Raw genomic sequence first — 57,671 nt, 5'->3', positions numbered from 1 at the left:
GTGCCGTTGATGATGCCGGTGCCGGTGAGAATCAGATTCTCGACATTTGTCGAAAGCGTATGGCCGACGAGCGAACGCACAGTGTCGTTGCCGGCGGACGCGTCCTCGACAACCGTGTCGCCTGCGCCGATGACGTAGGTGTCGTCGCCTGCGAGGCCTCTGAGGACATTGGCCCTGGCGTTCTGAGAGCCGTCGATCGTGTTGGCGAGATTGTTGCCGGCACCATTGATGATGCCGGATCCGAGCAGAACCAGATTCTCGACATTGGCCGAGAGCGTGTGCCCGACGAAGGAGCGCACGGTATCGTTGCCGCCGTTCGCCGCTTCGACCACCGTGTCGCCCGCGCCGATGAAATAGGTGTCGTCGCCGGCCAGCCCTCTCAGCACATTGGCCCTGACGTTCAGTGAGCCGTCGATCGTATTGGCGACGTTGTTGCCAGTGCCGTCGATAACAGCCGATCCGAGCAGCGTCAGGTTCTCGACATTGGCCGGCAGGGTGAAGGTGACATAAGTGCCGACGGCGTCGTTACCGGCGCCGGCCGCCTCGACGACGGTGTCGCTGGCGCCGACCACATAGGCATCGTCGCCGGCGAAGCCGTAGAGCGCGTTGGCCTTGCTGTTCTGCGAACCGTCGAGCCTGTTGGCGAGGACGTTGCCGGCGCCGTTAATGGCAGCCGTGCCGACCAGGACGAGGTTTTCGACATTGGCCGACAGCGTATGGCCGACAAGCGCGCGCACCGTGTCGTTGCCGCCGTTCGCGGCCTCCACGACGATATCGCCTGCGCCGATGAGATAGGTGTCGTCGCCACCGAGTCCGGTCAGCACGTTGGCCTTGACGTTGCGCGACCCGTCGATGGTGTTGGCGAGACTGTTGCCGGTGCCGTTGATGAGGGCCGATCCGAGCAGAGCGAGGTTCTCGACATTGGCCGGCAGCGTGAAGGTGACATGGCTGCCGACGATGTCGTTGCCGCCGCCTGGCACCTCGACGACCGTGTCGCCCGCGCCGACGATATAGGTGTCGTTGCCGCCGAGGCCGGTCAACACATTCGCCTTCGTGTTCTGGTATCCGTCGATGATGTTGGCAAGACCGTTGCCGGTGCCCTTGATCGCCGCCGTTCCAAGCAGCGTCAGGTTTTCGATTGCCGCATATCCGACAAGGCTTCGGTCGATGGTGGAACTGATCGTGTCGATGCCGCTGCTGTCGATAACGGTGTCGTTCTCCGCGCCCAGGACATAGAGGTCGTTGCCGGCGCCGCCTTCGAGACGGTCCGAGCCGCTCCCGCCCACCAGCGTGTCATTGCCCGCCCCGCCCAACAGGATGTCGTCGCCGATGCTGCCGAACAGCACATCGTTCCCCGCCGTTCCTTGAAGAGTGTCGCTCCCGTCGACGCCGGTGACCGTGATGGTTACGGTTGCCGTGTCTCCGCCCGATATCGTGTAGGTGAAAGTGTCGGTGGCCGTCAGATTGCTCGCGCCCGAACCGGGCTGGGCGAGATCGAATGCGCCGTTGGGGGTGTAGGTGAATGTTCCGTTGCTGTTGAGCGTGAGCAAGGCACCCGAAGGCAGCGCGAACGACGTGTTCACCCTTGCAGTCTGGCCGTTGACCGCGATCACGCTGCCGGGATCGACGTCAGGACTGCCGCCTGCGCCATTGGCGTTGAAGACATTGCCGTTGAGCACGGCGTTTTCGAGCATGCTCAGCACGTCGTCGATCGCCGTCGGCATGAAACGCACCTCTCCGTCTTGTCCTGCCCGCCCATCGCAACCACGCAAATCCGCCTGGGCGACCGAGCGCCGGGTCCAGGAGAGAGACCGTCAGGATGCGCATGATTTCAATTTGCGATTGTCGCAAACGGGTGAGAGCGGAACAACGAATCCGAAAGACCGATGGGGGGCAGGGTCGGGCTACGCCCGGAAGCGAGGCGTCATCCGTCGATGTTGGTACGGATTTCGCGTGGACGTGCATCAATGGCCTGGCGCGAACGAAGGCCGCCCCGAACGGATCGGAGCGGCCGCCAGATGCGTTTGAAATGGGCGACGTCAGGCCTGCTGGATTGCCGACAGTTTCCAGTCGGCGCCGTTCTGCCTGACAAATGTCCACAGTTCCGTCGCCTCGGTCGCCTGGTCGGCGTCGCCATCCACGACCTTGCCGGTGGCGCGGTCGAGCGTGACGTCCCGCGATTCGTAGTGCATCGCGGCCGTGGCATATTCAGCGCTGCCTTCGCGCCAGGCTTCGGCAATGTCGGCCTGGAGCAGCGCGACATCTGACACGTCGTTTCGCACGCCGTTCTTGGCGTTGTCGGCGAGTTCTTCCGACAGAAAGGAGACCATCTCGGGCGTCGCGAACCGGCGGAGCGCGGCGTGGTCCTCCCGGCCGAAGGCGCCCTGAACCTCGGACAGAAGGCGTTCGAACGTGTCGAGGTCGTCCTGGGTCAGCCCGATCTCGTCGGCCGAGTGCGACGGGGAGGCGCCGTTCGAACGGCCGCCGCCGATGCGGCCGAAGGATGGGGCGGCAGGGGGCTGTTGCGGCGCCGCTTCGCGGTGGGCGAAATTACCCATGCCGCGGCCGGCCATGGCGGGCGCCGGCGCCTGCTGCGAGCGGAACAGACGCAAGAGCAACAAGACGGCCCCACCGATCAAAAGCACCTGAAGCAGGAAGCCGAACATGCCGGCCAGTCCGCCGAATCCATGGCCGAGCAGCAGCCCGATCAGCCCGCCGAGCGCCAGGCCGCGTAGCAGCGAGCCGCCGAAGCCGTTGAAGAAACCGGGACGTTGCGCGCTGGGCTGGACCTGCCGGGGCGCGTTCTGCTGGCCGGTGTTCGGCGTCATCGAACGTTCCATCGGCGCGGTCTGCTGCGGGGCGGTACGGGTCGGCGGCGCCGACTGGAAAGTGCGCGTACCGCGGCTGCCGAAGCTGCCGCCGCGCCTCGCGTCGGCATGATCGGTTGCGACCATCGAAAAAGCGAGGAACAGACCGGCGAACAAGGCCGCAAATCGGGTCGTCCTGGATTTCAGCATCGGCGGGCAGGTCCTCGTGGGGTTCGTTGTCGGCCCTCATATAGGAGCGGCAGCCCAGCTTTTCAGCGATTGATCCGAAGTTCGCAAGCGAATTTCGAATAAGGCTTTGGCTGCCGTGCCAAGGCCCCCGAAGAGGCCAGCCAGGTGAGGCGTGGACGAAGCCACGCAAGCCTGCCTAGCGGACGACGAGAACCGGAACGGTGCTATGGGTCAGCACTTCCAGTGTCTGGCTGCCGAGCAGCAGCCTGCCGAGGCCTCGCCGGCCATGCGATGCCATGACGATCAGGCCGGCGCCGATCCTGGGTGCGGCTTCCACGATGGCGTCAGCGGCGAACCTGCCGGGAATATGGAGCGTTGCCGCCTCTACACCCGCCTTGTCGGCATCGGCCTTCGCCGCCGCCAATATCCGGTCGGCGAACTCCTTGCGGCCCGCTTCGTACTGGTCGATGTCGATCGGTACGGGAATGTGGCCGGTGAGCGTAGCGGTCCCGTCGATCGGCACGGGGTCGGTGACGGTCACGATCGTGACCTTGGCGCCGATCCGCTTGGCCAGCGCCAGGCCATGCCTGAGGCCTTTCTGCGCGAGTTCGGAACCGTCCGTCGTGATGAGGATGCGTTCGTACACGGCCGTCTCCTTCGTGATGCGCAGGACCGAAACAAAGCAGACGCAATCGACGGCGACAAGCGGCAAGTCGGAGGCACCGTCATTGGGGCAGCCATGAACCTTCGGTGTTCAGTCCATCAGCCACCGGAAGGCGCGACGCAGTTCCTCGACGGCGTCCCTTTCGTACCATCGGCCATGGGCAAGGATGACGCGGTCCGGCTGCCAGCCGATCATCGTACCGACAGCCTGACGCAACTCTTCCCTTTGCCTGGAAAAGGTGAGGCGCATGTCGCGAGGCATCTGGCCGTCGGGATCGAGCACGCCGCCGGCCCATGCCAGCCAGCGAGCTCCGTAGCCGAGCCTTTCGGGCTCGAAGTTCTCGATCAGATCGGTCAGCACCAGCGTACGGCTGGCGCGATGGAAGAACACGAACTCGGTCATGTAGCTGCCGGCCACGGGCAGGGTGGCGATAGCGTCATCCCATGGATGGCCGGTCGCGCCCTTCAGTTCGTCCGTCGGGAAATCGATGTGATCGCCCGCCTGTTCCCTTATCCGCGGCGCGAGAAAGACGGCTGCCCCGGGATAGGTGTTTCTCCATTCCGGAATCCACCAGTAATGGATGCGGTTCGGACCGACGATCCAGGCCGGGTTCCCCAAACCGTCCATCTCGGTCTTCAATTGCGGCGCGAGTGTCGTTGGGGAGTGGACGAACAGGGCGTTGCCCGCGAGCCGGATCACCGTCATCCGTGTCGGGAAGCTCATTTTCAGCATCGGCGGACCGAAGCGGATGGCGGGTCCGTCGACGATCCAGATATCCTGCGCGACCGGCTTCAGCGTGTTCAGAGGTGGATAGACGACGTGATCGGTGTCGCTCATTTCAGCTCCTCGGAGGCGTGTGAGCCGAGCAAGGTTACCATCGCGTGCCCCTATCGGACACGCTCAGGCGCTGGGCGCGTTGTGGCCGATCAAGGAGGATGAGCAAGCGGGCTAGCCGATAATGGTAAATCCGGCGGGTTCGTCCCGAAGCCGGGCCTCGCTGGTGACGACACCGGAAACCGAAGCGCCCGGCGGTCCCGTGCGAAGACGCTCGACCATCGCGGCGAGCGTCTTGGCTGGGCCGATGAGGAGGGCGGTCACCGATCCGTCCGGCTCGTTGCGGACCCAACCGGACAACCGGAGCTCGCGGGCTTCGGTCCACGCCCAGGCACGAAAACCCACTCCCTGCACCTTGCCGGTGATGCTGGCCAGCATCGCCTCGCGGTCGTCCGTCATGGCGTGTCTCCCATCATGTAGACGCTAATCTGGCGCGACGCCTGCCAAAGGCAAGTCGGGGCAATATAGTTGACTCAGTCCATTATTTGACCGAGAGTTCCCTGAACCGAGGAGCCCTCGCAATGTCGGATCAGTCCGCTCTCATCGCCGAAATCAGGCGATTCAACCGCTTCTACACACGCACGGTCGGCCTGCTCGACGAGACGCTTACGCAAAGCGCTTTCACACTGACCGAGGCGCGCGTACTCTTCGAACTCGGCCACCGCGACGGGCCGTCGGCATCGGAAATCGCGGCCGATCTGCGCCTCGATCCGGCCTATCTGACGCGGATCCTGCGGAAATTCGCCGCCTCGGGCCTGACCGAGGCGAGGGTCGATACGGCCGATGGGCGGCGGCGCATCCTCTCTTTGACCGGAAAGGGCAGGGAGGCGCTGGCGAAGATCCAGTCGGCGGCCGATCTGGAGGCGTCGCGGCTCGTCGGCGGGCTTTCCGCTTCGCAACGCGCGGAACTGGAAAAGGCGATGCGCCGTGTGACGCGTCTTCTGGGCCCGCCCGGCGAACGCCCACAGATAAGCCTGAGGCCGCACCGGGTGGGCGACATAGGTTGGGTCGTCGAGCGCCAGGCGCTGCTCTATGCCGAGGAATATGGCTGGGATATCAGCTTCGAGGCGCTGTTGGCCGAAATCGGCGCGGCCTTCATCCGCGATTTCCGCGAAGGGAAGGACTTTTGCTGGATCGCGGAATGTGATGGCGAACCGGTCGGGGCAGTCTTTCTTGTCCATGATGGCGACGAGACGGCCAAGCTGCGCATGCTCCATGTCGAAGCGGCCGCCCGGGGGATGGGCATCGGCAAGTTGCTGGTCGGAGCCTGCATCGAAAAGGCGCGCGCATTCGGCTACCGGCGCATGGTGCTGTGGACGAACGACGTATTGTCCGCCGCTCGCGCCATCTATCAACGTGCCGGCTTTCGGCTCGTGGCCGAGGAGCGGCACCACAGTTTCGGCAAGGACCTCGTCGGCCAGACCTGGGAGCTTGAGGATCTGCAGAACTGGATCTGTGACGTGCCTACGACGGTTGTGCTTGAATCGCCCGGCGTGAAATTCCGTGAAAGTTGATCTCATTCATGATAAGGTAGAGTTGGAATTTGTAGCCTATGGGGGGCGCAGTGGAAGGATTCTTAGTCGGGATTAAGCAGCATCAATCGTCTTTGATAATGTTGTTTCTTTGTTTTTTCGCTTTGGTGTTTCTCCTGCAATGGGTTTTCTGGATATTCGGATTTGGACGTTTCTCACAGACGGAATTGGCAAAGCAGCCTGCCAGTTTCACGGTAAGGAGCCCGATCCGGCACGTGATCGCTGATCTGTTCGTCAAGGTTATCGACGATTTCAGGCATCTTCTTGCGCTGTTGATTGTGGTGGTATTTGCGATCTCTCTCTTCTATTCGTTGTGGAGAATCGACAACTCAACGGATAGCTTGGCGAGGGCTCTCCAGGCCGTGACAGGTTCCCTTGGTGGCATAGTTGGCGTGATCCTAGGCTACTATTTCGGTGAGTCGTCAGCCCGCCCTGCCGATGCCACAGTCGCGGGAACAATAGGTGGGGCCCCGAAGCAAGAGACTTCGCCCGCTCCAGGGACGGAAGCTGTCCCGACGGTAGCGGCTCCGCGGCCCCCTGCTGGCTGACAAGGCGAGATATTGTCCCTCGCCGAACTGGCCCTACCATCAAAGGCGGGGCACCGATCGACTTCTAGGGGATGCGATATGACATGTACGGAAATCTGAACGTCACCGTCAGGGACAGCCTTTTCAACCCAAACGGCAACGGCGGTCCAGCTTGGAAAAACTCATCGAGTGACCAGCCGCTCTACCAAGTCCATATCTATCTGGAGGGACAAGATCTTCCTTATGTCCGGAGCGCCACCTATGAATTGCATCCCTCATTCAGGGAGCGAGTGAAGAGAATTATCCGGACCGCCTCCAATCCCAATTGCCTGCTGACGATTTGGACGTGGGGGATATTTGAGGTCGGAGTCGCTATCGAGGACAAGCGAGGCCAAGTCTACAACTTGAAACACAACCTGCGTTACGGAGAAGAGATTTCGCGAACGCCGGAATCGAAATTTCAGAACATGTCCTGACAGGTCCGCTAAACACGGACGTGTCGCTCCGGTCGCGCTACTTTGTCCGTGCGGCCGCCAGCGCGGCGGGCAGTTCCTGCTCGAAGACGGTCAGTTCGTGATCGAGACCGACGCTGACGCGTATGCAGCGGTCGAGCCCCGGCACCATGGGCTTGCGGATGAAGACGTCCCGCGACAGCATGTCCTGCATCACTTTCAGCGCGAAGGCGCCATCGGATCCGCAATCGATCGTCACGAAATTGGTGGCGGAAGGGACCGGCGTGAGGCCGTTGGCGCGCGCTATCGCCGAAATGCGGTCGCGTCCCGCCGCCACCTTGGCCACGACCTGGTCAAGATAGGCCCGGTCGGCGACGGCTGCCGCGCCGGCGACAAGCGCCATGCGGTTGACGCCATAGTGGTTTCGGACCTTCTCGAAGTCGCGGATGACGCCGGCCTCGCCGATCGCGTAACCGCAGCGGATGCCGGCCAGCCCGTAGGCCTTGGAGAAGGTGCGCATCCGGATGACGTTCGGACGCGAGACGTCGATCGGCGGCTGCGCCGATTTCGGGCCGGTCTCGCCATAGGCTTCGTCGAGCACCAGCATGGTGGTCTCCGGCAGCGCCTCGATGAAGCGCGTGATCTCGCCTGCCTCCCACCAGGTGCCCATCGGATTGTCCGGGTTGGACAGATAGACCAGCGGTGCGTTCTCACGACGCGCGGCGGCCAGCAGCCCGTCGAGGCTCTCCCGGTCGTTCTCGTAGGGAACGGCAACGAGACGGGCGCCGAAGCCCGCCACGTGGAAATTGAAGGTCGGATAGGCGCCGAGCGAGGTGACCACGGGCGTTCCCGGTCCGGCATACATGCGAACCAGCAGGTTCAGCAGCCCGTCGATGCCCTCGCCGATGACGACGTTGTCGTAGCCGACGCCGAGATGGACGGCGAGTGCCGTCTTCAGGTCGTAATTGTCGGGGTCGCAGTACATCCACATGTCGGCGGCAGCCGCCGTCATGGCCGCGATCACGCGGGGCGAGGGGCCGAAGCAGCTCTCATTGGCGCCGATTCGGGCGCGGAACTTCGCTCCCCGGCTGCGCTCCTGCGCCTCCGGCCCCACGAATGGCACAGTGGCCGGAAGGGCCGCGACGAGTGGGGTCTGCGAAGGACGGGTGGTCATGAGATGGGCTCGCCATGCGATCGGTTGAGAAGGGGCTCCCGCACCAGGAACCCACCGCGGACGGATTAAACGCCTTGCGCATTGCGGGCAACAAGAAACCCGGCGGGAGGCCCGCCGGGTTCAAACGATGGTCGTCGCGCTGTCGATCAGAAGTCGCGGGTGAACCGAAGGAAGCCCGAGACCGAGCCGTCCAGATCCTCGATCTTGTCGTAGTAGACCTCTGTGCGGATCTCGAAATTCGTGACCGGCGTCCACGCAAGCGCGATTTCGGCCTCGTATCCGGAGAGATCCAGGGTCTCATCGGAGCCGCCGGCGTAGAAATTGTTGAAATACTGCGCGCCGACGGAAGCGCCGAACTTGTCGGTGAACTGGTGGTAGTAGGAACCGAGAATGGACCATTCGGCTCCGCCGTTGCCGCCGGTGATCGCCAAAATCGGGGAGACGACACCAAACCGGGTGTCGCTGTTGGCATAAAAGCCCAGCAAACGCAGCGACGAGCCAGGTGCGTTGGGGATGTTCCACTGCATGCCCACCTGGGCGCCCCAGCCGCTCTCGTGCTCCGCGCCGGGTATGTCGAGCGTACCGGTGATATCGTCTTCCCAGCCGAGCTTCGCCCAGACGGCACCCCAGCTCTGGTTGTAGCTGGCCACGCCGACCACATCCGGCACATAGCCCCTGCCTTCGAGCGCATCGTCTTCCAGCGAGATGGTCAATGCAAAGCCTTCGGCCGACCCGAATGAATATCCCATCTGATGTCGCTGAGCGTCACCATAGGACATGCTGCCCCAGCTGTGCGAACCGTAGACGGCGAGGCCGGCTTTCTGCGATTCCACCCACGCCGACTCGGTATAGCCCGCGCGGAAGCCGCCGAGATCGAGATAGGCCTGGTCGGTCACGACCGGTCCGTCGGCGAACGGGTTTGAGCCGGTCAAACCACCGAAGTCGTCCAGCACGAACGGGTCGCCCCACGACGCCTGGAAACGGATATAGCCGCGCAGCAAACCCCACTCGGTTTCCGAGCGGGCGTCGAAATTCACGCGGGCACGCGTTTGCTTGAGCCATCCTTCCTGGTTGGGATAAGCGCCGTAGGTGAGAAAGTCGGGCGTGCTGCCCGACACTTCGCCGGTGTCGGGGTCGATTACGCCGCCGGTATAGTTTTCCGAGCCGATCTGGTAGCGAACGTAACCGGAAATCCTGAGGCAGGTTTCGGTTCCAGGAATATAGAAGAAGCCGGCGCCGTAGGTGTCGCACACGCGCACATATTCGACGGGCTCGGGCTCGGCGACGACGACGGCGTCGGCAGCCCGGGCGCCGGTGACCGCGACGAGCGCCGCGGCGGAACCAAGAAGAAGGCTCTTGATGGTCATGAATTGCTCTCCAGACGGACTTTGTCTCGTTCTTTTTTGACATTCGGTCGGCCGATCGATCTCGCCCGGTTCCCCCAGCCAAAACAGACTGGCCGAATGCCTCGCCACATTTCTTCCCATTTTTCTGCGCCGCTTCAACACAATTGGCGCGGGCGGGAGCCTGGGATGGTGCGAAGCAAAAAAGCTGTTGCTAAAATGCTACGGTTTTTCGCCGGCAAAGCGGGCAATCCGGCCAAACCGCCGCTATTCCGGGCAGTTCGGGGTCGCCTGTGCCCGAGTTTCGAGCACCATCGCACGACCGTCCCGGCGGCCATACGGCCGATTCGTGCTTTATGTTGGTGCGCCGTATCGGCAAGAACGGACAGGAGCGGCGGGTTCCAATCGTCCGTCGGTAAGAGCCCCGAAATCAGCGGGCGCCTCGGTGGACCGGAGCGCCCGCTTGAGCTTTGTGGCGTTCGCGACCTGGGACCCGAAGCCGCGCCCTGGGCCGTCCGAACCGGCCTGGTCAGGCCACGCGATTGGGTCGCCAGCCGGAAATGGCGCGCAGGCCGAGCGTGTCGAACAGGATGTCCGTCGTCATCCGGTTGACCCGATGGACCGCGTCGGCGGTGTTGGAGCCGTTATGCGTGCCGAACACGCAGTTCTCAAACTCCCGCAGCGGGCTGTCGGCAGGGAGCGGCTCGACCTCGAAGACGTCGAGGCCGGCTCCTGCCAGATGCCCGCTCTTCAGCGCCTCGGCGAGGGCGGCTTCCTTGACCAGTTGGCCGCGAGCGACATTGATCAGGAAAGAGCCCGGCTTCATGCGGGCAAAGGCTCGCTCGTCGAAGAGATGATGGTTCTCCGGCGTCAGATTGCAGGCGATCACGACGAAGTCGCTGTTCTCCAGCAGCGTGTCGAAGCTCACCTGGGTGGCACTGGCATCGGCGAGCGCGGCGGCATCGATCTGCTGTTCGTCGCTGCCGATCACGTCCAGCCCGAACGCGGCGCAGCGCCGGGCAATCGCGCGGCCGATCGATCCCAGTCCGACGACGCCGGCAGTCTTGCTGGACAGGCTGCGGCCCTCGACCTTGAGCCAGCCGCCGGCGCGCACCGATGCGTCCATGCGATGCAGGCCGCGCGCGAGGAGCAGGAGATAGGACAGAGCGAGATCGGCGACTTCCTCGCCGAACACGCCCGGGGTGTTGAAGACCGGCAGGCCGAGGTCGCGGGCCGCGACCTTGTCGATGCCGTCCGTGCCGATCCCCCATTTGATGACGGCCTTCAGGCCCTTGTCCCGCGCTTGGGCAAGGGCGGTGCGGTTGATGGCGTCGTCGCCCGCGATGACGCAGTCCATTCCGGGGAGCAGCCGTTCCATGTCCTCGGCGCCGAACTGCTGCCCCGGGATCGGCGGCAGCACGGCCTCGACGCCCGCCGCCTCATATTCCTCACGGAACTTGTCGAAATGGCGCTGCAGATGCATGCAGGTGATCAGTACTTTCGGCATGGTCGTGGCTCACCCTCAGCGCAGGCGGAAAATCTCTTCGGCGACGCGGAAGTCGATCTCCTCGTCGATGTCGACCGCTTCATAGGGATCGATCTCGAACATGTATGGCCGGCGGCCGATCCGCGTATGCTCGTTGAGCAGCGTGTCCCTGCCGAAAATGTAGATGCAGGAATTCTCCTCGTAGAAGGGGGGGAGGTCCTGGGTCCGGATGAGGATGTTCGGGTTGTGATTGATCGCCCGAGCGAGCGAATCGTAGAAGCGCGTCTGGACCTTGGTCACCGAGAACAGCGAATCGTGGATCGGATAGTTCTGCAGGAACGTGTCGATCGCCTTGCCGACCGTTTCGGGCTTGAGCAGCGGATTGGTGGAGTGCGTCTGCAGATAGAAGTCGGCCTCGACGGAACGCACGTCGTGGATCAGCACGTCGTTCATCGGGGTCATGCCGCCGAGCAGATGCTGCGGCCGGTCGAGGATCACGACATCAGGGTATTTTTCGGCGCACTGTTCCTTGATCGTCGGAGAGTCGGTGTCGATGACGATCACGTCCACCCTGCCGGAATTCATCAGCGTGTCGACGGTGTGGTGGAACAGTGGCAGTCCGTTGCCGAAAGGCCGGTAGTTCTTGCCCGGCACACGCTCGGAATTGTGGCGCATGGGCATCAGCGCTGCGATGCGTGGTTTCTTCGTGGTCATGACAAGGTTTCCCCAGGGATTGGTCGCGCATCCCGTTAGCGCGAAAGAAGATGCACGGGCAAGGCGGGAAGGGCGAGCGCGTCCTTGCGGGGCCGCTCAGTGCCGCGGCTGGCGGCGAAGCTCGGCCTCGTCGCGTTCGAAATTATAGCGTTCTGGAGCTTTCATCAGCGCGTCGTAGTCGAGCTCCTCGGCGGCTTCGCGGCCGCTTTGCCCGTTCTTCTCCGCGCGCGAGACCGGAAAGTAGAAGCGCCGGCGCAACTCGTCCGACACCTCGTTGGGCCCGCTGTAGCCGGCATAGGTGCCCGCCATCTGGTTGTAGCGGAAAAGGATGATGGACTTCATCTCGGCCAGCAGCTTCTTTTCGGCGAAGGCGTGCCAGAGGTCGTTCAGGATGTTCGCCGGGAGCAGGCGCAGGAAGTCGAGGATACCGAAACTCGCGGTGTCGTCGATGCGGCGCATCGCCAGCGCCTCGCGGCGGTAGCGGTTGCGCACCGTGGCCCAGCTTTCCTCGTGGACGTGGATGATCTCGGCCTCCGCGACATAGGCGATCCAGCCGCCCTCGGCCTGCGCTTTCTTTGCCCAGTCCAGGTCCTCGAGCCCTGTCAGCATCTCGTCATAGGGCCGTCTTTCCCATTCGGACCGGCGTATGGCGGTGTTGGCGTTGTTGCAGAAATAGCTGCGCTGCGGCAACGCCGAGTCGTTCGGAAACCATTTCGCGAAGATCTGGTGCTCGGAATAGTGGTTGAGCTCGTTGCCGCGCTGCTTTCCGTAGGAGAGCACGACATTGGGCTCGGAGAACGGCTCCACCAGATCGGCCAGCCAGTGGCGGTGCTTCGGATAGACATGGGCGCTGACGAAGACCAGGATGTCGCCGGTCGCTGCAGCGCAGCCCATGTTCAATGCCCGGCCGAAGGTGAAGGCTCGCTTGTCGATGGGTACCACCTTGACGCCGAACTCGCGTGCGATCGCCACCGTGTCGTCCGTCGAGCCGCTGTCGACCAGTATGACTTCATGCGGCATCAGCGACTGATTGGAGAGGCCGACGAGAAGCTTCCCGATATGTTTCGCCTCGTTATATGCGCGAATGACGATGGAACATTTCATGATGCGCTGCACTGATCCCCACAGTCGTTCCGCGGCGGCCGATCCGCGCGGAACTCGGAAACGACCAGGAATTGGTCCTTGGACATCCTTCGATTCGAAGTTCCGACTGCATTGAATTTGACGGCGCACTAACATAGGACGGTGCGTGGTGCCAGAGGGAGGCGCCGGAATCCGGTTCAGTCCGCTCCGGGCACTGCCTCGAACCATGTTCGAACGGTCCGAACCAATGGTCAGTGGAGTCGGGCCGGAGCACGCAGAGGACGAAGTCGTCCCCCGGCGCAGGCGGTCACAGCAGGGCGCGGCAGCGAGACGCAAATGTTGGGTAGACGATGCTGAGGCCGAGCAGAGATGGTTTCCGGGGGCGCCGCAACGGAAGGCGGCCGCACCGCGCATGAGAATTCCCCATCCGGACGATCTCCCGCCGTCGCTGCGCAGGCTCGGCGGTGCCCTGTTGTCCCCGCGGCTGCGTTCGACCATAGCGACGCGGCTTCAGGACCTGGCCAACGCGCAGTATCGGCTCGACCCGCGGTATCGCGCCAACCGCGCGGCAATTGCCCGATTGCGCGGATCCCGGCGTGGCGATGTCTGCGTCATCATGGGAAACGGGCCGAGCGTTCGTGGTTTCGATCTGGCCCGGCTCGACGGCGTTGACACATTCTGTCTCAATCGCGGCTATCTCTTGTGGAATGCCGCCGGGCGATCGCCGCGCTATGTCGTGGCCACGAACAATCTTGTCATCGAGCAGTTCTCCGGCGAACTGGCCGACATTGCCGCGACCCGCTTTCTACCGTGGGACTATGCCGGCCTGTTCTCGGACCCCGACAGTCTGTTCGTGCCGCTGCGGTGGCGCCGCGGCTTCTTCACAGACATCCGCCGCGGGCTTTGGGTGGGGGGGACCGTGACCTTCGCGGCGATGCAGATCGCCTATCACATCGGCTACCGGCGCGTGGTGCTGATCGGCGTCGACCATGCCTTCACCTTCGAAGGCAGGCCGAACGAAAAGCTGACGGCGCGCGATGCCGACCCCAACCATTTCGACCCGAACTATTTCGGTCCGGGCACTGCCTGGCATGCGCCGGACCTCGCCTTGTCGGAGGTCTCGTACCGAATGGCGAAGGAGGCCTTCGAGCGGGACTGCCGGGAGATCGTCGATGCCACCGAGGGCGGCAAGCTGCGGATCTTTCCAAAGATGCCGCTCGAGCAGGCGTTGGGATAGTGGATTGACGGTGGACCCCATCAATTGCGGTCGGGATTGGATGTTGTCAGGGGGGCAAAGTGGGAACGCGAACAATCTTCGATAGCAACCGGACTACCTTGGCGACCGGGTGGCATACCCAAGTTGCATTCTCATATTCCCCTGTTCGGCGAGCCGCCGGCCCCGCGTGATGCTGTTTCGCCGGATCACAGGGCAACTGGTCGGGGTGCTGGACTGGCTGCGGCGAAACCGACGGAGATCTTTCGTCGCAACTGCCCTGGCCTTGCTGGCTGCGAATGCCGCCGCGCTCATAGCCGCCCTTTTCCTGCCTGAAGGGCGGACCTCGACGACGTTGGCGGTGATCCCGGTTCTGGCGTTCAATTCGGGAGTGACGTTCTTTCTGGGCATGCTGGCTTCCGGCTACGTCAGATCGCGCATCATGGGCTTCGGTCCGCGGGCACCGGCCCTGAGACCCGCGCCCACGGTCGCGAGGATGGTGGAGGCGGCGCAGTCAGAACCCTCGATCGGGCAGGCGAACCCGTCACGCGAGGTTGTCGCCAACGCCCGCAAGTTGTTGCGGGAGGCGGTCGACCGACTGCCGCCCCCGGAGATCGACGGACCGGCGGCCACGCGAGCATACCCCATCCCGGAATTGGGGTCTGAGACAGCATGCGTCACGATAGTGGTCCCGCTGTTCAATGAAGAGCGGTTCGTCTCCGACGCGATCACAAGTCTGAAGGGACAGACAGTTCGCAATTTCGAGGTCTTGATCGTCGACGATGCCAGCACCGATCGATCCGCGGCGCTGGCCAAGCAAGCTGTCGGAGACGATCGGCGCTTCCATTTGCTGAGACATCTGCGCAATTCGGGCCTTGGCGCCTCGCGAAACACCGGGTTGCGGCTTGCACGTACGCCCTTTGTCACATTCCTCGATGCCGACGATATTCTCCTGCCGGATGCGCTCGAAATACGGCTCAGGCGTTTTGGAGAATTGACGGACGGTCGCATCGCCGGCGTCTATTGCGGTGTGGTGCAGGCGCCCGAAACGATAACAGCCGATTATTTGCCCCGGAGACGCAATTATTCGGGCCGCGCGCAAACGTTTGTCTCGTCCGAAGGCGAATGCCCCTTCAACGCTCATGCACCGATACTGCGGACCGACGTGCTTCGTCTTCTCGGCGGTTTCGACGAGACGCTCCGGTTCGGTTGTGAAGACTGGGATATGTGGCAGCGCGTCATGCGCCATGGCTACTGGTTCGAGCCGGTCAATCGCATAGCGGCTGTCTATCGGCGGAAATCGGGGAGCATGGTGCGCACGATGCCCCTCGAACACCTGCAGTCGGGCCAGCGAATCTTCAACTGGGTCCATTCGCCCCTGCCATCCGAAGAGGTCGTTTCGGGAACGCCGTTCGTCTTCAACGAAGGGCTTGATACTTACCGCCGCGCCGACAATTTCCTGAGGCGTACGGTGCAGTACGGGGCAATGGCCTATATGCGTCGCGGGGCCTCGTTCCTTGAGCTTCTGACGAGCATTCCCGGCGATCTGTGGCCCTATGCCCTCAAGCATTTCGATGTGCCGCAAGTGATAACGAAAGGGCTCGTGCGTTACCTGGCCATCGACGATGCGGACACCGCAGACCTTGGGGGCGACCTGATAGCCGCTAGGGACGCCATCCTTGCTCACTATTCGGCTGTGCAGCGCGAAACGCGTCCGGTGAACATCGAACCTGTCCGATCGAGCGTTGATGTCGCGCTCTTCGCGGCAAACACAAAGCAGGCTGCTTTGATGGCGGATCTGGCGGCGCGCCTGGGCGGGAACGCCAATAAATGTATTCTCGTCAGCGCCGAAACGGTGTCCGGCGATCAGGGCGTCGAAGATTTCTGGATTTCCAGGAAGCTGCCCTATCTCGCCTACAACATGTATGCGCTGCGCGAGTGGCGCTTGGCGCCTGCCGTCAAGATCGTGATGCGGCCCTATGACGGAGCCATCCGCGGTTTCGCTACCTCCGGCCCTGGGTTGCTGGTCGAACTCGTGGATCCGGCTGCCCCGGTCGGCTTGCCCGATGAGAATGCGCCGGCAGTGCCCGATGTGAAGGTAGCGCTTGGCGATGCGCTGTCCGTCGTGGAGAGAATGCTTTTGCCCGAAGACGGCGCCTGTCCCGCCATCCGAGACCAAAATCCGAGGGGGCCGGTGGCGGTGCCCGCACGCGCCGGCATCGCGGCCCCGTTCATCCTTCACAAGGAGGAGCGCCTCGATCTCGCGCCGGATTACGAAAGGCTGAGCGCACTTAAGGACCGGTACAAAGGCGAGCGCTGCTTCATCATCGGAAACGGGCCTTCGCTGAACGTGCTCGACCTCTCCAAGCTGAAGAACGAGCACACTTTTGCGGTCAACGGCATCTTCTACAAGAAGGATGAGATGGGTTTCGACCCGACCTTCTATGTGGTTGAAGATTCATCTGTGATGAACGAAAACATAGATGCCATTCGAACCTATGGAGCTCAGCTAAAGCTATTTCCAACGATTTATCGTTCGCTCCATAAGATGGAGAGGAATGTACAATTCTTCCAAATGAATCGAGGGTTTTATGAGCCGCATGGGGCCTCTTTTTGCGTGCCGCGGTTCTCTGTCGATGCGGCAAGAAGGATATTCTGCGGGCAATCAGTCACATATATAAATCTTCAGCTTGCCTATTACTTCGGATTCTCGAAAGTATATCTGATTGGGATGGATTTCTCCTACGTCATCCCCGAAACTGCCATCGTCAAAGGCGATCTGATCACTTCAACGGAAGCTGATCCAAACCACTTCGATCCTTCCTATTTCGGTGTCGGGAAGACATGGAAGAATCCGAAATTGGATCGCGTCAAGTTGAACTACGAATTGGCCCGAGACGTGTTTTCTGCAGGAGGCCGAGAGATCATAAATGCTACGAAGGGTGGAAAGCTGGAGGTGTTCCCCCGTCAGGCCTATGACGATCTGTTTGAATAGAAGAAGTTGACTTCCATGAGGTGTTCGGATGGGGCATATGCTTCGGACACCCATCCCGGATGTCAAGTTCTGCCGGGTGGGGAGGGCAAGCAGGCTAAGCTGTGCTTCGTCTGGTGCCCCTTGCCGAGGCCAGATCTCACGGCGCGAAGGGCCTCTCCTTGTTGCAGTGCCTCTCGCGCCCTGCGTACGCCGTTGCCGGTCCGCGGCGCGCTCCACCATCCCTTCGGCTCTGCCGCCGATCCCCTGGCATTGATACAGGTGCCGTCCAGGCGCTTCACCCCGGCACTCATGTGCAAAACGTCGCTGTTCAGGTTGCGTCTGAAAAGAGGCTGTGGTTTCTAGGCGAACCGTACCGCCCCCTGTGCCGCACATGGTCTTTAACCAGCTTCAGTTTTTCCCGTTCTTTCTCGCGATTTTCATTCTCTACTTCGCCCTTCCGGGAGCAGTGGCGAAGAAGATACTTCTTATTGTCGCAAGTTACATATTCTATGCTCTGTTCAATCCTTGGTACATTCTCCTGTTGGGTGCTGCCACCATCTATACGTGGCTCGCCACGGAGTTTTTGGTTCGCTTGCCACAGCAAAGACGTCTTTGGATGTGGCTTGGAGTTGCTGGACCGCTCGCTTTGTTGGGCTATTTCAAATACGCCATGTTCGTCGAAGGTAATGTTGCGTGGCTTTTCGACTACTGGGGCATTCACAGAAACTGGTCAATCGAGCAGATTCTGCTGCCTGCGGGGATTTCATTCTATCTGTTTCACTCGGTCTCTTACGTGGTCGACGTGTACAGAGGCGCCAAAACGGCAACCTTTCTGGACTACATTCTCTATGTGGCTTTCTTTCCTCAGTTGGTATCCGGACCAATTGTCCGACGGAAGGACTTCATCCCCCAGACCGAGAATCCTGACGTAGGCCGGCTCGACTGGAAGAAGGTGAACTGGGGCCTTGTCATTTTTGTCTTCGGTCTTTTCCAGAAGGCGGTTCTGGCCGATGGAGTCTTCGCGGACGCCGCGGTTGTCGTGTTCGAAAGCGCCGAAAGGGTGGCGTTCGCCGATGCCTGGATCGGCGTCCTTGCCTTTACGGGGCAGATATTCTTCGACTTCGCGGGCTATTCGACTTGTGCCATCGGCATTTCCCTGTGCTTCGGTTACCGGCTGCCGATCAACTTCCACTACCCATACGCCGCCATCGGATTTTCGGATTTCTGGCAAAGATGGCACATATCTCTGTCGAGTTGGCTGCGGGACTATCTCTACATCTCGCTTGGCGGCAATCGTGGGGGCACCTTCAAGACGTACTGCAACCTGATGCTCACAATGGTCCTTGGCGGCCTATGGCACGGCGCGGCTTGGACCTTCGTTGCATGGGGGACGCTGCACGGCTCGTATTTGGTTGCCGAGCGCCTCATTCGTTCCTTCGAGTGGCGCTCGAAGGGCTGGCTGATAGTGGGTTGGGCCGCGACCTTCATTCTGACCGTGATTGCATGGGTGTTTTTTCGCGCCGCAAGCTTTTCCGATGCCGCCTCGATCTTGCAGGCAATGGCCTCACCAGGTGCCGCATCAACTCACCTGGTCGACATGCAATCGCGCTGGCTGGTCTCACTCGTCATGCTTGGGACGCTGGTCTACTCATTTGTTATGCGAGATCGTACTTTTGCGGAGGTTTGGGCCAAACTGCCGCTGATTTTGAAATCCGTACTTCTGGGTTTGACGATCTTCCTGATAGTCGTCTGGCGTGGAGAGCCGCGTGAGTTCATCTACTTCGCTTTTTGAGCCCATTCCTCCAACTCCCTTGCCATGGCTCCTGTGGTTGGGTGCCTTCCTGATTTCTATCGTGCCGTTGGGAATATGCATGTGGATGATCGCCGTGGTCGATCCCTTCAATGCCCAGCTTACGAGTTATCGGCTGCAGTATGACCGTTGGGAGACCTTCCGGCGAACGGACGTGGCGCTGTGGTCAGCCTTCGAGATCGAGCAAGACAGGGTAGAACGAAAGGAAGCGGCCGAGGTTCTCCTGTTAGGGGACTCAAGGGTGCAGCAACTCGTCGGCGGGCTCTATTCTTCCAGGTCCTCGACCGTTCGCGGGCGCAAATTCTACACGCTCGCCTTCGGGGGAGCGTCACTGCCGGAACAATTCGGCTACTTCAGGCACTTCCGGGACGACTTCCCGAATGTGAAGACCGTATTGCTGGGCATACCTTACACTCGACTTCGGCCGGCAGACGAAACAGCGGCCCGAAGCGATCGATCGCTCCGCTATGCCACCCTTCCTTTGCTCTATCTGACTGATGCTACCGAAGCATTGCGCTCCGCAAAGGTTATGCTCGGCCTGTCGCAGGTCTCGGCTAGAGCCGCTTCGCCATGGCAGAGGGCGCGCCCCGAAGAGCTGCCGGTCGAAAGGCCGCTCTGTTCCGACGGGGTCGACATATCGGACAAGCAGTTGGCATCAATCCGCGGCCAGATCGGAGCAGTAGGCGCCGACAAGGCCGAGCATTTCGTCAACGTTGAGCTTGCCGCATTCATACGGGAACTGCGGGCCGATGGAATCGATGTCTATCTCTACGTCCCGCCATGGCCCACGAAGGTTCGTGCAATGATCGACAGCACTTTTGGCGAAAGGATGAGCCGGGTCCGTTCGGCCCTCGCCGAGGTCGCTCCTGTTCTCGATATACCTTCGGTCTTTACAGACCAGGCCGGGTGGGCGGATGTGGAACACGTGTGCAGCCGGGCAGGCGAGCAACTCTTGGATATTCTGCTGCAAGAGATCCAGCGCCGGGGTGCCAATCCTGCTCCTTCGGCGTCATAGTGAAAGCCCTCCGGCACGGAACGGACCGACAAGATACAAGGCGCCCGGCCCAAACATTTCATCCTCCATCCGAGACGGTTTGGCTTCAGGGCCACGAACGTTGGTGCAGGTGGGAAACATTCACAGCTTTGGGTGACGTTGCCAGATTGCCAGTCCCGGCGTGTACCAGGATACGAATTCGAGATTGATTAGATTTCCCCCATACCTGTCGGGAAATTGCTTCAACGCACCGTTGACCCGCCGATCTTCGCTCCCTTCGGCGAGGCAATATGTGTTGTCGAATACCACGAGGGCGTCGCTTGCCAGGTACGGCAGTACACATTCGAACTCAGCCAGGACGTCCATCTCAAGGTGAGAGGCGTCAAGGAGGGCGAAGCGGAGTGAACTTGGCGCGATGCTTTCTTTCAACGTCGCGGGCAAATTTTGCCGACTGTCTCCGACGACGATCTCTACCCGATCGCCGACGCCTGCAGCCGCAAGATTCTGCTTCGCTATGTCGACATTGTCCTGCTCGAGCTCAAAAGTGATTACTCTCCCGCGGCAGCCGGCGTCGATCAGGGCTTGCGCCAGAACGATGGTCGTCGAACCCCAGTTGGTTCCCGTTTCGACAATCGTTTCCTCTCGACTCCGGTCAAGGTGGCTCAGCAGCATGTGATAGATCAGCCCCCAGCCAGGATAGCCGATCGACGCGCCAGTCTTCTTGCGCGCCTCTCCAATCGAGCCAACTCCTTCCTCGAGAGTAGCCAGGTGTCGATTGGGCAATAGTCGCCGGTCGTAGTCGAACATTCGATGAAATATCGGGGGTTTCAAGTTTCTGCTCCAGCAAAAGGTTGTGCCGCCACACAGGGCAGAGATGGGGTTACATATATTCCCATCGATTGGGGATTGTGACCGCACCCCACTGCGGATTCACCTTTGGAAGTACGGTCAACGGATTGTTTGGTTTCCTCCAAAGAAACTCACTTCCATCGACGATCGCGAAGGTCGAGTAATAGACACCTGCGTTGAAGTGCAAGGATGGAACAACCAAGCGAACGGAGATTCTTCCACCGTCATCAGTCTTGATGGAACCAAAATCCTGGTCGGTGGAGAAACCAGTTATGTATGTGCCGTCCTCTGACCATACAGGTATACCGATAATCAAATTGCGAGTAGGGATAGAGCAAACAAAGCTGGCATTGAAATACAACTCTGAGCCCTGGCGAATTTTCGTGAGCTCGTTTCCGCTGGGGTCGCTCCAGTATGCACGAACGTTCGCCACCGCGTCGCTATTCTCAAATTCCGGGCCGGTCACTTTTGCCAAGCTAGGCTTGGTCGCCGGTTCGGGAGACTTCTCTATTTCGGAAAGGTAGTATTCAACCGCCTTGGTTGATTTCCCCTTGAAGGCTATCTGGCCCTTGTGCAGGACGATGGCTTCGTCACAAAAACGCGTGATATCGGTCATGCTGTGCGAAACCATGACAAAGGCTGATCGCTCTCGAAGCTCTCGCATTCTCGCAAGACACTTTTGCCGGAACTTGAAATCACCGACCGCAAGAACCTCGTCGACAAAAAGCAGATCGGGTGCGGCCGCAGCGACGATCGAGAAGGCCAGCCTCATCGTCATGCCGGACGAATACGTCGCCACAGGTGCAGAAATCGCATCGCCCAGTTCCGAGAACTCGACGATGTCGTCATAGTCGGCTTCCATCTGCGCGCGCGAACGGCCGAGTGCGGCACCGCGGAGGAAGATGTTCTCTCGCCCGCTGGCGCCCGGCTGAAATCCTGCCGTCAAGTCGATCATGGAGGCAGTCTTTCCCACTACCGTGATCTGACCGCTGTCGGGCAGGATCTGGCCGGCAAGCATGCGCAAAAGCGTCGTCTTGCCGGATCCGTTCAGGCCAATAATGCCCAACGCCTCCCCTCGCTTCAGCGCGAAACTTACATTGTTCAGCGCGCGAAATTCGCCATGTTGCAGATGGGCTGATGCCGGGTCGAAGGAGCGACCGAACAGGACACGCGAGAGCGTCTTCCCCAGACGCTGCTGGGTTACAGAACGGCTACGTGAAAAGATCTTTGAGACCTTTTCGACCTCAAGGATCGTGTCGTTCGGCAGAAACATCAAACGATCCCGCGAATGCGATATTCCATCAGGTAGAACACCCGCGCGGCCAACAATGTCAGCAAGATGGTTGCAATGGTAAAGGCCGCAAGTGCGACTGGGTGCGTCAGATATCCAGAGAACGCCTGTTCTCGTGCAACTTGAATGATGAGGGCAAACGGATTCAAGACTTCCAGCCAGCGCAACGATTCAATGGCCGGCAGCGGGAAGATCACGCCGCTGACAAAGATCCCGTAGCGCATAACGACCGTTACGATGCTTTGTACGTCAGGCATTACAATGTTCAAAATTGCGAGCATCAGCCCGATAGACAACGAGAACACCATCCCAATCAGGACGGCGAAGACGGTCAGCGGCGCAGTCAAGGCCAATGGCACCTGATATGCCAGAACGAGACCCGCGACCAGTAGAAGCCGTAGCAGCGTTTCAAAGGACAAGGCTGCCATACTGGAGACGATGGATACGCTGATAGGCAAAGACGTCTTCATCGCCTCGGAATTTCGCGACTTGACCACCCGGATCGGCTGCTCCACCAATCCCGCGAAGAGCAGCCAGAGCGTTACGTTGAAGGACACGTAAACTGCCCGCGGCAGATGCTCGATCGCGGGGAAAACACCTGCAACCGAGAGAAACACGTATACGGAAACCGGCAGCAGAGGCAGCACAAAATTCCAGAACACGCCGAGCGCGGAACCGCGATACGCCGCCCTGAAGTCCCGTGTGAAGAGCAGGCTCACGTGGGCTCGATGGCGCCAGATTTCCTGGGCGAGATGAGCGAACGCCGACAACGCGCTGTCCTCGAAGCGGTTGTCAGCCCGATAGACTCGAATCGTCGGGCGTTGCTCTTCACGTTTTGACTCGAACATTCCGGCAGCATCCAGCGCCTGTTAGGGAGCGTTCTCGTCTATCTCGGTCGCGTTCCCATCCGTTACCTGGAATACGGCGGTACGGAATGCGGCACCGATATGGTGAAGATAGGCGCGGCCTGCTATTTCGTTGTCCACATAGCGCTTGATATCGGGCCATTCCGGAACATCGTAGTCGTCAAAGAGGATGTAGCCACCCGGCCTCACCATGGGCGCATAGTTCTCGAAATCAAACTTGACCCCATCGAAACTGTGATCTCCGTCAATGATAAGCACATCGTACTCGCGCTTCCGAGCGGCTTCGATCGCATGGACCGGATCGGTGCTGAAATGCTTGATGATGGTGTAGTCTTTCTCGGGGATTCCCGCGAGAGACCAATTCTGCCGCAGGGTCGTTTCGTCGACACGCGCTCCTGTCAGCAAATCCGGTTTTCCGGGACCATAGTAGCCGTCAAGCGGGTCAATCACCGTCAAGTGTACCCTCTCACTTACGTTGGTCGCCGCTTCGTACACGGCGGCGGCACCAATGCCGAACAGTGTGCCGATCTCCAATATGGAGATGTCATCGCGCTTGACGGCTGACGCTACAAGGCTTCGCAGCACGATCGCTTCGATACTCGTAGCAAGTCGTCCTTTCATCTGGCTTTCCAGAACGCAGGCGCGATGTGCGAGATAGCCCACTCGCGATTGTTTCAACTCGAGCTCGAGAGGCTTGCCCCAGTCGGCGAGAAACGTGTCCAAATGTTCTTTGCTGAGCGAACGGTTAAAAAGCTGAAAGAAGTTGATGTTGGACTTGCTGTCCGACTTGTCGTGTGGTGTAGCGGCCTTGGCTTCCTTCAATTTCAGTTGCGACAATCTCTCGTCGAGCGCCTCGACGGTGCCGACATGGGACTTATGGGTGACGCTTTTGATCTGGGCTGACAGTTCAGTGCCCAACGCCATTGTCTGAGAGGCCAACTCTGCGCTCTGGGCAGTCAACTCCTTATGCAACTTCGCTGTCTGTGCGGTTAGTTCGGTACGCAACTTCGCCGTTTGGGCGACCAGTTCCGCATGCAGTTTCGTTTCTGTTGCCCGGTGCCGGCTTTCGAAATTGCGTAGCTGATACTCCAGGATGCCAAGTCTTGCCCTCATCCCATCGATTTCGCGCCGCGACAGGTAACCCATGAAGCCCTGGGCAGCCACGACGAGGCAGCCAGCGGCGAACATCGTGGCGGACAACCAAAGGATGGCGGCGATCTCGGCCGACGGGGCGAAGCTTCCCCCAGCCGCGAGCGCCAAAAAGGTGGTCGCCAGCGCAATGGACGCTGCCATGTGTCTGCGTGCTGTTCGCAACGTCCACATGGCGAACTGGCCAAGCCTGTTGATGGTCGGATGACCACGGCGTGCCCAAAGGACAAAACGCTCGTAGTTGGAGACATGAGGCACGACGTAAGGCCTATTGATATGTTTACTATCGTGTTGCCCCGCGCGCTTGCCTTCGAGCGAGGCCGACGTAACTGAAGGTGTCTGTGCGGCGCTTTCTTCGTGCAGCGGCGACGCCGATCGGGATGCCGGCGCCGTTCCATCACGGGGTGAAACGGGCTTTGTATGATTTGCAGCAGAGCCCGGGTTCTTACGGTGAATAACCTCCTCGAACGCGCCGGACAGAGCCTCGAGCCCGGGGTCTGTCTTGAATGCGAGAATATTACCCCAGGCGTCTGGCGCAAGCTCTACGTCGGGGAACTTGACCAGACGATACCAATCGTGAGGGATGCCGTAGCGGATGATGGGATGCCATTCACTCAGATACACCACGTAACCCATGTCGGCCAGAAACTGCGCGACTTCCCTATAGGTGTGACCAAGTGGGATGGTTTTCCTGTCCTCGAATTCGCATTCGATGACATCCGGCTTCAAGCGATCCCACGGCACTCCCCTCAGCACGGAGTAGTCGAAACCCTCCACGTCAATCTTGAGAAAGTCGACATGGGTAACCGAATGCTGTTCCACGACTTCGGTGATGGTGGTGACATCGACGGTACCCGCCTCCCGATGCGTATCTCGGAAGGCATGCAGACCCGAAATTCCGGTGCTCTCGTCTGATCGGAAAAAAGATACCCCCTCGGCCGGTCGATCGCTTACGGCCCGGCTGTCGATCGTCACGCCAACTGCTCGCCCGAAGCGCTTTTCCAGTCTTTCGCGGTTGCTGGGATCCGGCTCGAAACAGTGAATTGTCCAACCCAAGGCGGCAAAATAAGACGCGCTGGTGCCGAAATGCGCGCCTACGTCGAGCATGATATGGGATCGTCCGGTTCTGCTCCGGAGCATCCGGGCAACGACTTCGGTCTCGTCGACCCTGATGTGGCCCTCGCGGGCGTAGGCTCGCGAGGCTGCCGCCTGGCTCGATGGGGTTCTCACAATCGTATTCACCAGGCGCTCCCAGCTATGTTCGGAGAGGTATCTTCGACGGGCTTTGGCTGCATTGCCCGCATAGTGCCCATAATTGCTCAGCACAAGCCTGACGGCCTTGAATATTTCCCCCGAGCTTGGCGCGCTTGCCTCGCCTATTCCCGTTTCTTCTACAAGGTCACCGAGCCAGGTGTCCTTCACGGCCACAACCGGTCGGCCCATGAGCATTGCGTCCACGACCAGACCGGACGTTCTTCGCGCAAAGTCGGGGGCAAGATAGGGACAGACGATGACGTCGCCGGCAAGCAGGAACTCACGAAACTGCCGATCATCGAACTCGCGGGACTCGACGACGACGCTACTGTTCGCCAAGCGCGACAGTTGGTCCTTCATTTGTCTCGTCGTTCCCGATGTCACCAAGCCGCGCACCGTACAGTCGACTTGCCCTGTCTCGCACAGGAGGAGCGCAGACTCGACGGAAAGCATAAACCCCTTGTCTTTGCGCATACCGCCGGGGAAGAGAACCGTGGGGCGGTCTGCGACGCGATGGGGACGATGCTGCGCGAGATCAGCGGCTTCCTGATCGGAAAAAGTGGTGCTCGGGTGGGGCGCGACCGGAAGTTGAACGCCGAAATATTTCGCGAACCCGGCTTGCAACTTGGAAGTCGGGACCGTCAGGGTCAACCGCTTGTTGCCTTCAGCCTTGCGAAGGAAGGGTGACCAGCGTTCAACATAGGCCGGATCGGATTCATCGAATGCGTACGACCAGAAGAGGTTGACGTTCGCCAGGAGATCCTGCCTCGGGAGGATGAGCTCATGGATTATCTCGGCATGCTCGAGGCTTCCGCAATACATATACAGAGCTGCAAATTTGCCCTCATCGAGGGCCGGAAGCGTCGAAATCGCTCTTTCCAGTTCCGCGCGGAACGTTGCCGTGTCTTCCTTGGAGGGGGCGGGTGGTTTGTTGCCGAGGGTCCAGCTCTTGATGGACAAGGCCGGCACAAATTCGGCAACGCTTTCAGGCAAGCAGGCCAGGTCGAAGGCGACATTCCCAAAGATTGAGAAGCGCAGTCCGCGCAGCGCCGCGGCTTCCGCAATTCTGGCGTCGTAAGAAAGAAAGTGGCCAAAGTGATCCATCGCGTCGGGATCGATCGCGATGATCGCTGCCACCGACGCGTCGGATCCCCTCTGGTCCGGCTGTCGGGGCGAAATTTCTCCCGATCTTACATAGCGCTCGGCAAGCGCCGGGACAAAGGATGGCGTCAGTGAGACGACGCGCCCGCCGGCAGCCTCAAGAGCCTCGGCGGCGGCTTTCACATTGTCGCAATGACTTAGATAGTAGTCATTGTAGTCGATCGAAAAGAAGCCCGGATGGATGTGCCTGATATTGTCCATCTCGGCGTTGAATTGAGAGGCCTTGTCATGGGTCCAGAAATACTGGTCCTGGTCCAGTGGCCTCCCGTCGCACCCAATGACAGCTATCTCCCTTGAAATCGTGCTCGCCAGAGGGAGGAGGAGCAGCGTCAAGATATTGGGGAGCGGAGAGACATAAAAATCCTCCGAGAGGTCGGTGGTGTATGGGCGGTTCGCCTCGAACGGGACGCCAACAACGCGCTCGTGCATCGGCGCCGGCAAATAGGAAATGTAGACGCTGTAATCGCGAAGCGGCACAAACAAAAAGGCATCGGTCGACGCCATCGCCTGGAGCAATTCTCGGCGAAACTCACCTGCATAGCGGGAACAACCGGCATGGAAGATCGGATCACCTGCAACTATCGCCACCGGCCGCAGTTGTTCCAGAAGTTTCCGATTCTTCACCATCGAATTCGCGATGATGCAACGGCCGTCACTAAAATCGTGGGTTTCGCAAAAAGTCGACAGCGTTGGCCCTGTACCGAAGACATACGCTTTGGCGGAGTTTCGATACTTCTCATGGAAGACGGAAAGCTTGTAGCGATTCTCCGCTATCAGCCCAGCCTTGTCGACAAATGTATTCAGCCCGGCCCACAGATAGAAGGATCCCTCCATCCGCGTCTTTTGGGGGTCGACCTCGTAGTAACGCCCCCTTGTGCGCAATCGCGCGACTGTTTCGCTAACCGGCTTCGCACGGAGCAGTTCGGAAGAGGTATCCCAGACGAGAAGGCAGTCGGACTCTGGATCGAGTTGCCGAAGCATCTGATGCCCGAGCTCGCTGGACACCGCCTTGACTTTTGTGAGCAGGAGCTGTCGCCGGCCCTCGATCTCGTAGTCAAATTCCTTGGGTAGTTCGCTGTCGGTGATGAGGTTTTTGCGGCACAGAAGAACCACTTCCGAGGTCTGGCCCAAATAAGGGTGGAAATACCACCCGCATCTGGCAAGAAGGTCATTCACCTGGTCCTGGGTTTCGAGCGGAGGGTAGAAAACAATGCGACGCAAAAAAATTCCCTCGTCATCTCGAAGCATCTTTGAAGATGTCTTGGATTCGCAAATAGTCATCGGATCTTTCGAAAAACCGTGTTCAGCGTGCCGACGTTTCTCCAGGGGTATTCTTCATATGCCTTGGTTTTTTTCCACTGGACGTACATCGTCACCGGCAAAAAGAAGGTTTCGACGTCGCTCAACATCCGCGTCACAAGCTCCCGCACGTTCAAGCCGGGGCAGTGAGCGTCGGCCCAAGACTGATTGAGGCCGATTTGCGACTCCATGAAGCCGTTTCTGCCGCGGCAGGTCAAATCCACCGCATGAACGCTGTAGCCGCCGACCTCCAGGACACTGTCGATTGCTGCCACCGTTTCAGCATGGAATTGCGGAGCGATGTGCTCCACGACGCTTGTCGATACGACAGCCCGCTGCCGGGGAATCTCAGTCCTTGTCGTCAGTAGCTCGGCACGGAACGTTACCCTGGGGAACTTGTTGCGATAGAAATCGACATTGGTCGGCCCGTTGCCCGAGCCATCATAGGGGTCGATGACGGTGACCTGAGCATGGGTTGAGAGAGCATCGGCCAATTCGGCGCGAGAGCCCCCCAAATCCACCACCTCGGCGCCTTGGGGCACCAGTTCCTTGATCTTTTCCAGTGCCCATGGACGCTGGACATCTTTCAGATCGGCCTTCTCACTTACGAGCGACGGATAGCTCTCCCGGTACCGCAAATAGTCCGGAACTGTGGAGTATCCAGCATAGATCAACTCAAAGTTGGACATCGGATTCCTCAGATCATTGCGGAGGCAACCGACATGGCGGCCCACCGATTTCGATAGCTTGAGCAATGCTTCCGTTCATGAAAAAGCACATCCAAATAGCTTGTGCGGCCGTGGTCGGCTGCACAGCCGCGAAAGCACCACTGCTGTGGGTCCCTGACGATTTCGCGGGCGACCATATAGCTGTTGCCGTTTTTCATGGCCAGCAAAAAACTGGTACGGCCGGTCTTTCTTCCTGAGTTGGCGTCTTGCATCCAAGATATCGGGTGTCGTTTCGGTAGGGTTCTCGGTAGATCCACCCATTGCCATTGGTGCGTATTCGTTTAAACGAGACGCCGCACTAACGGCAGGATGCATCCGAATGACGGAAAAGATTGCACTCATCACCGGCGTGACCGGCCAGGACGGCGCCTATCTGGCGAGGCTCTTGCTCGAAAAAGGCTATGTCGTGCACGGGCTCAAGCGGCGGTCCTCGTCGTTCAACACGGAACGCGTCGACGGCATCTATGTTGACCCGCACGTGGCTGGCGCCCGCTTCTTTCTCCATTATGGCGACCTGACCGATTCGACCAACCTGATCCGCCTCGTCCAGGAAGCCAAACCGACTGAGATATACAATCTCGCAGCGCAGAGTCACGTCCAGGTCAGCTTCGAAACACCGGAATATACGGGCAACGCCGATGCGCTCGGCACGCTGAGGCTGCTCGAAGCGATTCGTATTCTCGGTATGGAGAAATCGGTACGCTTCTATCAGGCGTCCACCTCCGAACTCTACGGCAAGGTGCAGGAGGTGCCGCAGCGCGAGACCACGCCGTTCTATCCCCGGTCGCCCTATGCCGCAGCCAAGCTTTATGCCTATTGGATCACGGTAAACTACCGAGAAGCGTATGGTATCTTCGCGTCCAACGGGATCCTGTTCAACCATGAGGGCCCGACGCGCGGCGAAACCTTCGTGACCCGCAAGATCACTCGTGCCGTCGCCGGTATCAGGCACGGCATGCAGGACACACTCTTTCTCGGCAATCTCGACGCCAAGCGGGATTGGGGCCACGCCCGTGACTATGTCGAAGGCATGTGGCGGATACTGCAGCACGACAAGCCCGATGATTTCGTGCTCGCCACCGGCGAGACCCACTCGGTGCGCGAGTTCGTCGAACTCGCCTTCGCCGAAGCAGGGCGGACGATCGTCTGGGAAGGCGAGGGCGTCGACGAGGTCGGCCGTGACCCGGCGACGGGTGCGATTCTCGTCCGGATCGATCCGCGTTATTTCCGTCCGACGGAGGTCGACCTTCTGATCGGCGATCCGGCCAAGGCCAAGGCTTTGCTGGGCTGGGAGCATCGGACGAGTTTCAAGGAACTGGTATCCGAGATGGTCAGATCAGATATGAACGTGGTCGAGCGCGAGAAATGGCGCAACGACCGTTCCGCCTGACAAGGCGAGGGAGCAGGAAATGGCGGCAAGCTACTCTTTGGCGGGCAAGCGCGTTTTCGTCGCCGGTCATCGCGGCATGGTGGGCTCGGCGATCGTACGCAGGTTGGCGTCGGAGGATTGCCAGGCGCTGACCGCTGCGCGCGACGAACTCGACCTTCGTGACCAGCAGGCCGTTCGTCGATGGATGGCCGATCATAGGCCCGACGCGGTGGTGCTCGCCGCGGCCAAGGTCGGCGGGATTCTCGCCAACGACAGATTTCCCGCTGATTTCCTCTATGACAATCTGGTCATCGAGACGAATGTGATCGAGGCTGCCTTCCGTTGCGAGGTGGGCAAGCTGATCTTTCTCGGTTCTTCCTGCATCTATCCGAAGTTCGCGCCTCAGCCGATAGCGGAGGACGCTTTGCTGACCGGCTCGCTCGAGCCGACGAACGAATGGTACGCCATCGCCAAGATCGCCGGGCTGAAACTCTGTCAGGCCTATCGTCACCAGCATGGCGTCGACTACATCTCTGCCATGCCGACCAACCTCTACGGGCCGGGCGACAATTTCGACCTGGAGAAGAGCCATGTGATTCCCGCGCTGATGCGCAAGGCGCATGAGGCAAAACTCGCTGGGAACACCTCGCTGACCATCTGGGGGTCGGGCAAGCCGATGCGCGAATTCTTGCATGTCGACGACGCCGCCGACGCGATGGTTTATCTTTTGAAGAACTATTCGGGCGATGGCCATGTCAATGTCGGCTCCGGCGAAGACCTTCCGATCATCGATCTCGCGCGTATGGTTGCATCGGTCGTGGGCTTTTCAGGTGAAATCCGAAACGATCCCACCAAGCCTGACGGCACGCCGCGCAAGCTGATGGACGTATCAACGCTTTTTGCCAGCGGTTGGCGTCCGAAATACGACCTTCGGTCCGGGCTTGAACATACCTATCAATGGTTCAAAGAGCATATCGACAAGGGCGACGCCCGTTTGAGGGTGGCCTGATCCACCTCGCTGACCTTGCGGGGCGATCGCACGCCTTGTGTCCGGACGCATGTCGGGTTCTGGTCCGTCAATTCCTTGGCCGGTAGATCAATGCTGAGCGTTGTAATGCCTTGCCTGAACGCGATGCCGCATATTGTGGCCGCGATCGATTCGGCAATGGCTGCTCTCGCCGGTACGCCCTACGAGATCGTCGTTGCTGATGGCGGATCCACTGACGGCACCGTCAACTACCTGCGGACGGCCGGCGTCAGCCTGCTGGAGGGACCCGACTCCTCGCTCTATGAGGGTCTCAACAAGGCGTTGGCGGCGGCCCGTGGGGATTATGCCGTGTGGCTGAATTCGGATGACATACTTTGTCCCGATATCGTCGAGCTTGCCAGCCTCGCGCGCGGCAGCGCAGCCGACATGGCAACGGGCGAGGTGCAGACTGTGGCGGGCGGCAAGGTTATCTGGAAGAGTACACACCATGACGTCAGATTCGACTTCAATTCGTTGCTGTTTGGCGTACCCAACATCAATTGTCGCATCGTCAGCATGGGGCTCCTCAGAACGGCAGGTCCCTTCGTGCCGGGGCTCGGTCTGGGGGCTGATCGAGAGATGATGCTTCGTTTGCTCGATCTTGCCGGGAAACGGACGGCTCTCCCAAAGGCAGTCTACTGCTACCAGGCACACCCGGCCTCGCGTACGATGGGAGGCACGTGGAAATCTTACCGGTCCGTTCACGAGGCCAATCTCAAGCTCGTTTCGTATCTGCGCGCTGCCCGGTTGGATGCCAATAGGGAAGAGGTGGTCGAAGCCTATGCGGCGTCTACGAGGTTGGCGTTGGCGCGAGCCGAATTCTTTACCGGCGACTGGGGTGCTGCGACCGCGACCATCGCTGCCGCGATCGCCGATCATCCGATGCCGGGCGATTGGTACCGCGGCCTGTCGCTTCATCGTCGCTACCGCGGCCAGGCATCGGGGTGGTAGATAGCGGAATGTCGCGATGTGAGCCGCCACGACCATAGCGGAGCGAGAGTGAAGGAGCGCGTTGATGTTTTTACCTGTGGTGCTCGCCGGTGGCTCCGGCACAAGGCTTTGGCCGCTTTCGCGCCAGCTATACCCAAAACAATTCCATGCCCTGACTGGGGAGCGTACCCTGCTGCAGGAGACCGTTGCGAGGATGGCCGGGCTCGACGCGCTTGATCCCTTGTTGATCTGCAATGAGGAGCAACGCTTCGTCGCGGCCGAACAGATGCGCCAACTCGGCTTCGAGGAAACGACCATCCTGTTGGAACCCGTTGCGCGCAATACGGCGCCTGCCATCGCGCTCGCGGCCTTGCATGCTTTGCGCCAGGATGAAGATGCCCTGCTTCTGGTGCTGGCCGCGGATCATCATATCCAGGATGTCGAGCCATTCCATGCCGCCGTCAAACTCGCGGCCTCCTTGGCCGCGCAAGGCAGACTTGTCACCTTCGGCATAGTCCCCGCCGGTCCCGAGACGGGATATGGCTACATAAAACGCGGCGACGATATCGAGGGTGGCTTTGCAGTGGCCAGCTTCGAAGAGAAGCCTGATCGTGCCACCGCCGAACGCTACGTTGCTTCCGGCGAATACTACTGGAACAGCGGCATGTTCATGTTTCGGGCCGGCCGATACCTGGAGGAACTGCAGCGGTATGAGCCGGCCATCGCGGAGGCCTGCAGCCGCGCGCTCGCGGAGACCAAAGCCGACAATCAGTTCGTGCGTGTCGACGCGACGGCGTTCATGTCCTCTCCCGATGTCTCCGTCGACTATGCCGTGATGGAAAGGACCACGGATGCGGTAGTGGTTCCGCTGGATGCCCGCTGGAGCGATGTCGGCTCCTGGTCGGCATTGTGGGCGGTGCAGGATCACGACGAGAACGGTAACGTATTTCGAGGCGACGTCATGGCCGTCGCGACGAAGAACACGTTCGCGCGTACCGAGGGCAAGCTCGTCGCGCTCGTGGGCGTCGAAGATCTCGTTGTGGTAGAAACCAAGGATGCAGTGCTCGTAGCGCATCGGGATCATGTTCAGCATGTCAAGGAAATCGTCGATCGGATGAAGAAGGCCGGTCGCCACGAACACGTGAACCATCGAACCGTCTATCGCCCGTGGGGGCATTACGATTCGATCGACTTCGGTGAGCGCGATCAGGTGAAGCGCATCACCGTGAAGCCGGGCGCGAAACTGTCGGTCCAGATGCACCACCACCGTGCCGAGCACTGGGTCGTGGTGCGCGGGACCGCCGTGGTTCACAAGGGAAAGGAAACCATACTCCTGACGGAGAATCAGTCGACTTATATTCCTTTGGGGGAGATTCATGCGCTGGAGAACCCAGGCAAGATCCCATTGGAACTCATCGAGGTCCAATCGGGTTCATACCTCGGCGAGGACGACATCGTTCGGTTTGAGGATCGCTACGGCCGTACCTGATTTGGACAAATGGTAGCCGGCTGGGCAACCGCCGGGTTCCAGGTTGATGCAATGCCCGGAGTTGGTCTCAAGCCCGCGAATTTATCCGCGCGCACAGCATGGCCATCAAGCAAAGACCGCGAAGGCAACAGGCGTTGCGATGACCTGTGACTTGTCCGCCTGGACGCCAATCGTGCGCGGCCCCGTACTGCGCGCGAAGCTCCCTAGGACATCCCGCTTCGAATTAGGGCTGTGTGCCAATCCTGCGAAGCGCGTCAGCGCGAAGCAGGATGGCGGAGAGGATGGGATTCGAACCCACGAGAAGCTTTTGACCTCTACTCCCTTAGCAGGGGAGCGCCTTCGACCACTCGGCCACCTCTCCGGTGAAGCGCTGGATAAAGAAAAGCCGGGCCACAATCAACCTGCCGGGACGCCTGGTCACGTAAAATATAAGGTGCGCTGCCAAAAAGGGGAGGCAGTCGGGTGCATGGAACGACCAGGACGAGGCTGGCGCCGGATTCTGCGCATGCCGCCGAATCGCCCGCGTTCGATTCGTGGCAAGGGAGGCCCGCACTCCGAATTCGATGCGGTCTTCGGCCTCTCTCCCGGCGCCTTGGTTAATCGTCTCTTACGGGAGGGGTTCAAATCGTGTCATTTGTGCAACAGGGCATCGGGATAGAGCGGGAAAGGGCGGGCGCGGCTCGCGATGATTGTTGAACGGCGCGCCGCCATCGGTAATGTCGGTCTTGGAAAGGGGGCGCGAAATCGCTTCGTTTTCAGATTGGGGATGGGGCAGGGAACGCTGTCCTTCAGCAAAAGAACCCAGACCCGTTTTTAAACTTTGACTGGAGGTCAGAAAATGAACATCAAGAGCCTTCTTCTCGGCTCGGCTGCGGCACTGGTCGCAGTCAGCGGCGCTCGCGCTGCTGACGCGGTCGTCGTGGCGGAACCGGAGCCGGTCGAATACGTCCGCGTTTGCGACACGTACGGATCGGGCTTCTTCTACATCCCCGGCACCGAGACCTGCCTCTCGATCAGCGGCTATGTCTGGTACCAGCTCGGCACCAACAACTTCGACCCGTTCTCTCCGGATCCGCAGACCCCTCCGTATATCGGCGGTCGGGCCGGCGAAGGCTGGTACAAGTCGACCCGCGCTCGCGTGAACATCGAGTCGCGTTCGGAGACCGAGTGGGGCACGCTGCGCGGCATGATCCGTCTCCAGGCTGACTGGGGTGGTCTCACCCGCGGTCCTGGCAACGCTCTGATCGGCGCTCCGTTCGCTGACGGCCCGGTTGCGGTCGACCAGGGCTGGCTCGCTCTCGGCGGCTTCCAGGCCGGTTACACCGAATCGGCGTGGGCGGCTTCGTTCCGCGGCGGCGCGACCAACTTCGGTTCGCACTCCTGGGGCGGCATGTACTACGGCTACGCCCAGCGTCACCAGATGTCCTACACCTTCTTCGGCGGCAACGGCTGGTTCGGCACGCTGTCTCTCGAAGACGACGCGCTGCAGGGCGATGGCTACGTCCCCGACGTCGTCGCCAAGGTCGGCGTGAACCAGGGCTGGGGTTCGGTCTGGGCTCGCTTCGGTTGGGAAGACGACATCACCGACACGGTCGATGCCGGCGTGCTCGACGAGAATGAAAGCGGCTGGGGTGCTGCACTCGCGGCGCAGATCAACGTGCCGAATTCGCCCGGCTCGTCGCTCCGCCTGTTCGCCTTCTACGCGGACAGCGACACCCGCTTCAGCTCGGGTTCGGCGCTCGGCGTTGCGCCTGAGTGGTCGATCCTGGCTTCGTACAACCAGCAGTTCTCCGAGACTCTGGGCGTGTCGATCGCCGGTCAGTACTTCGCCGACCTCTATGAAGCTGGCACCAGCGACAAGATGGTCGATGCCGATGGCGACAACGTCAACGCCTGGGGCATGGAACTGTCGGCTGTGTGGACCCCGGTCACGAACTTCGAGGTCCGTCCGGAACTGCACTACGACAAGGTTGACGGTTACGACGCCTCCTATTCGGGCTTCCTCCGCTTCACCCGCTACTTCTAATCAGTCATTCGACTGGTCAGGCAAAACCCGGCGAGCAATCGCCGGGTTTTGTTGTCTCTGGGCGCTGCGATATTGAACATCGCCGCCGAGCACTCGGCAAAGCCTATGCCAGCAGGTTTCAAAGCACCGTGCACTGAGGCCCCGATCCTCTTGGCACGTCCCGAACCTGGAGGCTTGCCGCGCATTTTCCCGATATCGAATGCCGCGGGCCTTTGCGCACGCCTAGGACGCTTCGGCATTTCCAGCCCGCGATCTTGCTGCGTCCCGAAATCGCTGATGCGCTAAGGCATGTCTCCCGAAAGTGGGTACCGGTTCCGGGACAAAGACGTGCGTCAAACCAAAGATCTACGGCGTGTTGTGTGAATCCGTTCACGGTACACGACAGAGTGGTTGAGGACACCTTGTTAGGGACGGCGCGCCACCCCCCTCTGTCCTGCCGGACATCTCCCCCTCAAGGGGAGAGATTGGCTGGCCGCCTGTGTTTCGCCAATCACCTACGTTGCAGAACCCGGCGCCGTGATGGATGACGGCCAATCTCCCCCCTTGAGGGGGAGATGTCCGGCAGGACAGAGGGGGGTGCAGATGCGCCGCCCTACGTGACTTCCTCAACCATTCTGTCGTGCACTGTGGGATCCGTTTTCACGCGACACGCTGTAGGCGGGAAGCTCGGGCTCAGCCTGTCGCCTTCTTCTCGGCGCGGCTGAGAAACGACGCAATCCTGTCTGGCAGCCCGGCGGTTTCGAGAAGCGGCGCGTGGCCCTGTCCGGCGACTGTCACCGTTTCGATATCAGGGTGACGCCGGCCCATTTCTTCGAGCGTTTCGGCCGAAAGCAGCATCGAGTTGGCGCCTCGGATCGCCAGCATGGGGATCGCTGCGAGCCCGGCGAATTGCGGCCAGAAGGTCGGCAGGGGCTGGCCGAGGTCGACGCCGTTCAGGGTCTTGAGCAGGCCGGGATCGAAATCGGGGACGGGCACGCCGTCCTCGTCGCGATAGAAGGCTCGAACGAGTCTCTCCCAGTCTGCTTCCTCCAGGGCCGAAAAGCTCTGCCCCATCGCCATGCGCTGTATGGCGACGGCCTCGGTAAAGTCCCTGGGCTTGGGCGCGCGCTCCAGATAGGCGCGGATCTGCGCGAGTCCCGCACCCTCGACGGCCGGCCCGATGTCGTTGAGGACGGCGGCTTTCAACGCCGCCGGCCGTATCGCTGCCAGAACATGGATGATCAGCCCGCCGCGAGAGGTGCCGATGAAGGCGCCGTGCGCGACGCCGAGTGCGGTCAGGCCCGCCAGGATATCCCCGGCCTCGACCATGACGTCATAGTTGCGCCAGTCACGGTCATTTTCCGAAAGGCCGCGACCTCGATAGTCGAAGGCGATGACGCGCCGAGGAGACTTGGGGTGATGCGCCAGAAACAGCGCCAGTTCATGGAAGTCGCGAGCGTTGCGGGTAAGGCCGGCGAGACAGATGACGGGAAGGGTACCGGGACTGGCCTCGCCATAGATGCGGGCATGGAGCCTCAGCCCGTCCTGAGACGAATAGTAGAAGTCCGAGAACCCGTCGGCCGCTTCCATGAAACACCTTCCCGTCGAAACGATTTTCGGACCGAACCTATCCGCAGCGGGCGTGTATACGCAATGCGCCCGGCCTGACCCGGCCGGCCGGGGCAATCGATACGAAGCGGAAGGGGCGCTCGATCTGATCGGCGCACAGCGCCTCTCGTCAGCGGCCGCTTACGAGATCTGCGGCGATGTCGAAACGGCCGGAAAGGCGCATCTTGTAGACCTGGTAGTTCTCCATCACGCGCTGCACATAACTGCGTGTCTCGGAAAACGGTATCCGTTCGATCCAGTCGACGACGGTATCGAGATCCTCGCCGCGGGGGTCTCCGTAACGGCTGATCCACTGCCGGGCACGGCGGGGACCGGCATTGTAGCCTGCGAAAGTCAGCACATAGGATCCCTTGAAACGGCCGAGCTGCTCGCCGAGGAACGCTGCTCCCAGCGTCGCATTGTAGCCGGCGTCCGTGGTGAGGCGGGATTGAGAGAAGGGCAGGCCGTTGCGCTTGGCGATATCCCTGGCGGTGCCGGGCATGAGCTGGAGCAGGCCACGCGCACCGGCTCGTGAGACGGCGCCGACATTGAACTCGCTCTCCTGCCGCGCCACCGCATAGGCGAGCGCCTTTCCCGCGCTCGATATGTCGGCCGTCGCAGGTATGACGCCGACGGGGTGCGACAGGGCGCCGATGTCGAGGCCGCGCGCGATCGCGATCTTGGCCACGCGGAGTCCGAGGAAATGATTGTCGCGCTTCTCGGCCATCGCCGCCAGCAGCGCCAGTTCGCCCGGGCTCGTCAACTGTTCGGCGAGGTCGCGATAGAGGATCTCCGCGCGCGCCGCATGGCCCGCCTGTTCCAGCCGCCGGATGGCGTGGACGGCTTCACGCCGCGCGAAGTCCTGCCCCTCCGTGACCGACGGCTGCGGATGGCCTATGGCTATCGCCGCGCGTCCGATCCGTTGTGCGGCAAGCTGGCCGTAGAAACATGTGCCGTAGACGGCCGCTTTCTCGAAATAGCCTTCGGCGTCGCCCGGCCCGCCCGCCTCGGCGGCTCGGCCCAGCCAGTAATAGGCACGCGACAGCGAGATCGGACCGCTGGCGATCTCCGCGATGCGAGCGAAATGCACGGCCGCGGTCTTGGGATCGCCGAGATAGCGCAACGCATACCATCCGGCATGGAACTCGGCCTCGGCAGCATTGACGGGGCTCTTTGCCGAATGTTCCGCGGCCACCTTGTAGGCGCTTTCCGGAGCGCCGGCGTCGATCAGCTCACGCGACAGCACTCGCCGTTCCGTCCACCAGGCGTCGGGGTCGATCAGCGTGCCACCGTCGCGCGGCGCCAGGGACATGATCGCGGCGGCTTCGGAGAATTTCTCCGCGCGACGCAGATACCTTGTCCGGGCGAAGAGGTAGCCGGCCGACCTCTGCGCGGCGGGGACGGCTTCGAGCAGCTTGCCGGCATTGCCGTCGCCGCGATTGACCGCGCTCCAGGCTTTCCACAAGGGGAATGCGTTGGCGAGTGCCGCGACCCGCCCCGCCGCGGCGGGGCGCTCGAGGTAAAGCATCCTCTCCATGCGCTCGCGATGATCGGCGGTCGGCAGGAGCGTACCGAATTCGGCGATGATGGCCGCCTCGTCCCCGGCTTCGAGCCTCTCCGTCCGCCAGAACGGGGAAAGCACGGCGAGGGCCTTGTCCCGGTCGTCCCGCGCGATGTAGGCGCGGGCGAGCAGGATCATGCCTTCGGGGGTGAGGGGCGGGGCGGCGCCGAGGGCCTGGATCACTGCGACGGGCGAGGGCTGTTCCCGGAACATGGCGCGCTCGCCGTTCCGGCGCAGTGTCGCGAGGCCCGGCCAGCCGGGCAACTCGCGGATGGCCTCGGCGATCTCGGCGCTCGGCACCGTGTCGTTGCCGCTCAGCGCAATCGCCCAGGTGATGATATGACGGTCGAGCGACCGTTCCGGAAGGCTGTCGCGAACGGCGCGGGCCCGGCCGATGTCCCTGGCGGACAGTGCGTCGAGGCCGTCCTTCAGGCTGTCGACGCTATCGGAATGGACTTCGCCGTCGGCCACGAAGCCGCCGGCGCGGACGGATGCGGTCGTACCTCCATCGACCTCGCCTGCCTGAGGTCGAGGCTGGGGCAGTGGCGGGGATACGGGGCCGGGATCGGCCTGGGTAGATCCCGCCGCCAACGCGACAAACGCTGCCGCGACCACGCTGCAAACCGATTTCCCTTGCCCCATGGAGGCCATCAATCCCTTGTCCTCAAAGGATACAGAAAGGTGTGGATCGGCGGAAGCCTGCTCCGGCATTCAGTAGACCGCAAACGAACCGTGAGCATGGATGGTCGCCTGCAAAGATGATCCGAGCATGACGTCGCTTTGCCGGTTGTTCTCCTGCCTTCGGGTCGCCTATCATCGAAGCGCGGCTGTGATCGGACGGGGGCTCCGCGGGACGAAGCGCCGCCGAGGACAGGCCGAATGCCAGGTGGAGCATTGAGATGAATGAGCCAAGGATGGGCCGAACCGGGGATAGAGACGCTGTTTCCGCCTGCCCGCCAGGGATGGCGTACATTCCAGGCGGCACTTTTCGCATGGGGTCCGACCATCACTACAAGGAAGAGGCGCCCACGCACCGTGTGTCGGTCGACGGCTTCTTCATCGACAGGACGCCGGTGACAAACCGGCAGTTCAAGGAATTCGTCAAGGCAACCGGCCATGTCACGGTTGCGGAACAGGTGCCCGACGCGAAGGATTATCCGGGCGCCCTGCCGCATATGCTCTATGCCGGCTCGCTGGTTTTCCAGAAGGCCTCGGGACCGGTCGACCTGAGAGACTGGGGCCGGTGGTGGGCCTTCGTGGAAGGGGCCAACTGGCGGCATCCGCTGGGCGCCCGAAGCGGGTTGTTCAAGAAGGAGAACCACCCGGTCGTCCATGTCGCTTATGCCGACGCACTGGCTTACGCCAGATGGGCGGGCAAGGACCTGCCGACGGAGGCCGAATGGGAATATGCCGCGCAGGGCGGCCTGGAGGACTGCGAATATGCCTGGGGTGACGAACTCACGCCTGGGGGCAGGCATATGGCCAACACCTGGCAGGGAGAGTTTCCCCATGAGAACCTCCTTGGCGACGGTTTCGAACGGACTTCGCCCGTCGGCAGCTATCCCGCCAACGGCTACGGTCTCCACGACATGATCGGCAATGTCTGGGAATGGACCTGCGACTGGTGGTCGGACCGGCATTCGGCCGACGAGGCCAAGGCCTGCTGCGTACCGCCGAACCCGCGGGGTGGACCCGAGGCGGAAAGTTACGACCCCAACCTGCCGGCGATCCGCATTCCGCGCAAGGTGCTGAAAGGAGGGTCGCATCTGTGCGCTCCCAACTATTGCCGGCGATACCGCCCCGCGGCGCGCCATGCCGAGCCGGTCGACACCTCGACCAGCCATGTCGGCTTCCGTTGCGTCGTGCGGACGGCCGCGAAGCCATGATCGTTGCATTGACCTCGCGGAAGTGTCGTGAAGAGGCCAGGCAAGCTTGCTTCTGGCGGATCGTGCTCGTCAGGGAAGGGTACCGGGACCCTCGCAGCGAAGCGGCAGCAAGGGCGTGAGCGAAGGGTCCATGGCGACCTGCGGCGGTACGCTTGGCAAGCCGTGAAACGGCGCTATGAATAAGCGGGGACGACGGTGAAGGGGCTTGTCGTGAAGAGGTGCGCAGTGGTTTTGGGGTCGAGATTGCTTTCCCGGGCAGCCATACTGACGGCATGCCTTTCGTTCCTGGCGATGGTGCTGGCCGCCCCGGTTTCGGCACAGACGTCCCAGGCTCCGGTGCCTGCGGCGCCCCCGGAGAAGGTGGAGCAACTCATGAAGCTCCTCGACGACCCCGAGGTGAAGTCCTGGCTCGCGACGAAGTCCGTGCCGGCTGGCGAAAGCCGGGAACAGGCGGCAGCCGCCGAGATCGCGAGTTGGGAAGACGCAATCCGCCACCACCTTCTGGGGTTGCGCGGAGCCGTTCCGCTCCTGCCCGGCGATGCCGCCAATGCGGTGCAAACGCTGAGGACGGAGATCAACGGCCACGGCTTCGCAACGATAATTCTTCTGTTCGGCGCGCTGTTGGCGCTCGGCTTCGGGGCGGAGTGGCTGTTCCGGCGAGCGATCGCGGCCCGTCGCGATACCGGCAGTCATGAGGAGGCACGCAGCGGCGCATTCCGCCTGCTCTCGGAACTGATGCCGGTGGCGGTGTTCTCCATTGTCAGCGCCGGTGCCTTCCTCGTCTTCCAGTGGCCGGCCCTGTTGCGCGTCATCATCCTCACCTATCTGGTGGCATTCATCGTCGTGCGTGCCGTGATCGCAATCGCGCGGACAGTGCTTGCTCCCGAGCCGACCGTAGCTTCTGGTGAAGGTGCCCCCCGCATGATCGCGACCGGTGATGCCGCCGCGCGGTTCTGGTATCGGCGCCTGGTTATCTTCATCGGTTACCTGATGGCGGGCTGGGCCACGGTGAGCCTGCTGCCGCGCCTGAAATTCCCTTATTATGACGTGGCCCTCATCGCCTATGTGCTGGGAGCAGGGCTGCTGGCGCTTGCGATCGAAATCGTCTGGAGACGGCCCAGATCCGATACGTCGTCCGAGCCCTCGGTCGTGGTGAACTGGCTTCTTACGGGCTACCTCGTCGTCTTGTGGGGGCTCTGGATCGCCGGCATGAACGGGGCGCTGTGGGTCGGCATCTACGCCCTGGTGCTGCCGAGAGCGATGTCGATTGCCGGCCAGGTCGCGCAGGCACTGGCAGCGACGGAGGAGGATCCACATGCGGTCCGGACGGTTCTGATCGTCCGCGGAGCTCGAGCGCTGGTCGTGGTCGCGGCGGTGTTGTGGCTCAGCCGGATGCTGCAGCTCAACCCCGGAACGTTGGCGCAAGACAACGCGGTTGCCAGCCAGATCATGCGAGGCGTGCTTCGCGGCGTCGTCATCCTGCTTGGCGCGGACCTGCTCTGGCATCTGGCGAAGGCCTATATCAATCGCAGCCTTGAGGTCGCATCGGGCAGCGATCCGGTCGGCGCGGCCGAGGCCGCGCGGCGCGGGCGTATGCGCACCCTGTTGCCGATCTTCCGCAACGCATTGGCAGTCCTGATCGCCGTGGTGGCGGTGCTGATGGTGCTGTCCGAATTCGGCGTGCAGATCGGGCCGCTGATCGCGGGCGCGGGCATCTTCGGCGTCGCGATCGGGTTCGGCTCTCAGACCCTGGTCAAGGACATCATGAGCGGCATCTTCTATATGCTCGACGACGCGTTTCGCGTCGGGGAATATATACAGAGCGGCAGCTACAAGGGTACGGTGGAGTCCTTCAGCCTCCGTTCCGTCCGTCTGCGCCATCACCGTGGACCGGTCTTCACAGTTCCTTTCGGTGAACTGGGCGCCGTCCAGAACATGAGCCGCGACTGGGTCATTGAGAAGATGACGATCGGCGTCACCTACGATTCCGACATCGATCTGGCCCGCAAGCTCATCAAGAAGGTTGGTCAGGAACTGGCGCAGGAACCCGAATTCGCCGAAGGAACGATCGCGCCGCTCAAGATGCAGGGCATCGACAGTTTCGGCGACTTCGCCATCGTGCTGCGCATGAAGCTGATGACCAAGCCCGGCGCGCAATACGGCATCAAACGCAAGGCTCTCATGCTGATAAAGAAGGCCTTCGACGAGAACGGCATCAAGATAGCGACGCCCACGGTCCAGGTTTCCGGCGGCGACGAGGCAGCCGCGGCGGCGGGCGAGACCTTGCGCAAGCGCCAGGCCGCCAAGGCAGCCGCGCCTGCCGCCTGAGGCTGCTGCAGGACGGGCACCTGGTCTTGCGGCAGCATAGCGCCAGGACTATGGTGCGCGGCCCCGTTTTCAGCTAGAAGGGCGCCCAGATCCGGGCGGCTTGCGACCGGAGGTTCTCCAAGGAGTTCGACGAAAATGCTGAGAGGCTCGATGACTGCGCTCGTGACACCGTTCCGCAAGGACGGAAGTCTCGACGACAAAGCCTTTCGCAGCCTCGTCGAATGGCAGATCTCCGAGGGCACCAGCGGGCTGGTGCCCGTCGGCACGACCGGCGAGTCGCCCACACTCACTCATGACGAGCACCGTCAGGTCGTAAGAGCTTGCGTCGAGGTCGCCAGGGGCAAGGTGCCAGTCGTCGCAGGGGCCGGCTCGAACAACACGGCCGAGGCGGTCGGGCTCGTGAAATATGCCGAAGAGGTCGGCGCGGACGCAGTGCTGGTCGTCACGCCCTACTACAACAGGCCGACGCAGCGTGGCCTCTACGAGCATTTCGCCGCTGTCGCCAGGGCGACCTCGTTGCCGATCATCATCTACAATATCCCGCCGCGCTCGGTGATCGACATGATGCCTGAAACGATGGGCCGGCTCGCCAACGACTTCAAGAACATCGTCGGCGTGAAGGACGCGACCGGCAAGATCGAGCGCGTGTCGGAGCAGCGTATCACCTGCGGCAAGGATTTCGTCCAACTCTCCGGAGAGGATGCGTCGGCGCTCGGCTTCAACGCGCATGGCGGCCAGGGCGCGATTTCGGTCACGTCCAATGTCGCGCCGCGCCTTTGCGCCGAGTTCCAGGCGGCGACCCTCGCCGGCCAGAGGGACAAAGCGATCGAATTGCAGGACCGGTTGATGCCGCTGCACAAGGCGCTGTTCATCGAGCCCGGCGTCTCCGGAGCGAAATATGCGCTGTCCCGGCTCGGCAAGATCGAGAATGTGGTGCGCTCGCCGCTGGTGACGGTGGAGGAGGGCACCGCCGAGCGTATCGACGCGGCCATGCGCCACGCCGGGTTGCTCAACTGAAGCCTGTTCCTGCAGATGAACCAGAAGAAGAACGATCCGAACAACCGGACTGTAGCGGAGAACCGCAAGGCGCGGTTCTCCTATGAGGTCGTCGACACGGTCGAGGCCGGGCTCGTGCTTACCGGCACCGAAGTGAAGTCGCTGCGCCAGGGGCAGGCCAACATCCAGGAATCCTACGCTTCCGTCGAAGACGGCGAGATCTGGCTGATCAACTCTTATCTGCCGGAGTATCTGCAGGGCAATCGATTCAATCACGAACCACGGCGCCGCCGCAAGCTGCTCTTGAACAAGCGCGAAATGGCGCGGCTTGCCCAGAGCGTCGAGCGCGAGGGCATGACGATGGTGCCCCTGAAGATCTATTTCAACGATCGCGGCCGCGCCAAGCTGCTGCTCGCCATCGCACGCGGCAAGAAACTGCACGACAAACGCGAGAGCGAGAAGCAGCGCGACTGGGCGCGCGAGAAAGGCCGTCTGCTCAGAGCGCGCGGATAGAGGGGCAGCGCGTTCCGCCGATGCGTCGGCCGCCAGAGCGGGTCGGCGCGGCACAGGAATGCGTGCAGCCGGCCGGCGGATTTGTCCGGGCCCGCACTGAATCGTCCCGCCGGCCGATGGCGCATGCCAAGCTTGGGCCGGACGTGGCGAAAGACCCGGCTACTCGCTCAAGAAGTCGGATATCTCTTTGAAAACGTTGACGAACATCTCTTCCGTGAGCACGCCGGTGTTGGTGTTGTAGCGCGAGCAGTGATAGCTGGAGAACAGCGTCACCCGTCCTATCTGCTTGTGTCCGCCATGCTTGAAAGGATGTGCGGCAACGCGTTCGCCGAGCGACCGGACGACCGACTGGTGGGCGATCGCGCCGAGGGCCAGAATGGCTTCCAGCCGCGGGAAGCGTTCGATCGTCGGAATGAGGAACGAACGGCAGGTTGCGATCTCTTCGCCTGTCGGCTTGTTGCCGGGCGGTACACAGCGCACCGCATTGGTGATCGCGGTGCCGACCAGTTCGAGACCGTCATCGGGCCTTGCGGCGTACTGCCCCCTGGCGAAGCCGAAACGCGTCAGCGTCTGATAGAGCAGGTCGCCGGCATAGTCGCCGGTGAACGGTCGTCCACTGCGGTTTGCGCCGCGAAGGCCGGGCCCGAGGCCGACGACGAGCAGCCGCACGTCGGTTTCGCCGGCCGGCGGGATGAAGGTCGGCACCGGCGCATTGAACCATGTCGGCTCCTTCACGCGCCATTCGGCGATGAAGTCATGGAGCCGGGGACAGAGCGGGCAGTCGCGATCGGGCTCGGCCAAGCCGGCCGGCGCCAAGGGGGCGCGCAGCATCAGAGATCGTCGTCGCTTTCGACAGGCTCCTGCCGTCTCACCGGCCTTTCGGACGGATCCCGGCCGACTTCGCTCTTCAGCGCCATCAGGTCGATGAAATGATCGGCCTGACGGCGCAGATCGTCGGAGATCATCGGCGGCTGGGAGGCCATGGTCGAGACGATGCTTACCTTGCGGCCTCGACGCTGCAGCGCATCGACCAGCGTGCGGAAGTCGCCGTCGCCGGAGAAGATGACATAGTGGTCGACGACATCGGCGAGCTCGAGCGCGTCGATGGTCAGTTCGATGTCCATGTTACCCTTGATCTTCCGCCGTCCCGTGGAGTCCGTGAACTCCTTTGCCGGCTTGGTCACGACCTTGTAGCCGTTGTAGTCGAGCCAGTCGATCAGAGGCCGGATCGAGGAGTATTCCTGGTCCTCGATGAGGGCAGTGTAGTAATATGCGCGCAACAGGTAGCCGCGTTTCTGGAAGCTTCCGAGCAGCTTGCGATAGTCGATGTCGAAGCCCAGGGCACGAGACGTGGCATAGAGATTGGCGCCGTCTATGAAGAGCGCAATCTTCTCACGAGGATCGAACATGTCGAAAATTCCTTTGTCGAAATAACGGTAGCGGCAAACGTTCGAACTTACAAAGGATCGGCATGAACAGGCCGCCGATCCCATCATCTGGAATTAGCGTCCAAACAATGCCATTCCAAGTGCTTGCAAGGGACAAGGCAAAAAAATGTGATCGAAGGGAGAGGGGCGCGCAAGTGTGCGCGGGGGCCGCCGGTAGCTCTCTGATGCGGGATCGCAACCCTGGTACCGGCCGGGTCGCTGGGCGAGCGCTGGGCGCCTGTGCGCTTGTGTTTCCCCGCCTTTCGCGGTATGGACCGGCCAGTTTTCCAAGAACATCCAGGAATGAAAGGGGCAGTTCATGGCCCGCGTAACTGTTGAGGATTGCATCGACAAGGTCGACAACCGCTTCGAGCTCGTCCTGCTCGCCGGGCACCGGGCCCGTCAGATCAGCCAGGGCGCGCCGATCACCGTCGACCGCGACAACGACAAGAACCCGGTCGTGGCCCTGCGCGAGATCGCCGACGAGACGCTTTCGCCGGGGGACCTCAAGGAGGATCTGATCCACTCGCTGCAGAAGCATGTCGAAGTCGACGAGCCCGAGGCCGACGCCCAGGAGGCGATCGATCAGGCGGCCGCTTCGAATGCCGCCGATGCCGACCGCGAAGAGGACACGATCGCTTTCGACCGCATGAGCGAAGAGGATCTTCTCGCCGGCATCGAGGGTCTCGTGCCGCCGGAAAAAAGCGACGACTACTGATCGGCGATCGCGCCGCGGCACCTTTCGCGGCGGCCGTTTCGTGGCTATCTATGGCATGCGCCGGGCGCAACGCGCGGCGCATGATTCATTTTCAGGCACCGGATCAGCACCATGATGCGTCAGTATGAGCTTGTCGAGCGCGTGCAGCGCTACAAGCCCGACGTGAACGAGGCGCTGCTCAACAAAGCCTACGTCTATGCCATGCAGAAGCATGGCCACCAGAAACGGGCGTCTGGCGATCCCTATTTCTCGCATCCGCTCGAAGTGGCGGCCATCCTGACCGAGATGCACATGGACGAGGCGACCATCGCGGTGGCGCTGCTCCATGACACGATCGAGGACACGACCGCCACGCGCCAGGAGATCGACGAGTTGTTCGGGCCCGATCTCGGCAAACTGGTCGAGGGTCTGACCAAGCTCAAGAAGCTCGACCTCGTCTCCAAGAAGGCCGAGCAGGCCGAGAACCTGCGCAAGCTCCTGCTGGCGATCTCGGAAGACGTGCGGGTGCTGCTTGTCAAGCTGGCCGACCGGCTCCACAACATGCGCACCCTCGACCATATGCGCGAGGACAAGAAGCTGCGCATCGCCGAGGAGACGATGGAGATCTATGCGCCGCTGGCGGGCCGCATGGGCATGCAGGACATGCGCGAGGAACTCGAGGAACTCGCCTTCCGCACCATCAATCCCGAGGCACACCGCACGGTGACCGAACGGCTGAAGGACGTGCTCGATCGCAACCGCACCGTCATCGACGACATCGAGAAGGCGCTGTCGGGACTGTTCGAGAAATATGCGATCAAGGCCGAGGTGAAGAGCCGGCAGAAGAAGCCGTGGTCGGTGTTCCGCAAGATGGAGACCAAGGCGCTGTCCTTCGAGCAGCTTTCCGACATCTTCGGCTTCCGGGTCATCGTCGACACGGTCGAGGACTGCTACCGTGCGCTGGGCGCCATCCACACGGCATGGTCGATGGTTCCGGGGCGTTTCAAGGACTATATCTCGACGCCCAAGCAGAACGACTACCGGTCGATCCACACGACCATCGTCGGCCCGTCGCGGCAGCGTGTCGAACTGCAGATCCGCACGAAGGCGATGAACCGCGTCGCCGAGTATGGCGTGGCAGCCCATTCGGTCTACAAGGACAGCGCCGGCAAGGCCAACGGCTCGGGTGCGCCGATCTCCAAGGACACCAATGCCTACGCCTGGCTGCGTCGCACGATCGAGCAACTGTCCGAGGGTGACAGCCCCGAGGACTTCCTGGAGAACACCAAACTCGAACTGTTCCAGGACCAGGTGTTCTGCTTCACGCCGAAGGGCATGCTGATCGCCCTGCCGCGCGGCGCGACGCCGATCGATTTCGCCTATGCCGTCCATACCGATGTCGGCGACACCTGTGTCGGTGCCAAGGTCAACGGCCGCATCATGCCGCTGATGACGGAACTGAAGAACGGCGACGAGGTCGAGATCATCCGCTCCAAGGCGCAGGTGCCGCCGGCCGCATGGGAATCGATCGTCGTCACCGGCAAGGCGCGCGCCGCGATCCGCCGCGCGACCAAGAACGCCATCCGCAAGCAGTATTCGGGCCTCGGCATCCGTATCCTCGAGCGTGCCTTCGAGCGCGCCGGCAAGGCTTTCTCCAAGGACAAGCTGAAGCCCGTTCTGCACCGGCTGGCGCGCAAGGACATCGAGGACGTCCTGGCTGCCGTCGGCCGCGGCGAACTCGCCTCCACCGACGTCATGAAGGCGGTCTATCCCGACTACAAGGACGAACGCATCACCCAGGCGCTGCCCAAGCCGCGCGAGGAGGGGTGGTACAATCTGCGCAATGCGGCCGGCATGCTTTTCCAGATTCCGAGCCGGGCCTCGAAGAAGCAGAAGAAGGCAGCCGCTCCCGACGGCGCGGTGCCGATTCGGGGGGTGCGCGGCGATCTGCCTGTTCGCTTCGCGCCGGAAGGGGCCGTGCCCGGCGACCGCATCGTCGGCATCATGCAACCGGGATCGGGCATAACGGTCTATCCGATCCAGTCGCCGTCGCTGACCGCCTTCGACGACCAGCCCGAACGCTGGATCGATGTGCGCTGGGACATCGACGAGACGACGCGGGAGCGTTTTCCCGCGCGGATATCGGTGACCGCCATCAACGCGCCGGGTTCGCTGGCCGAAATCGCCCAGGTGGTTGCGGCCAACGACGCCAACATCCATACGCTGTCGATGGTGCGAACCGCGCCCGATTTCACCGAGATGCTGATCGACCTCGAAGTCTGGGACCTGAAGCATCTCAATAGGCTCATTTCGCAGATAAAGGAAAATTCGATCGTCAGCGACGCCAAGCGCGTCAACGGCTGAGAAGGGGACAGGATGACGACAGACGAAGTGCTCGAGATCTTTCGCGAGGCAGGCGCCGTGCTGGAGGGGCACTTCATCCTGACCTCGGGCCTGCGCAGCCCCGTGTTCCTGCAGAAGGCGCGAGTCTTCATGCATGCGGACAAGACCGAAAAGCTCTGTCGGGCGCTGGCGGCGAAGATCGGCGAAAAGGTCGCCGGCCCCATCGACTATGTCGTCGGACCGGCGATCGGGGGCCTCATTCCTGCCTATGAAACTTCGCGGCATCTCGGCGTTCCGGCGATCTGGGTCGAGCGCGAGGGCGGCGAGTTTCGGCTGCGGCGTTTCGACATCGCCAAGGGCGCACGCGTCGTCATCGTCGAGGACATCGTGACGACAGGCCTGTCGATCCGCGAGACGATCGATTGTCTTCGCGAGCTCGGAGCCGAGGTGCCAGCGGCGGCCTGTATCATCGACCGGTCCGCCGGCAAGGCCGATATCGGCGTGCCGCTGATCGCGCTTGCCGAATATGAAGTGCCGGCCTATCCGGCCGACCGGCTGCCGCCCGAACTGGCGAAGATCCCGCCGGTGAAGCCGGGCAGCCGCAACATATGACGGGCCGTCCCGCATGATCATCGGCATAGGCAGCGACCTGATCGACATCCGCCGCATCGAGAAGTCGCTGGAACGTCACGGGGAGCGTTTCATCGCGCGCATCTACACCGAGGTCGAGCGTGCGCGTTCGGAAGGCCGCAAGCAGCGCGCGGCCTCCTATGCGAAGCGTTTCGCCGCCAAGGAAGCCTGCGCCAAGGCGTTGGGCACCGGTATGGCCGGCGGCGTGTTCTGGCGTGACATGGGGGTGGTGAACCAGCCCGGCGGCAAGCCGACGATGCGCCTGACGAACGGCGCGGCGGCTCGGCTGGAGCAGATGCTGCCGCCGGGTTCGCGACCGGTCATCCATCTGACCATAACGGATGACTACCCGCTCGCTCAGGCATTTGTGATCATCGAGGCGCTGCGCGTCGAATAGCCGCCACGGTTGGGGCGCTTCTGGGCGCGCGCCCACCGTTGCCCGCGGGCGCGCAAGCCGATAAGACGGACCGACCGAATTGAGGACGACATGAGCGTGGCAGAAAAATCCCAGAAGAAATCCGGCGGGCTTGGGGAAACCGTAAGCGTCATCGTCCAGGCGCTGCTGCTGGCCCTGGTCATCCGCACGCTCCTGTTCCAGCCCTTCTCGATCCCGTCGGGGTCGATGCGCCCGACCTTGCTCGAAGGCGACTATCTGTTCGTCACCAAATGGGCTTACGGCTATTCGCGCTATTCGCTGCCGTTCTCGCCGAACCTGTTCTCGGGGCGGATCTGGGACAGCGCGCCCGAGCGCGGCGACGTCGTCGTCTTCAAGTTCCCGCCGAACCCTTCGCTCGACTACATCAAGCGTGTGGTCGGCCTGCCGGGCGATCGCGTCCAGATGAAGGACGGCCAGCTGTTCATCAACGATGTCGCCGTGCCGCGCGTGAAGGTCGGCCAGATCGACAATCCTGATGTCACCGAGGTCGACCGTCCGGTCGACGTCTATCGCGAGACGCTGCCCAACGGGGTCAGCTACGACACGCTCGATCTGACGCCGAACTCGATCGGCGACAACACGCGCGAGTTCGTGGTGCCGCCGGGCCACTACTTCATGATGGGCGACAATCGCGACAATTCGACCGACAGCCGTTTCACCGTGGGCTACGTGCCCGAGGACAATCTCGTCGGACGCGCAAACATCATCTTCTTCTCCATCGCCGACGGCGCGAGCCCGTTGGAGATCTGGCGTTGGCCGAGTTCGCTGCGCCTGTCGCGCCTGTTCACATCGGTGCATTGATCAAGGCGGCACCATGGCCACGAAAAAGCTGACCGGTGAAGCCCTGGCCCGAGCGCTGGCCGGGCCGACCGGTCATCTGTTCCAGGATTTCGACCGGCTTCGGCGAGCCCTGACCCATGCCAGCGCGCGCCACAGCAAGGGCGTCGATTATGAGCGCATGGAGTTCCTGGGCGACCGGGTGCTCGGCCTCGTCATCGCCGACTTCGTTTTCGGCACGTTTCCGGACGCACCCGAGGGCGAGCTGTCGCTGCGCCTCAATGCGCTGGTCAATGCCGACACGCTGGCCGAGATTGCCGACGAGATCGGCCTCACCGATTTGATCCATACCGGAAGCGAGATCCGCAGGCTCGTGGGCAGCAAGCGCGTCAACATCCGTGCCGACGCGCTGGAGGCGCTGATCGCCGCGATCTATCTCGAAGGCGGGCTGGAAGCTGCGAAGCGCTTCATCCTGCGCTATTGGGAGCCGCGTTCGCGCTCGGCCGTGGCGGCCCGGCGCGACCCCAAGACCGAACTTCAGGAATGGGCCCATCAGGTGTCCGGCGAACCTCCTGTCTACACGATCGAGGGGCGGGAAGGTCCCGACCACGACCCTGTCTTCACCATCAGCGTGTGCGTCGGGAGCTATGAGCCGGCGGTCGCCACGGGACGTTCCAAGCGCGAGGCCGAGCAGGCCGCTGCTGCCGCCGTGCTGGTCCGCGAGGGCGTCTGGAGCGTGGGAGAGGATGCATGAGCGAGACATCCGGCGAACGGCCGACGCGTTCGGGCTTCGTGGCGCTGATCGGCGCGCCCAATGCCGGCAAATCGACGCTGGTCAATCAACTGGTCGGGGCGAAAGTGTCGATCGTCACCCACAAGGTGCAGACGACGCGCGCCATCGTGCGCGGGATCGCAACCCACGACCGGACCCAGATCGTCTTCGTCGACACCCCGGGCATCTTCCGCCCGCGTCGCCGGCTCGACAAGGCCATGGTCACCACGGCCTGGGGCGGTGCCAAGGATGCCGATCTGGTGCTGGTGCTGATCGATGCCGAGCGCGGCATCAAGGGTGACGCCGAAGCGATGCTGGAAAGCCTTGCAGATGTCGGCCAGCCGAAGATCCTGATCCTCAACAAGGTGGACCGCGTCAAGCCGGAGGCGTTGCTCGAGCTGACATCGGACGCCAACCAGCGGGTCGCCTTCGAGCGCACTTTCATGATCTCGGCACTGACCGGATCGGGCTGCCGGGATCTGCTCGACTTCCTGGCGGCGAGGCTTCCCGAAGGACCCTGGTTCTATCCCGAGGACCAGATTTCCGACCTGCCGATGCGCCAGCTTGCGGCCGAGATCACCCGCGAGAAGCTCTATCTGCGCCTCCATCAGGAATTGCCCTACTCCTCCCATGTCGAGACCGAGAAATGGGAGGAGAAGAAAGACGGCTCGGTTCGCATCGAGCAGGTCATCTATGTCGAGCGAGACAGCCAGAAGAAGATCGTGCTCGGCCACAAGGGCGAGACGATCCGCGCCATCGGCGAGGCCGCGCGCAAGGAGATCGGCGAAATCCTGGAGCAAAAGGTGCATCTCTTCCTGTTCGTGAAGGTGCGCGAGAACTGGGGAGACGATCCCGAACGCTATCGCGAGATGGGGCTCGAATTCCCGCACTGACCATCATCAGGCGCCCCTGGCACGCCCGAGACGCGGCCGTTACATCATTTAGCTGGGACTATTGGCCTCGCCGCCGTGGCGAGCCTTGCCGCCGCCACACGAATCAGTCTTGTCGGTAGACGTCTGTCCTTGTGCCGCGGCTCGCGCCGCCTTCGGAGCACCTCCGGCCGACGCGCTAGCTGGCGGACAGGGTTCGGGACCGCTGGAAGGAAGCCGATGGTCTACAGATTCGTGCATGCCGCCGACATCCATCTGGATTCGCCGCTGAAATCCTTGGCGTTGCGTGATCCCGACCTCGCCGGGCTGGTCGGCGACGCGACCCGGCGTGCGCTGGTCAACATTGTCGATCTCTGCATCGAGGAACAGGTCGACGCGCTGCTTCTGGCGGGCGATCTCTATGACGGCGACCAGACCTCGATGAAGACGGCCCGTTTCCTCGCAGACCAGATTCGCCGGCTGCACGTGGCGGGCATCGAGGTCTATGTGATCCGCGGCAATCACGACGCGATCTCCCGCATCACAAGGGAACTGATGTTTCCCGAAAGCGTGAAGGTCTTCGGAGGCCGCGCCGACGTCATCGAGGTCGAACGGCCGGGCGGCAGCTTTCCCGTCGCCATCCATGGGCTGAGCTTCGCGCAGTCGCATGCGCCGGAAAGCCTGCTTGGCAAATACAGGTCGCCTGTCGAGGGCGCGGTGAATATCGGGCTGATGCATACGAGCCTCGGCGGCGCGTCGGGCCATGACCGCTATGCTCCCTGCAGCGCGGGCGATCTCGGCGCTGCTGGCTTCCACTACTGGGCGTTGGGTCATATCCATAAGCGGTCCGTGACGGAGGGTGCCTGCGCTATCGTCATGCCCGGCATGCCCCAGGGCCGCGATATCGGTGAGGCTGGCCCCAAATCCGTCACGCTGGTCACGGTCGGCGACGACCGCTCGATCAGTCTGGAGGAGCGGCTCACCAGCGTTGCCGAGTTCGATCGCATCGAGGTCGACGTGAGCGGGGCAGAGGACTGGCGCGGCGTCGTCCTGGCGATCGAGAAGAAGCTGGCGACCGTCCGCGAGCGTGCTCGCTCCCAGCATCTGGTGGCCCGGCTGTCGGTCTCCGGGGCGACGCCGCTTGCATGGCGCATCCGGCGTGACGCCGACATGCTCAAGGCCGAAGCCGATGACAGGGCCTCGGGCATAGGCAGGACCTGGATCGAGAAACTCGACATCGCCTGCACCATGCCGGAAAGCGGTGCGGTCCAGCCCGGCGATCCGCTCACCGAACTTGACCGCCTGATCGCCGAAGAAATCATGGTCGACCCGGCATATGAGGCCGCCCTGATCGAGATCGCGGAAGAATTGCGCGGGCAGTTGCCGGCGGAATGCCGCGACATGTTCGGTGACGACGAGGCGACGTTCCGGGGTGTGCTCGCCGAACTCGGCAGGGAAGGCGCGGAGGAAGTTCTGGCGCGCCTACGACCCGCAGGCGAGGAAAAAGTCCAAGCCTGATGCGGCTTTCCCGCCTCGACCTGACGCGTTACGGCAAGTTCACCGATCTCAGCATCGACTTCGGGCCGGCCGAGGCCGGGCGGCTGGATCTTCACGTCATCTATGGGCCGAACGAGGCGGGCAAGTCCACCACCTTCGCCGCCTATCTCGACCTGCTGTTCGGCATCGATCAGCGAACCCGCTATGCTTTCCTCCATCCCTATCAGAGCATGCGGGTCGGCGGCTTGCTGGAACTGGATGGCGGCGCCAGGCAACTGGTCCGCATCAAACGGCCGCTGAACAGTCTTCTCGATGGCAACGAGCAGCCTGTCCCGGAGGCCACGGTGCTCGGCGGTCTGGGGGGCGTGGATCGCGAATCCTACCGCACCATGTTTTCGCTCGACGATCATTCGCTGGAGGCGGGCGGCGAGAGCATCCTGGCCAGCAAGGGCGATCTCGGACAACTCCTGTTCTCCGCCAGTGCGGGGCTTGCGCATCTCAGCCAGTCGCTCGCCCGGATCCGGGCTGAAGCGGACGGCTTCTACCGATACCGGGCGCGAAGCGGCGAACTGACCGAGTTGAAGACGCGGCTCGCAGCACTCAGACAGGAGCGCGAGACGGTCGACACACTGGCAAGCGAATATGGCAGGCTCATCGAGCAGCGGGCCGCGGCGGAGGCGCTTTACGAGGCGTCCCTGCGTGACCGCGCCGCGGTTCAGTCGCGCATGGACGAGGTGGCGCGGCACATCCGGATTCTGCCGCGCCTGGCCGAGTTTCGCCAGCGTCGCGGCGAGATCGCGACGCTCGACGGATTGCCCCAGCCACCACGCCACTGGAATGCCGATCTGCCGGCCCTTCAAAAAGCCGAGATCGAGTTGGGAGCCAGAGGCGAGGCAGTGTCGGCCGAGATCGAGGCCCTTTCCCGGGAGATCGGTGCAATCGTCGTCGACGAGGCCGCGCGCACCCTGACCGTCCGCCTGGAGCCCCTCGGCGACATGCGTGCGCGCTACGTCACCGCGGAAAAGGACTTGCCCGACCGTCGGCTGCGGCTGTCGGAGTTGGAGCGTCGCATCGCGGCGATCGTCAGGAGCCTGCACAAGGAGGGGGAGCCTCCGGCGTCGCTGGTGCTCGACGCCCGCGCGCTCGGGACGCTGCGGCATCTGGTCGAGAGGCGCTCGGGAATCGACGCCGCGCTTGCCGTCGCGCGGAGCGAACACGCAAGAGCCGAGGCGGCCTATGCTGAAGCCGCGAGCCGTGCGACCGACGCGGGCATCGATCTCGATCCGGGCGGCGGCGACGGCGCGCCGGCGGCCGCCCTGGCCGGCGCTCTGGCCGCGATGCGGGCGAGTGACCATCCTGCGCGTCGGCGGCTGGCCGAGCGGGCCCGGGCGACGCACGCCGATACGCTGGCGGAGCGCATCGCGGCGCTCGGGCGCTGGACCGGGGATCTCGATACTCTCATGCGCATGGCGGTGCCGCGACCGTCGTTGATCGAGACCTGGGCGACGCGGCTCGATGAGGCCGCGCGCGACGGAGCGACGCTCGACAAGGAAATCCAGCGCCTGCGGTCGGAAGAGCGGCGCCTGAGGGTCGAGTTGGACGCGGCAGGCAGGACATCGGGCGTGGTCACCGACCAGGAGGCCGCCGTTGCGCGCGCCGCGCGCGAAGAGGCCTGGGCGGTCCATCGCGGCGCCCTCGACAAGGCGACGGCGGACGCCTTCGAGGCCGCGCTGCGCCAGGACGACCTCGTCACCAATGCTCGCCTCGGCAGGGCCGGCGAGGTCGAAAGGCTCAATCAGGCTGCGAGGTCACTGCTGCTCATCGAAGCTGCCCTAGCGGAAAAGCTTGAGGCAAAGGCCCACGCCGAAACGGAGCTTCACGCCGCGAGGGAGGAGATGGCGGCGGCGATGAAGGAGATGTCGCCAGGCTTGCCGAATGACATCGGCCTGCAGGATCTCAAAGATTGGCTGCAGCGGCGCGCGCAGGTGATCGAGGTTGCGCGCCTGTCGAGGCAAGCCGAAAGGGACGTTCGGGAGGCAGAGGAGGACGGCAAGGCACTGGCGGGACAGCTTGTCTTCGCGCTGGCGTTGGCCGGCGTCCGGCACGCTCCAGACGCATCGATCGACATGCTGATGGCGGCGGCGCAGTCGGCTCTCGACGGGCGTGCTGAGCATTCCGCCGTCGCAAAGCGCATCGTCGAGTTGAAGTCCGATCTGGACCTGCGTGCCAGGGCCCTGGCCGAGGCGAGGGCCGCGGAAGCGGATTGGCACGCGGACCTGGCCGTGGCCTGCGCCGGCACCTGGCTCGCCGGCGCGATGCCTGACGTCGCCGGTCTGCGCGAGATTCTTGAACGTCTCGGCGAGCTCGAAGCGATCCTGCGTGACCGCGAGGGGCTCGCCGACCGCATCGCCAAGATGGAGCAGGATCAGACCTGTTTTGCCGGGGAACTGCGAGCGCTCGCGGTGCGTGTCGGGCTGAAGCCGGACGCTGCGCCGATCGACCTCTACCGGGACTTGGTTTCCAGGGTCGAGCAGGCGAAGTCCGATGCGGAACTGCTGGCCGACAGGCGAACACGCCTGGATGACGCGGCTCGGCGGAAGGCCGGGATCGAGGCCGCGGCCACGACGAATGCGCGGCTCGGGGGCGAGATGACGGCACTGTTCGGCGTCGAGACGCTGGGTGAGGTCGCCGAAGCACTGGCGGCCGTCGATCGGCGGGCCGAATTGCGGCTTCAGGCCGAAAGGCTCGAGCGCGAGGTGCTCGAAGTGACGGGGGCGCCGTCCATCGAAGCGGCGCAGGCCTTGCTCCAAGACGCCGACCGGTCGGCGCTCGAACGGGAGTTTATCGAGCTGAAGGCGCGCTTCGACGATCTCGACCAGAGCAGTCGCGAATTGTTTATCGCCTATCGCAAGGCTGCCGAGCGCGTGGAAATGGTCGGAGGCGACGACGCCGTAGCACGGATAGAGCAGCAAAGGCGGCTGGTGTTGCTGGAGATCGAGGAAAAAGCGAGGGCCTATTTCCGGTTGCGTGCGGGCGCGGCGGCGGCCGAGACGGCGTTGCGGACCTACCGCGAGCGGCATCGCAGCGCCATGATGGCACGCGCATCGGCAGCCTTCGCCACCATCAGCCGCGGCGCCTATGACGGCTTGGCCACCCAGCCGGACAGGGACAGCGAGATCCTGATCGCAAAGGCCGCCGACGGGACCTCCAAGGTGGCTTCGGACCTGTCGCGGGGAACCCGCTTCCAGCTCTACCTGGCCCTGCGCGTCGCCGGCTATCTGGAATACGCGGCCTCGCGTCGCCCTGTGCCCTTTGTCGCCGACGACATCATGGAGACCTTCGACGATTTCCGCGCCGAGGAGGCCTTCAGGCTGTTCGGCGAGATGGCCTCGGTCGGACAGGTCATCTACCTCACCCATCATCAGCATCTGTGCGCCATCGCTCAGCGCGTATGCCCCGGCGCGCGGATCCACGAATTGCCGGCAAGCGGCCGCTAGAGCGCCGCGCGTCCATTTGGACGCGCAAAGGGCGCTCTAGCAGTGCTCGACCAATCGGTTGCCAGCTCGACGATACCCCTCATGACAACAATTCTGTAACCGTCCACAGAAAGCTTCTTCTGCAAGTGCCCGCCACTCTGGTCAGAGCCAACCCGCCTGCCCATACTTCCAGGCATGAGTAAATCGGCCTCCTCCCTCTCGGTCCCCAAGAGCATCCGGCCGCGCTACGACGAGATCGTCGCCCTGACCGACGCATTTTGCCAAACACATCTCAACGATGAATATGCCGGCTTGGCCCGCCGCATGGCCGCTGCCTTATCCCGCAAGCGGCCGAGCCCGCTCGCCTCGGGCCAACCCCGCACTTGGGCCTGCGGCATCCTGCACGCCCTCGGCCAGATCAATTTCCTCTCCGATCCCGCAACGAAGCCTCACATGCCAATGGCCGGCATCTGCTCCGCCTTCGGTGTCGGTCAAAGCACGGCAAGCGCCAAGGCCGCCGCCATTCGAAAAGCCATCAATGCCTATAGCTTCGACCCAAACTGGTCGCTCCAGAGCCTCACCGACCAAAATCCCTTGCTCTGGATGCTCGATATCAACGGTTTCGTCGTCGACATCCGCAAT

The 57,671-nt window shown here is 62.2% G+C and carries 45 protein-coding genes and 1 tRNA gene (2 of these 46 running past the window's edge); 25 read left to right on the top strand and 21 right to left on the bottom strand.

Annotation, left to right across the window (positions count from 1 at the left end; genetic code table 11):
* The 5 genes from JN280_RS29230 to JN280_RS29210 form a co-directional block, all read right to left on the bottom strand.
* Positions 1-1,724, bottom strand: partial view of a beta strand repeat-containing protein gene (locus JN280_RS29230; RefSeq protein WP_202307509.1) — the beginning only. The gene continues 1,759 nt to the left of window position 1, outside the view; only the first 1,724 of its 3,483 coding nucleotides appear in the window; its start codon is at positions 1,722-1,724; its stop codon lies beyond the left edge, outside the window.
* A 315-nt stretch (positions 1,725-2,039) separates the two neighbouring features.
* Positions 2,040-3,017, bottom strand: a complete 978-nt coding sequence (locus JN280_RS29225) for a Tim44 domain-containing protein (protein ID WP_202307508.1) — start codon at positions 3,015-3,017, stop codon at positions 2,040-2,042.
* Between the two features lie 175 nt (positions 3,018-3,192).
* Positions 3,193-3,642, bottom strand: a complete 450-nt coding sequence (locus JN280_RS29220) for a universal stress protein (protein ID WP_202307507.1) — start codon at positions 3,640-3,642, stop codon at positions 3,193-3,195.
* A gap of 108 nt (positions 3,643-3,750) precedes the next feature.
* Positions 3,751-4,497, bottom strand: a complete 747-nt coding sequence (locus JN280_RS29215; protein WP_202307506.1) for a DUF4336 domain-containing protein — start codon at positions 4,495-4,497, stop codon at positions 3,751-3,753.
* 111 nt (positions 4,498-4,608) lie between these two features.
* Entirely contained in the window at positions 4,609-4,893 is a 285-nt protein-coding gene (locus JN280_RS29210) for an acylphosphatase (RefSeq protein WP_202307505.1), read from the bottom strand.
* 122 nt (positions 4,894-5,015) lie between these two features.
* Here JN280_RS29210 and JN280_RS29205 point away from each other — a divergent pair, with 122 nt between their 5' ends.
* Both JN280_RS29205 and JN280_RS29200 read left to right on the top strand, forming a co-directional pair.
* A complete protein-coding gene (locus tag JN280_RS29205) occupies positions 5,016-6,008 on the top strand; it encodes a bifunctional helix-turn-helix transcriptional regulator/GNAT family N-acetyltransferase (protein WP_202307504.1) in 993 nt (330 codons plus the stop codon).
* A 649-nt stretch (positions 6,009-6,657) separates the two neighbouring features.
* Positions 6,658-7,029, top strand: a complete 372-nt coding sequence (locus JN280_RS29200; protein ID WP_202307503.1) for a pYEATS domain-containing protein — start codon at positions 6,658-6,660, stop codon at positions 7,027-7,029.
* A gap of 37 nt (positions 7,030-7,066) precedes the next feature.
* Here the strand turns inward: JN280_RS29200 and JN280_RS29195 are convergent, their stop codons facing one another.
* From JN280_RS29195 to JN280_RS29175, 5 genes are all read right to left on the bottom strand, one after another.
* On the bottom strand, positions 7,067-8,179 hold the full coding sequence (locus JN280_RS29195; protein ID WP_202307502.1) for a pyridoxal phosphate-dependent aminotransferase: 1,113 nt from the start codon (positions 8,177-8,179) through the stop codon (positions 7,067-7,069).
* Positions 8,180-8,325: 146 nt separating this feature from the next.
* Positions 8,326-9,546 (bottom strand): porin, encoded by a 1,221-nt coding sequence (locus tag JN280_RS29190; protein ID WP_202307499.1) that lies wholly within the window; start codon positions 9,544-9,546, stop codon positions 8,326-8,328.
* A 505-nt stretch (positions 9,547-10,051) separates the two neighbouring features.
* Positions 10,052-11,029, bottom strand: a complete 978-nt coding sequence (locus JN280_RS29185) for a phosphoglycerate dehydrogenase (protein ID WP_202307498.1) — start codon at positions 11,027-11,029, stop codon at positions 10,052-10,054.
* A 15-nt stretch (positions 11,030-11,044) separates the two neighbouring features.
* A complete protein-coding gene (locus JN280_RS29180) occupies positions 11,045-11,722 on the bottom strand; it encodes an acylneuraminate cytidylyltransferase family protein (RefSeq protein WP_202307497.1) in 678 nt (225 codons plus the stop codon).
* Positions 11,723-11,818: 96 nt separating this feature from the next.
* On the bottom strand, positions 11,819-12,826 hold the full coding sequence (locus JN280_RS29175) for a glycosyltransferase family 2 protein (protein WP_202307496.1): 1,008 nt from the start codon (positions 12,824-12,826) through the stop codon (positions 11,819-11,821).
* 391 nt (positions 12,827-13,217) lie between these two features.
* Here JN280_RS29175 and JN280_RS29170 point away from each other — a divergent pair, with 391 nt between their 5' ends.
* From JN280_RS29170 to JN280_RS29155, 4 genes are all read left to right on the top strand, one after another.
* Positions 13,218-14,042 carry a hypothetical protein gene (locus tag JN280_RS29170; protein WP_202307495.1) on the top strand — a complete coding sequence of 275 codons (825 nt, stop codon included), beginning with the start codon at positions 13,218-13,220 and terminating at the stop codon, positions 14,040-14,042.
* Positions 14,043-14,211: 169 nt separating this feature from the next.
* Positions 14,212-17,013 carry a glycosyltransferase gene (locus JN280_RS29165; protein ID WP_244743626.1) on the top strand — a complete coding sequence of 934 codons (2,802 nt, stop codon included), beginning with the start codon at positions 14,212-14,214 and terminating at the stop codon, positions 17,011-17,013.
* Between the two features lie 370 nt (positions 17,014-17,383).
* Positions 17,384-18,784, top strand: coding sequence for an MBOAT family O-acyltransferase (locus JN280_RS29160; protein ID WP_202307493.1), 1,401 nt, complete (start codon positions 17,384-17,386; stop codon positions 18,782-18,784).
* Between the two features lie 79 nt (positions 18,785-18,863).
* Positions 18,864-19,817 carry a hypothetical protein gene (locus tag JN280_RS29155; protein ID WP_210387824.1) on the top strand — a complete coding sequence of 318 codons (954 nt, stop codon included), beginning with the start codon at positions 18,864-18,866 and terminating at the stop codon, positions 19,815-19,817.
* Positions 19,818-19,937: 120 nt separating this feature from the next.
* On the opposite strand, the gene JN280_RS29150 is transcribed toward JN280_RS29155, so the two are convergent.
* The 6 genes from JN280_RS29150 to JN280_RS29125 form a co-directional block, all read right to left on the bottom strand.
* Entirely contained in the window at positions 19,938-20,603 is a 666-nt protein-coding gene (locus JN280_RS29150) for an O-methyltransferase (protein WP_202307490.1), read from the bottom strand.
* 73 nt (positions 20,604-20,676) lie between these two features.
* Positions 20,677-21,918: an ABC transporter ATP-binding protein gene (locus tag JN280_RS29145; protein ID WP_202307489.1), complete on the bottom strand. Its 1,242-nt coding sequence runs from the start codon at positions 21,916-21,918 to the stop codon at positions 20,677-20,679.
* The gene (locus JN280_RS29140) at positions 21,918-22,784 is read right to left on the bottom strand and encodes an ABC transporter permease (protein ID WP_202307488.1); all 867 of its coding nucleotides are present in this window, start codon (positions 22,782-22,784) and stop codon (positions 21,918-21,920) included. The genes JN280_RS29145 and JN280_RS29140 overlap by 1 nt, the downstream gene beginning before the upstream one ends.
* Positions 22,785-22,805: 21 nt before the next feature.
* Positions 22,806-27,647: an FkbM family methyltransferase gene (locus JN280_RS29135; protein WP_202307487.1), complete on the bottom strand. Its 4,842-nt coding sequence runs from the start codon at positions 27,645-27,647 to the stop codon at positions 22,806-22,808.
* Complete coding sequence (locus JN280_RS29130; protein ID WP_202307486.1) at positions 27,644-28,354, bottom strand: hypothetical protein; 711 nt, start codon at positions 28,352-28,354, stop codon at positions 27,644-27,646. Before JN280_RS29130 ends, JN280_RS29135 begins: the two co-directional genes overlap by 4 nt.
* Before the next feature lie 8 nt (positions 28,355-28,362).
* Positions 28,363-28,605, bottom strand: a complete 243-nt coding sequence (locus tag JN280_RS29125; protein WP_202307485.1) for a hypothetical protein — start codon at positions 28,603-28,605, stop codon at positions 28,363-28,365.
* Between the two features lie 107 nt (positions 28,606-28,712).
* Here JN280_RS29125 and gmd point away from each other — a divergent pair, with 107 nt between their 5' ends.
* The 4 genes from gmd (at position 28,713) to JN280_RS29105 (ending at position 33,208) form a co-directional block, all read left to right on the top strand.
* Positions 28,713-29,783 carry a GDP-mannose 4,6-dehydratase gene (gene gmd / locus JN280_RS29120; RefSeq protein WP_202307484.1) on the top strand — a complete coding sequence of 357 codons (1,071 nt, stop codon included), beginning with the start codon at positions 28,713-28,715 and terminating at the stop codon, positions 29,781-29,783.
* 19 nt (positions 29,784-29,802) lie between these two features.
* Positions 29,803-30,771, top strand: a complete 969-nt coding sequence (fcl, locus tag JN280_RS29115; RefSeq protein WP_274609043.1) for a GDP-L-fucose synthase — start codon at positions 29,803-29,805, stop codon at positions 30,769-30,771.
* A gap of 90 nt (positions 30,772-30,861) precedes the next feature.
* Positions 30,862-31,740: a glycosyltransferase gene (locus JN280_RS29110; protein ID WP_202307483.1), complete on the top strand. Its 879-nt coding sequence runs from the start codon at positions 30,862-30,864 to the stop codon at positions 31,738-31,740.
* Positions 31,741-31,804: 64 nt separating this feature from the next.
* Entirely contained in the window at positions 31,805-33,208 is a 1,404-nt protein-coding gene (locus JN280_RS29105) for a mannose-1-phosphate guanylyltransferase/mannose-6-phosphate isomerase (protein ID WP_202307482.1), read from the top strand.
* A 270-nt stretch (positions 33,209-33,478) separates the two neighbouring features.
* Here the strand turns inward: JN280_RS29105 and JN280_RS29100 are convergent.
* Positions 33,479-33,569: transfer RNA gene (locus JN280_RS29100), tRNA-Ser, on the bottom strand.
* 477 nt (positions 33,570-34,046) lie between these two features.
* Here JN280_RS29100 and JN280_RS29095 point away from each other — a divergent pair.
* Entirely contained in the window at positions 34,047-35,234 is a 1,188-nt protein-coding gene (locus tag JN280_RS29095) for a porin (protein WP_202307481.1), read from the top strand.
* Between the two features lie 672 nt (positions 35,235-35,906).
* On the opposite strand, the gene JN280_RS29090 is transcribed toward JN280_RS29095, so the two are convergent.
* Entirely contained in the window at positions 35,907-36,803 is an 897-nt protein-coding gene (locus JN280_RS29090; protein ID WP_202307480.1) for an alpha/beta fold hydrolase, read from the bottom strand.
* Positions 36,804-36,951: 148 nt separating this feature from the next.
* Positions 36,952-39,033 carry a lytic transglycosylase domain-containing protein gene (locus JN280_RS29085; RefSeq protein WP_446720855.1) on the bottom strand — a complete coding sequence of 694 codons (2,082 nt, stop codon included), beginning with the start codon at positions 39,031-39,033 and terminating at the stop codon, positions 36,952-36,954.
* Between the two features lie 311 nt (positions 39,034-39,344).
* Between JN280_RS29085 and JN280_RS29080 the strand changes: the two genes are divergently transcribed.
* The 4 genes from JN280_RS29080 to smpB all read left to right on the top strand — a co-directional run bounded on the left by JN280_RS29080 (position 39,345) and on the right by smpB (position 44,105).
* The gene (locus tag JN280_RS29080) at positions 39,345-40,268 is read left to right on the top strand and encodes a formylglycine-generating enzyme family protein (RefSeq protein ID WP_202315094.1); all 924 of its coding nucleotides are present in this window, start codon (positions 39,345-39,347) and stop codon (positions 40,266-40,268) included.
* Positions 40,269-40,640: 372 nt separating this feature from the next.
* Positions 40,641-42,596 carry a mechanosensitive ion channel family protein gene (locus tag JN280_RS29075; RefSeq protein WP_244742218.1) on the top strand — a complete coding sequence of 652 codons (1,956 nt, stop codon included), beginning with the start codon at positions 40,641-40,643 and terminating at the stop codon, positions 42,594-42,596.
* A 135-nt stretch (positions 42,597-42,731) separates the two neighbouring features.
* Positions 42,732-43,613, top strand: a complete 882-nt coding sequence (dapA, locus tag JN280_RS29070; protein ID WP_202307478.1) for a 4-hydroxy-tetrahydrodipicolinate synthase — start codon at positions 42,732-42,734, stop codon at positions 43,611-43,613.
* 15 nt (positions 43,614-43,628) lie between these two features.
* A complete protein-coding gene (gene smpB / locus JN280_RS29065; protein ID WP_202307476.1) occupies positions 43,629-44,105 on the top strand; it encodes an SsrA-binding protein SmpB in 477 nt (158 codons plus the stop codon).
* A gap of 159 nt (positions 44,106-44,264) precedes the next feature.
* On the opposite strand, the gene JN280_RS29060 is transcribed toward smpB, so the two are convergent.
* Both JN280_RS29060 and JN280_RS29055 read right to left on the bottom strand, forming a co-directional pair.
* Positions 44,265-44,936, bottom strand: a complete 672-nt coding sequence (locus JN280_RS29060) for a uracil-DNA glycosylase (protein ID WP_202307466.1) — start codon at positions 44,934-44,936, stop codon at positions 44,265-44,267.
* Positions 44,936-45,514 (bottom strand): LabA-like NYN domain-containing protein, encoded by a 579-nt coding sequence (locus tag JN280_RS29055; protein ID WP_202307465.1) that lies wholly within the window; start codon positions 45,512-45,514, stop codon positions 44,936-44,938. The genes JN280_RS29060 and JN280_RS29055 overlap by 1 nt, the downstream gene beginning before the upstream one ends.
* 337 nt (positions 45,515-45,851) lie before the next feature.
* Here JN280_RS29055 and rpoZ point away from each other — a divergent pair, with 337 nt between their 5' ends.
* The 10 genes from rpoZ to JN280_RS29005 all read left to right on the top strand — a co-directional run.
* The gene (gene rpoZ, locus JN280_RS29050) at positions 45,852-46,250 is read left to right on the top strand and encodes a DNA-directed RNA polymerase subunit omega (protein WP_202307464.1); all 399 of its coding nucleotides are present in this window, start codon (positions 45,852-45,854) and stop codon (positions 46,248-46,250) included.
* Between the two features lie 111 nt (positions 46,251-46,361).
* The gene (locus JN280_RS29045) at positions 46,362-48,593 is read left to right on the top strand and encodes a RelA/SpoT family protein (protein ID WP_202307463.1); all 2,232 of its coding nucleotides are present in this window, start codon (positions 46,362-46,364) and stop codon (positions 48,591-48,593) included.
* Between the two features lie 12 nt (positions 48,594-48,605).
* Entirely contained in the window at positions 48,606-49,184 is a 579-nt protein-coding gene (gene pyrE / locus JN280_RS29040) for an orotate phosphoribosyltransferase (protein WP_202307462.1), read from the top strand.
* A gap of 13 nt (positions 49,185-49,197) precedes the next feature.
* Positions 49,198-49,599: a holo-ACP synthase gene (gene acpS / locus JN280_RS29035; RefSeq protein ID WP_202307461.1), complete on the top strand. Its 402-nt coding sequence runs from the start codon at positions 49,198-49,200 to the stop codon at positions 49,597-49,599.
* A gap of 90 nt (positions 49,600-49,689) precedes the next feature.
* The gene (gene lepB, locus JN280_RS29030; RefSeq protein WP_202307460.1) at positions 49,690-50,439 is read left to right on the top strand and encodes a signal peptidase I; all 750 of its coding nucleotides are present in this window, start codon (positions 49,690-49,692) and stop codon (positions 50,437-50,439) included.
* 13 nt (positions 50,440-50,452) lie between these two features.
* A complete protein-coding gene (gene rnc / locus JN280_RS29025) occupies positions 50,453-51,169 on the top strand; it encodes a ribonuclease III (protein ID WP_202307458.1) in 717 nt (238 codons plus the stop codon).
* Positions 51,166-52,080: a GTPase Era gene (era, locus tag JN280_RS29020; protein WP_202307456.1), complete on the top strand. Its 915-nt coding sequence runs from the start codon at positions 51,166-51,168 to the stop codon at positions 52,078-52,080. Before rnc ends, era begins: the two co-directional genes overlap by 4 nt.
* 216 nt (positions 52,081-52,296) lie before the next feature.
* Positions 52,297-53,574 carry a metallophosphoesterase family protein gene (locus JN280_RS29015; RefSeq protein ID WP_202307454.1) on the top strand — a complete coding sequence of 426 codons (1,278 nt, stop codon included), beginning with the start codon at positions 52,297-52,299 and terminating at the stop codon, positions 53,572-53,574.
* Positions 53,574-57,050 (top strand): YhaN family protein, encoded by a 3,477-nt coding sequence (locus tag JN280_RS29010; protein WP_202307452.1) that lies wholly within the window; start codon positions 53,574-53,576, stop codon positions 57,048-57,050. Before JN280_RS29015 ends, JN280_RS29010 begins: the two co-directional genes overlap by 1 nt.
* Positions 57,051-57,224: 174 nt before the next feature.
* Positions 57,225-57,671: the 5' portion of a DUF6398 domain-containing protein gene (locus JN280_RS29005; RefSeq protein ID WP_274609042.1), read on the top strand. The gene runs 72 nt beyond the window's last position; only the first 447 of its 519 coding nucleotides appear in the window; its start codon is at positions 57,225-57,227; its stop codon lies beyond the right edge, outside the window.

This window comes from Mesorhizobium sp. L-8-10 (assembly GCF_016756635.1).
Lineage (GTDB): Bacteria > Pseudomonadota > Alphaproteobacteria > Rhizobiales > Rhizobiaceae.
Note: the sequence above shows the minus strand (reverse complement) of the source record. Positions and strands in the feature narration are given on the sequence as shown.

Coding starts and splice junctions, on each gene's coding strand:
- JN280_RS29225 (WP_202307508.1), bottom strand. CDS start 3,017: ATGCTGAAATCCAGGACGACCCGATTTGCGGCCTTGTTCGCCGGTCTG.
- JN280_RS29215 (WP_202307506.1), bottom strand. CDS start 4,497: ATGAGCGACACCGATCACGTCGTCTATCCACCTCTGAACACGCTGAAG.
- JN280_RS29210 (WP_202307505.1), bottom strand. CDS start 4,893: ATGACGGACGACCGCGAGGCGATGCTGGCCAGCATCACCGGCAAGGTG.
- JN280_RS29205 (WP_202307504.1), top strand. CDS start 5,016: ATGTCGGATCAGTCCGCTCTCATCGCCGAAATCAGGCGATTCAACCGC.
- JN280_RS29200 (WP_202307503.1), top strand. CDS start 6,658: ATGTACGGAAATCTGAACGTCACCGTCAGGGACAGCCTTTTCAACCCA.
- JN280_RS29195 (WP_202307502.1), bottom strand. CDS start 8,179: ATGACCACCCGTCCTTCGCAGACCCCACTCGTCGCGGCCCTTCCGGCC.
- JN280_RS29190 (WP_202307499.1), bottom strand. CDS start 9,546: ATGACCATCAAGAGCCTTCTTCTTGGTTCCGCCGCGGCGCTCGTCGCG.
- JN280_RS29185 (WP_202307498.1), bottom strand. CDS start 11,029: ATGCCGAAAGTACTGATCACCTGCATGCATCTGCAGCGCCATTTCGAC.
- JN280_RS29180 (WP_202307497.1), bottom strand. CDS start 11,722: ATGACCACGAAGAAACCACGCATCGCAGCGCTGATGCCCATGCGCCAC.
- JN280_RS29175 (WP_202307496.1), bottom strand. CDS start 12,826: ATGAAATGTTCCATCGTCATTCGCGCATATAACGAGGCGAAACATATC.
- JN280_RS29170 (WP_202307495.1), top strand. CDS start 13,218: ATGAGAATTCCCCATCCGGACGATCTCCCGCCGTCGCTGCGCAGGCTC.
- JN280_RS29165 (WP_244743626.1), top strand. CDS start 14,212: ATGCTGTTTCGCCGGATCACAGGGCAACTGGTCGGGGTGCTGGACTGG.
- JN280_RS29160 (WP_202307493.1), top strand. CDS start 17,384: ATGGTCTTTAACCAGCTTCAGTTTTTCCCGTTCTTTCTCGCGATTTTC.
- JN280_RS29155 (WP_210387824.1), top strand. CDS start 18,864: ATGTGGATGATCGCCGTGGTCGATCCCTTCAATGCCCAGCTTACGAGT.
- JN280_RS29150 (WP_202307490.1), bottom strand. CDS start 20,603: ATGTTCGACTACGACCGGCGACTATTGCCCAATCGACACCTGGCTACT.
- JN280_RS29145 (WP_202307489.1), bottom strand. CDS start 21,918: ATGTTTCTGCCGAACGACACGATCCTTGAGGTCGAAAAGGTCTCAAAG.
- JN280_RS29140 (WP_202307488.1), bottom strand. CDS start 22,784: ATGTTCGAGTCAAAACGTGAAGAGCAACGCCCGACGATTCGAGTCTAT.
- JN280_RS29135 (WP_202307487.1), bottom strand. CDS start 27,647: ATGACTATTTGCGAATCCAAGACATCTTCAAAGATGCTTCGAGATGAC.
- JN280_RS29130 (WP_202307486.1), bottom strand. CDS start 28,354: ATGTCCAACTTTGAGTTGATCTATGCTGGATACTCCACAGTTCCGGAC.
- JN280_RS29125 (WP_202307485.1), bottom strand. CDS start 28,605: ATGCAAGACGCCAACTCAGGAAGAAAGACCGGCCGTACCAGTTTTTTG.
- gmd (WP_202307484.1), top strand. CDS start 28,713: ATGACGGAAAAGATTGCACTCATCACCGGCGTGACCGGCCAGGACGGC.
- fcl (WP_274609043.1), top strand. CDS start 29,803: ATGGCGGCAAGCTACTCTTTGGCGGGCAAGCGCGTTTTCGTCGCCGGT.
- JN280_RS29110 (WP_202307483.1), top strand. CDS start 30,862: ATGCTGAGCGTTGTAATGCCTTGCCTGAACGCGATGCCGCATATTGTG.
- JN280_RS29105 (WP_202307482.1), top strand. CDS start 31,805: ATGTTTTTACCTGTGGTGCTCGCCGGTGGCTCCGGCACAAGGCTTTGG.
- JN280_RS29095 (WP_202307481.1), top strand. CDS start 34,047: ATGAACATCAAGAGCCTTCTTCTCGGCTCGGCTGCGGCACTGGTCGCA.
- JN280_RS29090 (WP_202307480.1), bottom strand. CDS start 36,803: ATGGAAGCGGCCGACGGGTTCTCGGACTTCTACTATTCGTCTCAGGAC.
- JN280_RS29085 (WP_446720855.1), bottom strand. CDS start 39,033: ATGGCCTCCATGGGGCAAGGGAAATCGGTTTGCAGCGTGGTCGCGGCA.
- JN280_RS29080 (WP_202315094.1), top strand. CDS start 39,345: ATGGCGTACATTCCAGGCGGCACTTTTCGCATGGGGTCCGACCATCAC.
- JN280_RS29075 (WP_244742218.1), top strand. CDS start 40,641: ATGAAGCTCCTCGACGACCCCGAGGTGAAGTCCTGGCTCGCGACGAAG.
- dapA (WP_202307478.1), top strand. CDS start 42,732: ATGCTGAGAGGCTCGATGACTGCGCTCGTGACACCGTTCCGCAAGGAC.
- smpB (WP_202307476.1), top strand. CDS start 43,629: ATGAACCAGAAGAAGAACGATCCGAACAACCGGACTGTAGCGGAGAAC.
- JN280_RS29060 (WP_202307466.1), bottom strand. CDS start 44,936: ATGCTGCGCGCCCCCTTGGCGCCGGCCGGCTTGGCCGAGCCCGATCGC.
- JN280_RS29055 (WP_202307465.1), bottom strand. CDS start 45,514: ATGTTCGATCCTCGTGAGAAGATTGCGCTCTTCATAGACGGCGCCAAT.
- rpoZ (WP_202307464.1), top strand. CDS start 45,852: ATGGCCCGCGTAACTGTTGAGGATTGCATCGACAAGGTCGACAACCGC.
- JN280_RS29045 (WP_202307463.1), top strand. CDS start 46,362: ATGATGCGTCAGTATGAGCTTGTCGAGCGCGTGCAGCGCTACAAGCCC.
- pyrE (WP_202307462.1), top strand. CDS start 48,606: ATGACGACAGACGAAGTGCTCGAGATCTTTCGCGAGGCAGGCGCCGTG.
- acpS (WP_202307461.1), top strand. CDS start 49,198: ATGATCATCGGCATAGGCAGCGACCTGATCGACATCCGCCGCATCGAG.
- lepB (WP_202307460.1), top strand. CDS start 49,690: ATGAGCGTGGCAGAAAAATCCCAGAAGAAATCCGGCGGGCTTGGGGAA.
- rnc (WP_202307458.1), top strand. CDS start 50,453: ATGGCCACGAAAAAGCTGACCGGTGAAGCCCTGGCCCGAGCGCTGGCC.
- era (WP_202307456.1), top strand. CDS start 51,166: ATGAGCGAGACATCCGGCGAACGGCCGACGCGTTCGGGCTTCGTGGCG.
- JN280_RS29015 (WP_202307454.1), top strand. CDS start 52,297: ATGGTCTACAGATTCGTGCATGCCGCCGACATCCATCTGGATTCGCCG.
- JN280_RS29010 (WP_202307452.1), top strand. CDS start 53,574: ATGCGGCTTTCCCGCCTCGACCTGACGCGTTACGGCAAGTTCACCGAT.